The organism is Paractinoplanes durhamensis, from assembly GCF_016862175.1.
Taxonomy (GTDB): Bacteria; Actinomycetota; Actinomycetes; order Mycobacteriales; family Micromonosporaceae; genus Actinoplanes; species Actinoplanes durhamensis.
Genome location: NZ_BOML01000005.1, coordinates 57,672 through 113,208, shown reverse-complemented (window position 1 = coordinate 113,208; position 55,537 = coordinate 57,672). Strand labels below are relative to the sequence as shown.

Sequence of the window (55,537 nt, the reverse complement as noted above, 5' to 3'; positions counted from 1 at the left end):
GTACTCGGCGTACTTGATCTTCACTCGCTCGTCGGCCGCAAGGTAGTGAACGACCAGCCCTTCCCGGCCGTCGCGCGGGGGAGCGGCGAGCGCGTCGGCGAAGGTCGGGTAGTCGAACGACTCGACGACCGGGCCCGGCCACTCCGGCACCCCCTCCGGGCCGTAGGTGCGGCCGGTGGCGATGTCGACCGCACCGAGCAGGACGAGGTCGTCCAGCCCGGCGTAGTCGACCACGATCCGGTTGCCCGGGTAGATGATCTCGACGAGGACGGTGCGGCCGGTCGGCGGGACAAAGTCGGCATACCGCTTGTTGAGCAGCTCGGTAGCATGAATCGCCTGGTCGGACGCGAACGACCCACGGGTGGCGACGGCGAGACCGGTGCCGTCGTGGTAGATGATCCCGAGCGAACCGTCCGACTTGTCGGTGACCCGGACCTGGCCGTCGGCCTGGGGCGCGTGGGCCTCGGTGTGATTGAAGAATTTCCGCAGAGGCCGGGCGAGGACCCGGCCGGCGTCGTCCACGATCAGACCACGGCACGCCAGGGTGACCGGCGTCCAAGCGCCGGTGTACTGGCAGGCCTCGGTGTAGTTGTAGATCGACAGGGGCAGGCTGGGGTGGCGCTGCCGTCGGACCAGTCCGGTTTCGACCACGGTGGCCAATTCGGCCGGATCGAGGACGTCGGCGAGCAGCGTCATGGTGCCGTTCCTTTCCGCGGGGAATGCCCTGAGGGGCGCTCACGTTATCGACAGCGGATCAGGAAAGTCGCCCGATTTCTCGTCGGAGAACTTCGCATGGCAGACTGGTCCATCGGCCAGTAAAGGTTCCGGTTCACGCCCGAGCCCACCGCCCTGGCGGGGCGGCGCGGTGCAGACAGCGACCCGGCGACCGTTTTATCGAGAGGGACCGAGAAAAATGAAGAACGGCATCCACCCGGAGTACACGGCCACCGAGGTCATCTGCTCCTGCGGCAGCACCTTCACGACCCGTAGCACCGCCAAGTCCGACGAGATCCGCGTCGAGACCTGCAGCGCCTGCCACCCGTTCTACACCGGCAAGCAGCGCGTCCTGGACACCGCGGGCCGGGTTGCGAAGTTCCAGGCCAAGTACGCCAAGGTGAACGCGGCCAAGAAGAAGTAACTGCTTCAACGGCGCCCGCACCCCGATCCACGGGGGCGGGCGCCGTTCGTATCTGGGGGAAATAACTGTGAGCAACGACCGGCTCAGCTCGCTTCTCGAGGAGTACGCGGACCTGGAGAAGCAGATGGAGGACCCCTCCATCCACGCCGACCAGGCCCTCGTGCGCCGGGTCGGCCGGCGTTTCGCGGAGCTTGCCCCGATCTATGCGGCCAACGCCGAGCTGGAGGCGGCCCGGGGCGACCTGGCCGCGGCCAGGGAGCTCGCGGCCGAGGACTCGGCGTTCGCCGGCGAGGTGGAGGCGGTCGCGGCCACCCTGGCGCCGCTGGAGGAGAAGCTCGGCGAGATGCTCATCCCGCGCGACCCCAACGACGCCAAGGACGTGATCGTCGAGATCAAGGCGGGCGAGGGCGGCCAGGAGTCGGCGCTGTTCGCGGGCGACCTGCTGCGGATGTACACCCGCTACGCCGAGCGGCACGGCTGGGTCGTCGAGGTGATCGACTCGCAGGAGTCGGACCTGGGCGGCGTCAAGGACATCTCGGTGGCGGTCAAGACCAAGGGCGTGCCCCAGGGCGGCCACGGCGTCTGGTCCCGGCTCAAGTGGGAGGGCGGCGTGCACCGGGTGCAGCGCGTGCCGATCACCGAGTCGCAGGGCCGCATCCACACCTCGGCGGCCGGCGTGCTGGTGCTGCCCGAGGCCGAGGACGTCGAGGTGCAGATCGAGCCGAACGACCTGCGGATCGACGTGTTCCGCTCGTCCGGCCCGGGTGGCCAGTCGGTCAACACCACCGACTCGGCCGTGCGGATCACCCACCTGCCTACCGGCACCGTGGTGAGCTGCCAGAACGAGAAGAGCCAGCTGCAGAACAAGGAGTCGGCGCTGCGCATCCTGCGGTCGCGGCTGCTGGCGCTGGCTCAGGAGGAGGCCAACGCGGCGGCCTCCGACTCGCGTAAGGCCCAGGTGCGTACGGTGGACCGCTCCGAGCGGATCCGTACCTACAACTTCCCGCAGAACCGGATCACCGACCACCGGATCGGCTACACCGCCTACAACCTCGACCTGGTGCTCGGCGGGGAGCTGGACGGGGTGCTCGACGCGCTCGGCGAGGCGGACCGGCAGGCCCGGCTGGCCGGCGACACGGAGATCAGCCGACGGCCGTGATCTCCAGCGCGCCGCCGCGCACGCAGGCCAGGTAACCGTCGGCGGTGGTGCAGATGTCCTCGGTTGTGATGGCCGGGACGGTGCCGAGCTTGTGCTCGGTGCCGTCGGCCAGGTCGACCGTGACGACCGCGAGCCGGCCCGGCGGTTCGGCGGCCGGGCGCAGGAACGTCGGCGTGCCGGCCTGGCCCTGCCGGGTCACCAGCCGGCCCACGATCGGCCCGTGGACGGTCTGCCCGGAACTCGGCTCGACCAGGAAGTTGTCGCCGGTCGCCAGGTCGCCGGTGACGACCATCCGGTTGGGGCCGACCATGGTCATGTCGCGCATCCCGGGCAGCTGCCACGTCTGCCGGCCGGTTTGCGGGTCGTGTCCGATGATCACGCCGTCCCCGATCGCGCACACCATCTCGCCGCACTCGGTGAGGTAGGCGGTCTGTTGCGTGGTGTGCCAGAGCGCGCGCAGGTCGTCCGGGCGGTAGACGGTGGTCTCGGTGCCGGCCTCCCGGTCGCGCATCACCACCAGGTTGCCGCCGGCCGACATCAGCGCGGTGTAGCGCTGTCCGGTGTCCGTGTCGGGGAGGCGGAGGCTGCGCCGCGGCTTCCCGGTCGCGTAGTCGTAGACGGTGACCAGGCCGTCCGGCGTCACCGTGGCGATCGCGACCGGCCGGTCGCCGTCCAGGATCGGGGTCCACGACTGCGCCGGTGGGATCGAGCGGTTCCAGATGTCGGTGCCGTCGGCCGCTCGGACGAGCCGCAGACGGATGGTCCGGGCATTGTCCTCGTCCTCGGAGATCAGCAGCGGGCCGGCGTTTCCGTAGCTGGTGGCCTGCCCGCTGGTCCGCCACCGCTCGTCGCCGGTGGTGGCGTCGAGCGCGATGGTGGTGCGGATCGTCATGAAGAAGTGCAGCGAGCCGTCCGGCTGCTCCAGCGTGATCACCTTCGGGTCGGCCGGCACCAGCACCAGGTCGCCGAGCGGCTGCGGCCCGGTGGCGCCGAAGTCGCCACTGAGGTCGGCGCCGGCCGGCACGTTCCAGCGCAGTTCCCCGGTGGTCAGGTTGTAGGCCGAGACCTTGTCGTCCAGCCGGGACAGGTAGGCGGTGTCGGCGGACAGCGACCAGGACTCGCCGGACCGCAGCGGCGTCGACCACAACGGGTGGACGCCGGCCGGAGGCGGGTGGGCCGAGCCGCCGAGTGCGAGCAGCCCGGCCGCGGCCAGTACGGCGAGTGCCGCCCGGCGCAGCCGCGGGATGTTGACCGGCATCGGCGGGGTGACCGCGTCCTCGGTCACCTCGCCCAACTCGATGGTCGTCATCAGCCGACCGCCGTCACGACGAACTCGTTGCCCTGGAAGCAACCGAGGTAGTGGCGTACCGACTGACAGCGGTTCACCACCAGGTTGTCGACCGCGCCGAGCAGGTCGCGGCGCCCGGTGGCCAGGTCCCATCGGGTGATCGAGGTGTGGCCGGCCGGCTCGCGGGTGGCCCGCAGCACCAGCACGGCCTCGCCGGGCTCGGTGGTCCAGACCGTTTCGCCGGCCCCGGCCTCGCCGACCGGCAGCCCGGTGTCCGCGTCGAACAGCTGCTGCCCGACGCCGGGCACGTCGGCCACCACCCGGTCCGGGCCGGCCGCCCAGCTGCTGCCGAGGCCGACCCGCTGCCAGCGCATCTCGCCGGTGGCCGGGTCGTACGCGGTGAGCCGGTCCTCGTCCTCGAAACACACGCTCGTGCCGCAGGGGAACGCGTACCCGCGCGGGGTGCCGATCTGCCAGGCCTCGTCGAGCGTGCCGAGGTGGTAGACGGTCAGGTCGGCGTCGTTCTGACGGGCCCGGTTCACCACCAGATATTCCCCGGCCGGTGCAACGTCGTTGAACTCGCCCTGCTGCGGGTCGGGGGTCCGCCACGGGATACGCGCGCCGGCCAGCAGGGTGCCGTCGGCGAACCGGATCACCTTGACCACCCCGGCCCGGCTGACCGTGATGATCCGGTCGGCCCGTTCGCCGGTGAGCTCGAACGCCAGCGACTCGACGTCCGGGGTCTCCCGGCTCCAGATCGCGCGGGGCGGGACCGCGTCGATGCCGATCAGCCGCAGCCGGGCGTAGACGCCGTCGCCGGAGTAGTCGACCATCAGGGCCGTCCGGTCGCTGATCAGCATCGGCTCGCCCGGCGCCGTCCACCGGGTCGCGCCGGTGTCGATGTCCAGCGCCGTGGTGCCCTTGGTGAAGGCGGCGTAGCGGAGGTCGTCGACCTGGGCCGGCTCCGGGTCGGTGGGCAGCAGGATCAGGCCGGCCTGCTCGGCCAGCTGGGTGTAGCCGAGCGTGCCGTCGATCGACGTCTCCCACCGGATCGCGCCGGTGGCCAGGTCGTAGGCGGTGAGGTGGGACTGGCCGGCCCGGGAGCGCTGAAGGTAGGCGGTGTCGGTGCCGAGCGTGGTGCCGTCCGACTCGGCGACCGGCACCCGCCACAGCGGATGGATGGTGGGGACGGCGCCGGGCGCCGACGCGGCCACGCCGAACAGGCAGAGCAGCAGGCTGAGGATGGTCACCGACCGGCGAGCCAGGTGAGAGCCGAACTCGGTGGGCGGCCCGGGGTCGGGCCTCGAGTCGATCTCACCGAGCTCGATCGTGGTCATCTCGTAGGCGTGCGATTCGCGGCCGCGGCGGCTAACGCCGCACTCAGTGTTCGCCCGTTGGTGCCCACCTCGGACCAGCCCGCCGCCAGGCCGATCGGGGTGCCTGGCACCAGGACCTGCCAATTCTCCGCGCTGGTGGCGGCCGTGATCCGGCGGGACACCTCGGCCGCCTGCGCGGCCCCGGCCCCCGGCAGCACCAGCACGAACTCGTCGCCGGCGAAGCGGGCCACGAAGTCCCCGCGGCGCATCACCCGGTTGAGTACCCCGGCGATCCGCTGCAGCACCAGGTCGCCGCAGTGCCGGCCGTGCCGCACGTTGACCGCGGTGAAGCCGACCAGGTCGCAGACGCCGATCGCGGCCCGCTCGCCGCGCTCCAGCATGGCGCCGACGTAGCGCTCCAGCTGGCGGCGGTTGGGCAGGCCGGTGAGCGGGTCGTTGAGGGTCTCGTCGCCGTACCGGTCGGCGTCGCGGCCGGTCTCCTGGGCGTCCAGCCGGGCCGCGACCCCGTCCAGGTAGCCGTCGCGCAGGCGGTCGATGCGCTGGACGGCGAGGCGGAAGGCGTAGCGGTCGGCGGCGTGCGCGGCCTCGTGGTCGCCGGCCGCGGCGTGGCAGATGCTGCGCAGCCGGGCCGGCTCGGCGGCGCCGAGGATCTCGGCGGCGACCGGCACCGCGTCCAGCATGGCCAGTGCCTGTTGCGGGCGGCCGGCCGCGATGCTCAGGCAGACCTGGCCGAGGTGGCTGAGGTCGCGGGTGCGGATGCTGTCGCCGCCGCCGGTCAGCCACCGCACGGCGTTGGCCTCGGTCTCCTCGCCGAGGGCGGCCCGGCGGGCGAGCGCGTAGCCGTACGCGGCGCGGCTGCCGGGGCGCATCTGGTCGGCGCCGATCGCGACGTAACGGGTCAGCTCGGCGTCGATGTCCCGCAGCACGCGCAGGCAGCCGTCGGTGTCGCCCTGGTGATCGAGGGAGACCGCGTTGCGCAGCCGGATGCCGGGCGCCGCGAAGATCTCCGGGGCCAGCCCGACCGCGGCGCCGACCTGCCGGGCCTGCTCGATGGCGGTGAGCGCGTGGCCGTGGAAGCCGAGATAGGAGTAGGCCATCGCGAGGTCGTGCCAGCCCCAGGCGGTCTCCCTGTCGTTTTCCCGCACCGCGGCCAGCGCCCGGGACGCCTGCACCAGGTGGGTGACGCCACGGTCCAGATTGCTCTGCAGGTGCGCGCCGAGCGCCGCGAACGCGTGCATCTGGCCGCGCAGGTAGGGGTCCGGGATCTCACGGACCGCGTTGGCGGCCACCGTCATCGCGGTGGACAGCTCGGCGATCCGGCCCAGGTTGATCAGTGCGCCGAAACGCTGGATCAGTGCATACGCCCTGGTGTTGGGGTCGATGGCGGTCGCGAGCACCTTGTCGAGGATGGGCAGTGCCTCAGCGGACCGCCCGTTCTGTTGCAGGTGGCCGGCACGCTTCAGCTCCTCGACGTTTTCAGGGAGCTGGTCCAACCAACTCACCGGGCGCCTCCCACCGGGGTGCCGCGCGTCGATGCACCGACCCGGCCGGTCGGCGTCGCACGTGACGTTTGATGATTATGCCGTGGACCCGGACAACGAACACCCCTGCCGACCTTTGGTATCGAAAGCACTGACCGATGCGACGGCCGTGCTCGCCGCGGCGGGTGTCGAGTCGCCCCGCGTCGATGCCGAGTGGCTCGCCGCCCACGTGCTGGAGATTTCCCGGGGCCGGCTGCTGCTCGTCGACGCGATGCGCCCGGATGAGCTGCACCGATTCACCACGCTGGTCGCCGAGCGGGCCCGCCGGATCCCGCTGCAGCACCTGCTCGGCACGGCCGCGTTCCGCCACCTGGAGCTGTCGGTCGGCGACGGCGTCTTCATCCCGCGTCCGGAGACCGAGCTCCTGGCCGGGTGGGGCATCGACCGGACGGCACCGGGCGCCGTCGTGGTCGACCTGTGCAGCGGGACCGGTGCCATCGCTCTCTCGGTGGCCGACGAGAGCAAAGCCGCCGAGGTGTACGCCGTGGAACGGTCCCCGGTCGCGCTGTCCTTCCTGCGCCGCAACGCGGCCGCCTTCCCGGCCGTGCGGGTGGTCGAGGGCGACGTCACCGATCCGGCCCTGCTCGCCGCCCTCGCCGGCCGGGTGGACGTGCTGCTCTGCAATCCGCCCTACGTTCCGGAGGGCACGCCGGTGCCGCCCGAGGTCGCCGACCACGATCCGGCCGAGGCGGTTTTCGGCGGCGCCGACGGCCTGTCGGTGATCCGACCGGTCATCGCGCTGGCCGCGACGCTGCTGAAATCCGGGGGACATGTCGGAATTGAGCATGATGATGTGCACGGCGACGCCGTTCCCGAACTCCTCCGTGCGGACGGTCGATTCACCGAGGTGGCCGCGCATCCCGACCTGACCGGCCGGCCGCGCTTCGCGACGGCGAGGTTGGGCTGATCGGTATCGGCTGACGCATGGCAGACTGCACGGTGTGATGCTCTACGACTGCCGTACCACCGCGGACCGCGATCGCGGCATCGCCGCCGCCGTCGAGGCGGTCAAGAGTGGCGAGCTCGCGGTGATGCCCACCGATACGGTCTACGGCATCGGCGCGGACGCGTTCACCCCGCACGCGATCACCGCGCTGCACCACGCCCGCAGTGTCACCAACCAGGTGCCCCCGCCGGTGCTGGTCGGCTCCCGGCACACCCTCGACGGCCTGGTCTATTCGCTGCCGCGAGCGGCCCGCGAGCTGGCCGACGCGTTCTGGCCGGGCGCGCTCACCCTCTACGTCGAGCATTCGCCGAGCCTGCAGTGGGACCTGGGCGACACCGGCGGCCGGATCGCGGTGCGGATGCCGTTGCACCCGGTCGCGCTCGAGGTGCTGCGCGAGGTCGGCCCGATGGCGGTGACCACCGCCAACAAGGTCGGTCAGCCCGCGCCGACGACCGCCGAGGAGGCGCGCGACCAGTTGGAGTACGCGGTGCGCGTCTATCTGGAGGCGGGCCCGGCGCACGATCCGGCGCCGAGCACGATCGTCGACGTGACCGGGGACGTGCCCCGGGTGCTGCGGGCCGGCGCGATCCCGTTCGAGAAGCTGCGCGACGTGGTCCCCGAGCTCCTCGCGCCGGAGGCCTGAGATGGCCCCCTTCACCGTTCTGCACGTCTGCATGGGCAACATCTGCCGCTCGCCGATGGCCGAGCGGCTGCTGGCCCGGGCCGTGCGGGACCGGGCCGGCGAGGACGGCGACCAGTTGCTGCGCAGCGTCAGCGCGGGCACCGGTGGCTGGCACGAGGGCGAGGAGATGAACCCGCCCGCTGCCCGGTTGGTGCGCGCCCGCGGCGGCTCGACCACCGGCTTCGAGGCCCGCAAGCTGCGCGGTGACTTCATCGACGAGGCCGACCTGATCTTCACGGCCACCGCCGACCAGTACGACTACGTGGTGGCGCTGCGCCCGGATGCCGCCGACCGCACCTTCGTGATGGGGGAGTTCGGCCGGCTGCTCGCCGCGGTCGACCGGTCCGCCCTGCCGCCGGGCGAGGGCAAACCCGACTCGGTGCACGCCCGCGGTGCCGCCATCGTCGAGGCGGTCGGTGCGTTGCGCGCCGCCGACGGCCCGCAGCCCGGCGACGACCTCGACGACCCGTGGGGCCGCGGCGACCAGACGTTCCAGCGCATCGGCGACGAGATCGAGGACACCACGGTCCCGTTCGCCACGCTTCTCCTGTCGTGAGCGGAGCTGTCGCCACCGGCCGGATCGTCCAACCTGATGCGGCCGGGATCGCCGAGGCGGTCGCGCTGCTGCGCGCCGAGTCGGTGGTCGCCTTCCCCACCGAGACGGTCTACGGGCTGGGCGCCGACGCGTTCTCGCACCGGGCGGTCGGCGAGATCTACCGCCTGAAGAACCGCCCGTCCTGGAACCCGCTCATCGTGCACGTGGCCACCGTCGCCGCCGCCCGTGAACTGGCGGCGGACTGGCCGGAAAACGCCGACGAACTCGCCGCGGCGTTCTGGCCGGGGCCGCTGACCCTGGTGGTGCGCCGGGCCCGGCACCTGACCGGGGTGGGCGCCGACGACGACACGATCGCCGTCCGGATCCCGGCGCACGACGTGGCGCTGCGCCTGCTCGCCGCGAGCGGGCTGCCGCTGGCCGCGCCGAGCGCGAACCGCTCCGAGGGCATCTCGCCGACCACCGCCGCGCACGTGCTGCGCAGCCTCCCGGACGTGCCGCTGGTGCTGGACGGCGGCCCGAGCTCGTGGGGCATCGAGTCGACCGTGCTCGACCTGACCACGCCGGTGCCCACGTTGCTGCGGCCGGGCGCCCTGGCGCTGCGGGCGCTGCGCGACGTGACCGGCGCGATCGCCCTGCGCGACGCGGAGACCGCCGACGGCGCCGCCCGGCCGTCGCCCGGGATGAGCAAGCGGCACTACGCGCCGCGGGCGACGCTGATCCTGGCCAAGGACGTGCGCGACGTCGAGGTGACCGGTCCGGCCGGCGTCCTGACCTACGAGGGCGCGGCCACCGAGGGCGCCGAGATCCTCTCGGCCGATCCCCGCGAGTACGCCGCCGACCTGTACGCCGCCCTGCACCGCCTGGACGACGCCGGCGTCACCACCATCCTGGTGCAGGAGCCGCCGCCGACCGAGGAATGGCTGGCTGTCCGCGACCGCCTCGGCCGGGCCGCGACTAGATAGACGTCTCGGCGCCCTGCGCGATGTTGCGGGCCATGCCCTTGAAGACGATGCCGTGGAAGGGCAGCACCGACGCCCAGTAGGCGTGCCCGGCCAGCCCACGCGGCAGGAAGACCGCCCGCTGCCGATAGACGCTCCGGCCGTCGCCGTCCGCGCTCGCCGTCATCTCCAGCCACGCCCGCCCCGGCACCCGCATCTCGGCGCGCAGCCGGAGCAGCGAACCCGGCACGATCTCCTCGACCCGCCACCAGTCCAGGGCCTCGCCGACCCGCAGCCGGTGCCGGTCGCGCCGGCCGCGGCGCAGGCCGACCCCGCCGACCAGCCTGTCCAGCCAGCCGCGGACCGACCAGGCGAGCGGGAACGAGTACCAGCCGTTCTCGCCGCCGACCCCCTCGATGACCCGCCACAGCGACTCGACCGGGGCGTGCACCTCCTGGCAGCGCTCGTCGACGTAGACGGTGCCGCCGGACCAGTCCGGGTCGCTGGGCAGCGGCTCGGCCGCCGAGTCCCGGCCGGCCGCGCTCGACCAGCGGGTCTCCACGTCGGCGTTGCGGACCTTGCAGAGCGCGAAGCGGACCGCCTCGTCGAAGCCGATCGTCTCGTCGCCCGGCGCGTACTCGGCGATGTCGTTCTCGCCGGCCACCGCCTCGTGCACGAGGCTGGCCACCAGCGGGCGGGCGATCGCGTTCGGCACCGGCGTGACCAGGCCGACCCAGAACGCCGACAGCCACGGGCTGAGCACCCGGGTCGGCACGATGATCCGGCGGCGCAGGCCGGCCACCTTCGCGTAGCGGGTCATCATGTCGGCGTAGGTGAGCACGTCCGCGCCGCCGATGTCGAAGGCCCGGTTCACCTCGGCCGGCATGGTCGCCGCCGCGATCAGGTAGCGCAGCACGTCGCGGACCGCGATCGGCTGGATCCGGTTGCTGACCCAGCGCGGGGTGACCATGGCCGGCAGCCGCTCGGTGAGGTAGCGGAGCATCTCGAACGACGCCGAGCCGGACCCGATGATCACCGGGGCGCGCAGCACCGCGGTCGGCACCCCGCTGCCGAGCAGGATGTTCGCCACCTCGGTGCGGGAGCGCAGGTGCGCCGAGGCGTGCTCGCCGGGCGGTGGCTCGGGGCCACCCAGGTAGACGATCCGCCGCACGCCGGCCGCCCGGCAGGCGGCCGCGAAGTTCTCGGCGGCCCGCCGGTCGAGCTCCTCGAAGTCGCGCCGGCCCAGCGAGTGGACCAGGAAGTAGGCGACCTCGATGCCGTCCAGCGCGGCCCGCAGCGAGGACGGGTCGGTCAGGTCGCCCTGGGCGATCTCGACCCGGTCGGCCCATGGGGCGTCCCGCAGCCGGGCCGCCGAGCGCGAAAGACAGCGCACGTCGTGGCCCGCGGCGAGCAGCCGGGGGGCCAGCCGGCCGCCGATATAACCGGTCGCGCCGGTCACCAAGCACCGCATAACCGAAGTGTGCCCGCAGCAGGCAGGGTTTACGCCATATGCTCGATTCCGGCAGCGTTGCCGCTCGGCCGCAACCGGGGGAGGGCACGTGGACACCTTCTGGGGTCCGGACTTCGCGTGGCTCGAACGCGACGATCCGGAGATCGCCCATGTCCTCCTCGACGAGCTCGACCGCCAGCGTGGCGGCCTGCAGCTGATCGCGAGCGAGAACTTCACCTCACCGTCCGTGCTGGCCGCGCTCGGCTCGACGCTCAACGACAAGTACGCCGAGGGCTATCCGGGCCGGCGCTACTACGGCGGGTGCGGTCAGGTGGACCGGGCCGAGGAACTCGCGGTCGACCGGGCCATGCGGCTCTTCGGGGCCGAGCACGCCAACGTGCAGCCGCACTCGGGGGCCTCGGCCAACCTGGCGGCGTTCGCGGCGCTGTCCGAGCCGGGCGACACGGTGCTGGCCATGGAGCTGCCGCACGGCGGGCACCTCACCCACGGCAGCCGGGCCAACTTCTCCGGGAAGTGGTTCCATCCGATCGGCTACCGGGTCGACCCGGACACCGAGGAGATCGACTACGACGAGGTCCGCGATCTCGCGCTGGCGCACCGGCCCAAGGTGATCATCTGTGGCGCCACCGCTTACCCGCGGCTGATCGACTTCGCGCTGTTCCGGGAGATCGCCGACGAGGTCGACGCCTACCTGATGGTCGACGCCGCGCACTTCATCGGGCTGGTGGCCGGGGGTGCGGTGCCGTCCCCGGTGCCGCACGCCGACGTGGTCACCTGCACCACCCACAAGGTGCTGCGCGGCCCGCGCGGCGGCATGATCCTCTGCCGCGAGGAGCTGGCCCAGCGGGTCGACAAGGCGGTCTTCCCGTTCAGCCAGGGCGGCCCGATGATGCACGCCATCGCGGCCAAGGCGGTCGCCCTGCGCGAGGCGTCCGGTTCCGCCTTCCAGGGGTACGCCCGGCAGGTCGTCCGCAATGCCCGGACGCTGGCCGCGGGCCTGTCCGACGAGGGGATGCGGCCGGTCACCGGCGGCACCGACACCCACCTGGTCGTGGCTGACCTGCGCGATCTACAGGTCACCGGGGTCGAGGCCGAGGCGCGCTGCGACCTGGCCCGGATCACGCTGAACAAGAGCGCGATCCCGTTCGATCCGCAGCGGCCGGCCGTGGCGTCCGGCATCCGGGTCGGATCCCCGTGCGTGACCACGCAGGGCATGCGGGAAGCTGAGATGCGGCGGGTGGCCGAGCTGATCGGCGCCGCGGTGCGCAGCGACCCGGACTCGGCGGTCGGCGCGGGCCGGCTCGCCGATGTGGCCGACGAGGTGCTGGAGCTGGTCCGGCGGTACCCGGCCTATGCCCAACAGGAAGTGATGGCTTGACGAAATCTCCAGGAACGGGCGCCTCCGCAGCTAGCGGCCCCGAGGTTGCTCCGTCAGCCGAGCGGAGCTCGGGGAGCGGCCCCGATTCGGCGATGACGTTTCCGGGCGTACCGAAACAAGGTTTTGATACGGCTGATGATGATCGGCCGTTGCCGGATCTCCCGCCGTTACCGGCCGATCCGCGCTGGAAGGTGGCGCACCTGCCGTTCCTGAGCGCGGTGTCGGCGGCGCTGATCCTGTGTGCCGCATCGGCCGGATACGTCGCCGGCGGGGGCGCGTCGGCGCTGGGTGCGGCGCTCGGCGTGCTGATCGTGACGGTGAGTTACACGATGTCCACGCTGGTGATCGCATGGGCGGACACCGTGCGGCCGGCCCTGCTCATGCCGCTCGCGCTGTTCACCTACGTGCTGAAGTACGGCGCCCTCGGCGTGGTGCTGGCCTACGGCGTTTCCACCGACTGGTCGGGTAAGACGGCCCTGGGCATGGGAATCGTGGCCGGGGTAATGGTGTGGACGGCCGTGCAGGTGTGGTGGTTCACCAAGATCCGTCCCCCGAAGTGATCTATCGCACCCCGTTTTACCTCGGCGAATGCCCCGATCATGGTTTGTTGACCACGAAACGGTGACGTTGGCGCAGGTGGCGTGTCCGGTTATGGCGAGGGGGGAGTACCGTGTTGTTCCAGTTGCGTGACCCCTGACGCCTGGACAACCTCGGTTGTGCGGGGGGTCCCGCTTAGCCTCGTGTTACCTCCTGATATCGTTCGGGCCGTCATGGCCGGTCAGGAACCCCCCAAGAAACCTCCCGAGGGAGACGGTCCGCCTACCCCAGATATGGGAATGGGCATGACCGCTCTTTCGTACCTCATTGCGGGCATGTTGGTGTGGGGTGGGATCGGTTGGCTGGTTGACCACTGGGTCGGTACCACCGGCATCTTCGCCGGAATTGGCGCGGTTGTCGGTACCGGCGCCGGTATCTACCTCATCGTGCGCCGTCTTGGCGCCTGACAGGAAAGGGCTACGGTGACCGGTCAGTCGATCGTCCTCGCAGCGGATGTTCCGTTCCCGCCGAGCGTCGAGGACTTCTACCTGCCCAGCATCCTGCCGTGGGGCGAGCACAACAACTACTGGTTCACCAAAGTCACCTTTCTGGTTTGGCTGACGGTCGCCATCCTGATCATTTTCTTCCTGGCGGCATACCGGAAGCCTCAGCTGGTGCCGACCAAGAAGCAGTGGCTCGCGGAAAGCATCTACGGCTTCGTGCGGAACAACATCTCGGTCGAGATGATCGGTCCGCGCGGCGTCGCATTCGCGCCATACCTGACGACGTTGTTCTGTTTCATCTTCCTGAACAACCTCTGGGGAATCGTCCCGCTGGCGCAGATCTCGCCGAACTCGCACATCGCCTTCCCGGCGGTCCTCGCGGCGATCAGTTACATCATGTTCATCTACGTCGGCATCCGGCACCACGGTTTCGCGAAGTACATCAAGACGGCCCTCGTGCCGCCCGCGCCGTGGTTCATCCTGCCGCTGCTGGTGCCGATCGAGTTCTTCTCGAACTTCCTGATCCGGCCGTTCTCGCTCGCCGTCCGTCTTTTCGCCAACATGTTCGCCGGCCACGTACTGCTGCTGGTGTTCACGCTCGGCGGATTCGCGATGATCAGCGCCAACGCCTGGTTCGTTCCGTTCTCGCTCGTCTCGTGGGTGCTGACGATCGCCCTCACGTTCCTCGAGTTCCTGGTGATCGCTCTCCAGGCTTACGTCTTCACGGTGCTCACCGCGAGCTACGTCCAGGGCGCGCTCGCCGACGAGCACTGAGAGGTTTCAGAAACACCCTGTTTTGTCGTCCCGCGTGATCGCCACGCGAGATACCAGGAGGAATTTCAATGGACATCGCCGCTGTCAACGGCAGTCTTTCCGCCATCGGCTACGGCCTTGCTGCTATCGGCCCCGGCATCGGTGTTGGCCTGGTCTTCTCGGCCTACATCCAGTCGACGGCCCGCCAGCCGGAGTCGTCGCGCCTGACCCTGCCGTACGTCTGGATCGGCTTCGCCGTCATCGAGGCGCTTGCGCTGCTCGGCATCGCGTTCGGCTTCGTCTTCAAGTAAGCCGTCCCGTCAGCCTCGTTGGGAGGTCTCATGATCATCACTTCCACCGTGACGGTTCTAGCCGAAGCCGCTGAAGTCGAGCACAACCCGATCGTCCCGCTCTGGCAGGAGATCGTTCTCGGACTCATCGCCTTCGGGATCCTCTGCTTCGTGCTGATGAAGTTCGTCTTCCCGCAGATGGAGAAGACCTTCGCGGCGCGGGTCGACGCGATCGAGGGCGGCATCAAGCGCGCCGAGGCCGCTCAGGCCGAGGCCAATCAGCTGCTCGAGCAGTACCGTGCGCAGCTCGCCGAAGCCCGTACCGAAGCCGCTCGCATCCGCGACGAGGCCCGGGCCGACGCCGAGGGCATCCGGCAGGACGTCCTGGCCAAGGCTCGGGAGGAGTCCGACCGCATCATCGCGGCCGGGCAGGAACAGCTCGCCGCGCAGCGCGAAAGCATCGTGCGTGAGCTGCGGTCCGAGGTGGGCACGCTGGCGGTCGACCTGGCTGGCAAGATCGTCGGGGAGTCTCTCGCCGACGAGGCGCGCAGCCGTGGCACCGTCGAGCGGTTCATCGCCGAGCTCGACTCGGCCGGCACGACCGGCGGGCGGCGCTGATGGCATCGAGCGGAAGTCAGCAGGCCTACCACAAGGCCGTGGCGAAGCTCGAGTCCGAGACCGGCACGGCAACGGCCGCGCAGCTGGCCACGGTCGCCGACGAGATCCTCTCGGTGGCCGGCCTGCTGCGGGCCCAGCCCCGGCTGCGCCGGGCGCTGACCGACTTCTCGCGGTCCGGCACGGAGCGGGGCGAACTGCTCCGCTCGCTGCTGGCCGGCAAGCTGGCCGAGGTCACCGTCATCACCCTGACCGAGCTGGTCGGGGGCCGGTTCTCCCGGCCGTCCGAGCTGCTGGACGCGACCGAGCGCCTCGGCGTCGAGGTCGTTCTCCGGTCCGCGGAGAAGGCCGGCAGCCTCGCCGAGGTCGAGGACGAGCTGTTCCGCTTCGGGCAGATCGTCGGCGGCAGCGCCGAGCTGGCCGTCACGCTGAGTGACCCAGGTGCGCCGACCGGGCGCCGGGTTAAGCTCGTGGCGGACTTGCTGAAGGACAAGGCCCAGTCGGCGACGGTGCGGCTCGTCGAGGTTGCTCTCGAGGGTTTCGGTGGCCGGGGCTTCGATTCCTCGCTGACCCGGCTGATCGAGCTGACCGCCGCGAAGCGCGACCGCGAGGTCGCCTACGTGACGGTGGCCAAGCCGCTCACCGATGCCGACGAGCAGGCGCTCGCCGCCAAGCTGGCCGAGCTCTACGGACGGCCGGTCTCGCTGAAGGTCGATGTTGATCCGTCGATCATCGGTGGGGTCAGCGTCCAGGTCGGCGCCGATCTCTACGACGGAACGATCCTGCGGCGGCTCAACGCGGCCCGGCAGGCGTTCGCTAAATAGTTTTAGATCCCCTCGGTCCGCGGTGACGCTGAGATCGAGCAGGCCCCTCGGTGGCGGCGACGTCCCGAGCTAGACAGAGAAGGCAGAGGATGGCCGAGCTGACCATCTCCTCGGACGAGATCCGGGGGGCGCTAGAGCGCTACGTCTCGTCCTACACGCCCGACGTATCCCGCGAGGAGGTCGGCATCGTCTCCGATGCGGGCGACGGGATCGCGCACGTCGAGGGTCTGCCCTCGACCATGGCGAACGAACTGCTGGAATTCGCGGGCGGCACGCTGGGTGTCGCCCTGAACCTCGACGTCCGTGAGATCGGCGCCGTCATCCTCGGCGACTTCACCGGGATCGAGGAGGGCGGCCAGGTCAAGCGGACCGGCCGCGTTCTCTCGGTGCCGGTCGGCGACGCCTTCCTCGGTCGCGTGGTCGACCCGCTGGGCCGGCCGATCGACGACCGTGGCGAGATCGCCAACGAGGGCTTCCGCGAGCTCGAGCTGCAGGCGCCGAACGTCATGGCCCGGCAGCCGGTGAAGCAGCCGCTGCAGACCGGCATCAAGGCGATCGACGCCATGACGCCGATCGGCCGTGGCCAGCGTCAGCTGATCATCGGCGACCGCAAGACCGGTAAGACCACGGTCGCGATCGACACGATCATCAACCAGAAGGCCAACTGGGCTTCCGGCGACCCGGAGAAGCAGGTCCGCTGCATCTACGTGGCGATCGGCCAGAAGGCGACCACCATCGCCTCCATCCGGGGCACCCTCGAGGAGCAGGGCGCGCTGGAGTACACGACGATCGTCGCGGCTCCCGCCTCCGACCCGGCCGGCTTCAAGTACATCGCGCCGTACACCGGTTCGGCCATCGGCCAGCACTGGATGTACGCCGGCAAGCACGTCCTGATCGTCTTCGACGACCTGACCAAGCAGGCCGAGGCGTACCGCGCGGTGTCGCTGCTGCTGCGCCGCCCGCCGGGCCGTGAGGCCTACCCGGGCGACGTCTTCTACCTGCACTCCCGCCTGCTGGAGCGTTGCGCCAAGCTCTCCAACGAGCTGGGTGGCGGTTCGATGACGGGTCTGCCGATCATCGAGACCAAGGCCAACGACATCTCGGCCTACATCCCGACCAACGTCATCTCGATCACCGACGGCCAGATCTTCCTGGAGTCCGACCTGTTCGCCTCGGGTGTCCGCCCGGCGATCAACGTCGGCACCTCGGTGTCCCGGGTCGGCGGTTCGGCGCAGGTCAAGGCCATGCGCTCGGTCTCCGGCCGGCTCCGCCTCGACCTGGCCCAGTTCCGTGAGCTGGAGGCGTTCTCGGCCTTCGCCTCCGACCTGGACCGCGCGTCGCGGGCGCAGTTGGAGAAGGGCGTCCGCCTGGTCGAGCTGCTCAAGCAGCCGCAGTATTCGCCGTACTCGGTGGTCGACGAGGTCATCGTGATCTGGGCGGGTACGACCGGCCAGCTCGACGACATCGCGGTCGGCGACGTGCGTCGCTTCGAGGGCGAGATGCTGCAGTGGCTCAAGCGCCACCGCAGCGACACCTACACCGCGATCGAGTCGTCGAACCTGCTGAGCGACGACAACCTGGAGAGCCTGAAGTCCGGCCTGGACGAGTTCAAGGAGCTCTTCAAGCAGGGCGACACCGGCATCAAGCTCAACGAGCCGGAGGTCGCTGCGCTGGCCGACGGTCGCGAGACCCGCGAGACGGTTACTCGCGAGGTCCCGGCTTCGGACGAGAGCTAGACATGGCCGGTCAGGTACAGGCCCTCCGGCGGCGCATCCGCACCGTCCGGTCGACCAAGAAGATCGCCAAGGCGCAGGAGCTGGTCGCCACCAGCCGGATCGCCAAGGCCCAGGAGCGGGTGGCTGCCTCCAAGCCCTACGCGGAGGCGATCACCGAGGTCCTGACCGCACTGGCGTCGAACGCGTCCATCGACAACCCGCTGCTGGTCCCGCGTGAGCGGGTCCGGCGCGCGGGCGTCCTGCTGATCACCAGCGACCGCGGCCTGGCCGGCGCCTACAACGCCAACGCCATCCGCACCGCCGAGCAGCTGATCCAGCGGCTCAAGGCGGACGGCAAGGAAGCGGTGCTGTACGTGGTCGGGCGCAAGGGCGTCGGCTACTACCGGTTCCGTAACCGGCCGGTCGAGGCCAGCTGGACCGGGTTCTCCGAGCGTCCGTCGTTCACGGACGCGAAGAAGATCGGTGACGCCCTGCTGGAAGCGTTCATCGCCGGCGCGAACGACACCGACGCGCACTACGGCCCGGACGGTATTCAGGGCGTCGACGAGCTGCACATCGTCAGCACCCAGTTCAAGTCGCTCATGACCCAGAGCGCCGAGGCGCACTTCCTGGCCCCGATGCAGGTCGAGGAGCGCGAGGTCGAAGGACTCCGCCCGGCGTACGAGTTCGAGCCGGACGCCGACGAGCTGCTCGACGCACTGCTGCCGAAGTACCTCAACACGCGGATCTACGCGGCGTTGCTGTCCTCGGCGGCCAGTGAGTCGGCATCGCGCCGGCGGGCGATGAAGAGCGCGTCGGACAACGCGGACGACCTGCTCAAGCGGTACACGCGCGAGATGAACTCCGCGCGGCAGGCTGCGATCACCCAGGAAATCAGTGAGATCGTCGGCGGCGCCAACGCGCTGGCCGCGGCGGGAAGTGATGTGTGATGACTGCTGTTGCTGAGCCCACCAAGGCGGAGACCGGCGTCGGCCGTGTCGTCCGGGTCATCGGCCCGGTCGTCGACGCCGAGTTCCCCCGTGACGCGATGCCCGACATCTACAACGCGCTGCACGTGTCGGTGACCCTTTCCGAGGGCACCAAGACGCTGACCCTCGAGGTTGCCCAGCACCTGGGTAACAACGTGATCCGCGGCATCTCGATGCAGCCGACCGACGGCCTGGTCCGGGGCGCCGAGGTCACCGACACCGGCGCGCCGATCTCGGTGCCCGTCGGCGACGTGACCAAGGGCCACGTGTTCAACGCCCTCGGCGAGGTACTGAACGCCGACCCGTCGACCCTGGACATCCAGGAGCGCTGGTCGATCCACCGCAAGCCGCCGGCGTTCGCCGACCTCGAGCCGAAGACCGAGATGCTGGAGACCGGCATCAAGGTGCTCGACCTGCTCGCGCCGTACGTGCGTGGTGGGAAGATCGGCCTGTTCGGCGGTGCCGGCGTGGGCAAGACGGTGCTCATCCAGGAGATGATCATCCGCGTTGCCCGTAACTTCGGTGGTACCTCGGTGTTCGCCGGCGTGGGTGAGCGCACCCGCGAGGGCAACGACCTCATCCTGGAGATGGAGGAGGGTGGCGTTCTCGACAAGACCGCCCTCGTCTTCGGCCAGATGGACGAGCCGCCGGGCACCCGTCTCCGGGTCGCCCTGTCCGCGCTGACCATGGCGGAGTACTTCCGGGACGTCCAGAACCAGGAGGTGCTGCTCTTCATCGACAACATCTTCCGGTTCACCCAGGCCGGTTCCGAGGTCTCCACGCTGCTCGGCCGCATGCCGTCGGCCGTGGGTTACCAGCCCACGCTGGCCGACGAGATGGGCGAGCTGCAGGAGCGGATCACCTCGGTCCGGGGCAAGGCGATCACCTCGCTGCAGGCGATCTACGTGCCCGCCGACGACTACACCGACCCGGCGCCGGCCACCACGTTCGCCCACCTGGACGCGACGACCAACCTCGAGCGGTCGATCTCGGACAAGGGCATCTACCCCGCCGTGGACCCGCTGGCCTCCAGCTCGCGGATCCTGGCGCCGGAGTACGTGGGCGCCGAGCACTACACGGTCGCCCGTGAGGTGCAGCGCATCCTGCAGAAGTACAAGGACCTGCAGGACATCATCGCCATCCTCGGTATGGACGAGCTCTCCGAAGAGGACAAGGTCACGGTGCAGCGGGCTCGCCGCATCGAGCGCTTCCTCTCGCAGAACACGTACGCCGCCGAGCAGTTCACCGGCGTTCCCGGCTCGACGGTCCCGCTGAAGGAGACCATCGAGGCGTTCAAGAAGATCAGCGAGGGCGAGTACGACCACTTCCCCGAGCAGGCCTTCTTCATGTGCGGTGGCCTCGAGGACCTCGAGAAGAACGCGCACGAGCTGATGAAGGGCTGATTGCCCGCAGCTTCACGTGAGCCGCGTCCACCGCTCGGTGGGCGCGGTTCACGCGTTTCCCCGGCTGTTCCAGCGCCGTTAGGGCTTTCGCGGCCTGGGTAGTCTGGCTCTGCCGCCTGTTGAACGTGGGGAGTCGATGTGGCCAAATCCGGCAACCGCCGCGCGCCGATGTGGGCCCGGCTGTGCGCGATCTTCGGCTGCGTCCTGATGGTCCTCAGTGGCGGCGCCCTCGTCACCGGCCAGGTCGTGCTCGCACGCTACGCGGGCGCGGTCGAGACCAAGGACCTGTTCGGCAACGAGACCGCGACCGGCACCCAGGAGAAGGTCTCCGACATCAAGGGCGCGCAGAACATCCTGCTCGTCGGCATCGACCCGCGGACCGACACGCAGACCCCGCTCTCCGACTCGATCATCGTGGTGCACATCCCGGCGGACATGAAGCAGGCGTTCCTCTTCTCCGTCCCGCGCGACCTGGTGGTCGACATCCCGTCGTTCGACAAGACCGGGTTCCGCGGCGGCCGGTCGAAGATCAATGCGGCGATGGGCTACGGCAGCGCGATCGGCGGCGGCAAGCACGACCCGGTGCAGGGCTTCGACCTGCTCGCCAAGACGGTCGAGCAGCTCACCGGGATCAAGGAGTTCGACGCCGGCGCGATCATCAACTTCGGCGGCTTCAAGAAGATCGTGGACGCCATGGACGGCGTCACCATGAAGATCGACCAGAACGTGAAGTCGGAGCACCTCCAGCCGAACGGCAAGCCCCGCCCGCGGTACGCGCGGTGTGCCGACAACACCTGCGACCACCCCTATTACGGCCCGCAGGCGGAGTACAAGGTGGGCACCTACCACCTGCAGGGCTGGCAGGCACTCGACTACGTGCGGCAGCGCTACGGCCTACCGAAGAGCGACTACGACCGGCAGCGGCACCAGCAGCAGTTCATCAAGGCGATGGCGTCGCAGGCGCTCAGCAAGGACGTCATCAGCAACCCGGCCAAGCTCGACAAGGTGCTCAAGGCGGCCGGGGACGCGCTGATCTTCGACGGCAACGGCCACGGTGTGGTCGACTGGGGGTTCGCGCTGAAGAACGTCCGCTCCGACGACATGACGTCGATCAAGCTGCCCGGCCGGTCGTTGATCGTGAACGGGAAATATCAGGGCGAGGCGCTGGACGACAGCGCGGCCGAGTTCTTCCGGGCGGTCAGCGAGGACCGGGTGCCGACCTTCCTGTTCGCGCACCCGGAGTACATCAACAAGAACACCTAGCGTAGGGGTGTGGCGGTCGCCACCCGCTATCACCGAGCGCAAGCCCGGCGTTTAGACTTCACCCATTCGGTAGTACAAGCACAGGCAGGGAGACAGCGTGGCCAACCAGCTGCCCGTCAAGGTCGTAGCCGTCGAGGAGCGGATCTGGTCCGGCGAGGCCGAGATGCTCGTGGCCCGGACCACCGAGGGTGAGATCGGTGTGCTGCCCGGCCACTCGCCGCTCCTGGGCCTGCTGAAGGAGCCCTCGCAGGTGCGGGTCAAGCTCGCCGGTGGCGAGCAGCTGACCTACGACGTGAGCGGTGGCTTCCTCTCCATCGACGCGGACGGCGTGACCGTCCTCGCCGAGAGCGCCACCCCCGCCACTCCCGAGTCCCACTGACACCGCGATGCGGATTCTGGAAGTCCTCGGAATCTGCATCGTCGCGTTCTTCGTGCTGCTGTTCGTGATCTTCTTCCGCCTCCGGCTGTTCATGGTCGGGGGCGGAACCATTCGGTTGCAGGTCCGGGTCTCGACGATGATGCCCGGCCGCGGCTGGTCCACCGGCGTCGGTCAGTTCGTCGGCGACGAGCTGCGCTTCCACCGGATGTTCAGCCTCGCGTTCCGCCCTAAGCGGGTGCTCGACCGCACGGTCCTGGTGGTCGAGGAACGCCGCCGGCCCGAGGGGCCGGAGCGGCTCACGATGCCCGCGCAGTGGATCGTCCTGCGCTGTTCCAACGGCGACGCCGGCCAGATCGAGATCGCGATGGCCGAATCCACCGTCACCGGCTTCAGTTCCTGGCTCGAGGCGGCACCGCCCGGCCAGCCGGGCAGTGTCAGCCCCCGCCCCACGATCCAGCCCCGGCCGATCGAGCACTAGACCTGCAGCTCTACCTCGTAACCCCAGTTGTCCTCAAAATAGGCGGCATAGGACTCGGGGCCGCCGGCGTGCGGGTGCCGATCGGCGAAGAGCAGCGACCAGCCGTGCTCCGGCGCCTCGCGGGTCAGTCGATCCACCTCGTCCTGGCTGCCCACCGCGAACGCGACGTGGTTGAGGCCGGGCGCGAGCCGGTCGTGCACGTCGCCGGAGAGGGCCGGCGACTGCTCCAGCACCAGGTAGACCTCGCCGTGCTTCCAGGACCGGCCGCCCGGCCAGTCCTGGAAGATCGTCCAGCCCAGCTCGGTCAGCAGCCAGCCCCACGGCCCGGACGAGCCCTCCAGGTCCGGCACCCACAGCTCGACATGGTGCAGCATCAGTTCGCCCCGCCCGGGACCCACTTCACGTCGCCGCCGGGGTTGGCCACCCGGGACAGGATGAAGAGCAGGTCGGAGAGGCGGTTCAGGTATTTGGCCGGCAGCTCGCTGGTCCGCTCGGGATCGTCGGCGATCAGCGACCAGGCGGCCCGCTCGGCCCGCCGGGACACCGTGCGCGCCACGTGCAGCAGCGCCGCCCCCGGGGTTCCGCCCGGCAGGATGAAACTGTCGAGCGCCGCCAGCCGCTCGTTGAACTCGTCGCACCAGCCCTCGAGCCGGGTCACGTAGTCCTCGGTGATCCGCAGCGGCGGGTAGGGCGGGTTCTCGGCGAGCGGGTTGCACAGGTCGGCGCCGACGTCGAAGAGATCGTTCTGCACGGCGGTGAGCACCGTCCGGACGTCTTCGGGCAGGTCACCGAGGGCCAGCGCCACCCCCAGCGCGGCGTTGCACTCATCGGTGTCCGCGTACGCCACGATGCGCGGATCGGTCTTCGCGACGACCTCGTTGTTGCCCAGGCGGGTCTCGCCGGCGTCGCCGGTGCGGGTGTAGATACGGGTGAGGTGTACGGCCATAGGGACACCCTACGGACGCGGCGGTAGGCGGCGGCCCATACCATGGCCCGCGTGGATGTGATCAGGGTTAAGGGCGGCGCGCAACTCACCGGTGACGTACATGTCGGTGGCGCGAAGAACTCGGCGCTCAAGCTGATGGCCGTCGCGCTGCTGGCCGAGGGCCGCAGCGTGGTGGAGAACGTACCCCGGATCACCGACATCGCGATCATGGCCGAGGTGCTGCGCCGGCTGGGCTGTCAGGTCACCCTGGACGGTGGCCGGGCGATCATCGACGTGCCCGCCGAGCCGGGCAGCGAGGCCGACTACGACCTGGTCCGGCGACTGCGCGCGTCGATCTGCGTGCTGGGCCCGCTGCTGGCCCGCCGCGGCTACGTGCGGGTCGCCCTCCCCGGCGGCGACATGATCGGCTCCCGCGGCCTCGACATGCACTTCTCCGGCCTGACCCGGATGGGCGCCGAGATCTCCGGCGAGCACGGCTTCGTCATCGCGTCGGCTCCGGGCGGCCTGCGCGGCAGCAAGATCTGGCTGGACTTCCCGAGCGTGGGCGCCACCGAGAACTTGCTGATGGCGGCGGTCCTGGCCAAGGGCGTCACCGAGATCGACAACGCGGCCCGCGAGCCGGAGATCGTCGACATCTGCGACATGCTCACCGCGATGGGCGCCCGGATCGACGGCGCCGGCACGTCGACGCTGACCGTCGAGGGCGTGCCGGAGCTGGCACCGGTAACCCACACCACGGTCGGCGATCGCATCGTCGGCGGCACCTGGGCCTTCGCCGCCGCGATGACCCGCGGCGACGTCACGGTGCAGGGGGTTCGGCCGGAATACCTGGACATCGCGCTGGACAAGCTGGTCACGGCGGGTGCGACGGTCACCCCCGGGGACAACAAGTTTCGGGTACGCATGGAGCAGCGCCCCCGTGCGGTCGACATCGTGACGCTGCCCTATCCGGGCTTCGCCACCGACCTGCTGCCGATGGCGATCGGGCTGGCGGCGGTGGCCGAGGGGTCGTCGCTGATCACCGAGAACATCTTCGACGGCCGCTTCATGTTCGTGAACGAGATGGTCCGGCTCGGTGCCGACATCCGCACCGACGGCCACCACGCGGTGGTGAACGGGCGGGAGCGGCTCTCCGGGGCGCCGGTGCGGGCCACCGACATCCGGGCCGGGGCCGGGCTGGTCATCGCCGGGCTGTGCGCGGACGGGGTGACCGAGGTCGGCGAGGTGCACCACATCGACCGCGGCTACCCGGACTTCGTCTCCGACCTGGCCAAGCTCGGCGTCGAGGTGGAGCGGGCGGACGTGCCCGAGCCGACCTACGACTTCTGAGTTCCTACAACGCGGGTGACCCGCCGACCAGTCGGCGGGCCTCCTCGACCTCTTCCACGAAGACCAGCACGGCCATGTGGCCCTCGCGGTCGACCGCCTGGGTGGCGCGGATGCCGGCGTCGCCGAGCAGTCGCTGGATCTCGTCGGCCAGGTCCGCGTCGTCGGTGACCGCGGCCGGGGAGAGCAGGCCGTAGTCGTCCGCGTCGAAGATGGCCAGGCCGTCCGCGTAGCGGTCGACGCCGTCCTCGCCGGCGAACGTCCAGTGCAGGCCCATCCGCCAGAAGACGGCGCCGAGGAAGCCCACGAGAGCAACGGCGATGAGTGGCCCGATGAGGTACCAGCCGCTGCCCGACGCCATGGGCACAGTCTCGCACCGTTGCGCTCCGCTTTCCGGTGATTTGACCCGATCGAGCAGGCGGGCTCGCCTAAGTTTCCGTTCAGTAGCAACGGTAGGGTGGGCCTCGAAAGTGGCGGTTCGGTGGAGGGAGAAACACATGGCGGGTCGACTCGCGGTCATCGGCTCCGGGCTGATGGGCTCCGGCATCGCGCAGGTCTCGGCGCAGGCCGGCTGGCAGGTCACCATGCGGGACGTCGATGACGCCGCGACCGACCGGGGCATGGCGGCCATCCGGGAGTCGCTGGATCGCTTCGTCAAGAAGGAGCGGATCACCCGGGAGGACGCGGAAGCGACCCTGGCCCGGATCACTCCCACCACCGAGCTGGAGGCCGCCGCCGACGCCGACGTGGTGGTCGAGGCGATCTACGAGAAGGTCGAGGCCAAGCACGAGGTCTTCCGGGCCCTCGACAAGATCTGCAAGCCCGGCGCGGTGCTCGGCACCAACACGTCGGCGATCCCGATCACCCAGATCGCCACGGTCACCGCGCGGCCCGAGTCGGTCGTCGGCATCCACTTCTTCTCGCCGGTCCCGATGATGAAGCTGGTCGAGCTGGTCCGCGGCTACCAGACCTCGGACGACACGCTCGCCAGTGCCCGCAACTTCGCCGAGGAGGTCGGCAAGACCTGCGTCGAGGTCAAGCGGGACGTGGCCGGCTTCGTCTCCAACCGGCTCTTCTCCGCCCTGCTGGTCGAGGCGATCAAGCTGGTCGAGTCGGGCGTGGTCTCGGCCGCCGACCTGGACACGGTGATGAAGCTCGGCTTCGGGCACGCCATGGGCCCGCTCGCCACCATCGACCTGACCGGCCTCGACGTGATGCTGAACGCGGCCGGCAACATCTACCGGGACACCGCGGACGAGAAGTTCTTCCCGCCGGAGCTGCTGCAGCGCATGGTCCAGGCCGGCGATCTGGGGCGAAAGACCGGTAAGGGTTTCTACACGTACTGACCGACTCGCGAAGGCGGCCGTCGGCGCGGTACCGTCTTGTCACGATTTTTCGTGGGGAATCGGACAAGAGGTGACGGGATGGACCCGGAACAGATGCAGTGGGCGCTCGCCGAGGCGAGCAAGGAGGCGCTCTCGGTGGCGCCCGGCTGGTTCCGCGCCTGGCCGACGGCCGACGAGAAGTGGTCGGCGGTGAACGTCCGTGCCGCCACCCAGGTGATCGTCAACCACAGCCGGGAGGACGACCGCCACCCGCACGCGTGGACGGTCCGGGCGCTCTTCGGCAGCCACGCGGTCGAGCTGCACGTCGGCCCGTACGAGACGAAGGCGCACGCGCTCCTGGTCGCGCACGCCGTGCTGAGCCTTGCCTACCAGGAGACGGCGGCCGCGGCGGTCTAGTGGGTCGCCGCGAACGCCAGGGACAGCAGGGTCGCCGCGATCATCCCGCCGAGCAGGGTCAGGCCCACGCCGCCGATGTCGAGCCGGGCCTGCAGCCGCCGGTGCGCGACCACCGCCGCCACCGGAACCCCGGCCGAGGGCGCCACCAGGAACGTGATCCACCCGAGCGCGCGCAGCACCGGGCCGCCCCACACACCCGTACCCCCGATCGTCACCAGGCCGGAGGCCACCAGGCCCGCCAGCGTCGCGATAAGCGCGCCCACCAGCGGCAGCAGCGGCAGCGCCCAGCGCGGCAGCGCTCGCCGGCCGGCCGGACGGACGGTCACGTCGATCCGCTCGGCCACCCGGGCCAGCAGCACCCGCGGCGCCTCCGGCCCGCCCGGCACCCCGACCTCGGACAGATCCGCGGCGTCCAGCGGGTTGCGGGGCAGCGCGACCCGCGGCATCGCCTCCACCGGAACCGGCTCCGGCACCTCGCCCAGTGCCCGCACCCCGATGCCGCGAGCCCGGCGCAGCTGATCCCAGAGCCGGGCCGCCTCCCGGTCCACGTCGAGGACCTGGGCCGCCGCCGCACCCGCCCAGCGGTCCGCGGACAGCGCGTCCCCCTCCGCCCGGGCGAGTTCGCCGGCGGCCTGCGCGGCACTGTCCTGATAGGCCTGTTCGGCGCCGCCCATCTCGGCCTCGCGGCGCCGGGTCGCCTCGGCCAGCGCGCTCACCATCAGCTGGTAGTCGCGGCCGATCGGCTGGCGATCACGTGTGGTCACTGTTCACCTCGTACGGGATGATCACTTCGGGGGTCCGGTGCACCGCGCGGTCGAAGAACAGCGCCCGGCGGGTGCGCGGATACCAGGCGGGGCCGCCCGGCTGGGGATAGAGCGGAGTCAGGTCGGCGCCCTGCACGTCGAGGGCCACCCATGCGCCGATCGGGTCGAGCCGGGCGGCCGGGCCACCGAGGCTGTCCCGCAGCCGGGCCACCGAGCGCCACCAGCCGAGCACGTGGGTGCGGTTCTCCGGCCCGTCGGTGACCAGCCGGCGCAGCGCGGCGTGGTCGGTGCCGGCGTCGAGCGCGTAACCGAGGACGTAGTGCGGGATGTCCAGCACCGGCAGGTCGGCCAGGTCGTCGTGCCAGTCGGCGGAGGGCAGCTCGGCGACCAACCGGGCCGCGGCCCGCCCGGCGTCGGGGTCGAGGCAGACCACGCTGAAGTGGGCCGGTCCCTGCGCGGCCAGCGACAGTGCGGCGGCGGCGAGCACGTCGCAGGCCTCGTCGGTGCGGGTGCCGAGGACGGCCAGGTTCCGGCCGGGCATCCGGCCGAGTCGCAGCCGGGCGGGCCGGGCGGCCACGTCGATGCGCTCGCCGAGCACGGCGCCGGGGGAGGAACCCACCGGGGTGTCGGCATCCGGGACCGGTCCGGCCGGGCGGTAGGCGGCCGGCAGGCGGGGTACGGCGTCGCCGTCGAAGAGCCGCGGTTCCTCGCAGCCGTCCGGCCGCATCCGCCACAGCCGGCGCTGCAGGGTGCGCCAGACCAGCCGGTCGCCGGCGTCCGGCAGCCGGACGACGAGGTTGGCCCCGGCCGTGCCGGACTCGGTGTTGACCACCGCGTGGTGCCGGGGGATCACCGCAGCGGCCAGGTTGTTGTCGGCGAGGATCCGGCGGGCCTTGGGCAGCGCGATCCGGAGGGTGAACTGGCCGACCAGCCCGGACCGGCCCCACAGCGCCTCGATGCCGGAGACGTCCTGCGAGGCGAGGATCAGATGGATGCCCTGCGAGCGGCCGCGCCGGGCCAGGTCCTCCAGCAGCGTGACGGCCTCGTCGGCGACCGCGTCCCGGCCGCCGAGCAGCACCTGGAACTCGTCGATGACGGCGACTATCCGCGGCCACGTGCCGGCCGGGTCCTCGGCCCGCAGCTCGGACAGCTTGGTGGCGTCGTGCCGCTTGGCCGCCTGGGCCCGGGTGCGCAGCTCCTCGGCGAGGTGCCGCAGCATGGCCAGGCCGAACTCCCGGTCGCCGTTCACGTTGATCCCGGCCAGCCGCACCTGCGGCAGCCAGCTCGGGTCGCGCGGCCCCGGCACGAACCGGGCGAACGACACGCCCTCCTTGAAGTCGAGCAGGTAGAGCGCGAGTTCGGCCGGGCCGTAGCGGGTGGCGAGCGCGGCCAGCCAGGAGTAGATCAGGTTGGTCTTGCCGGAGCCGGACGGGCCGCCGATCAGCGCGTGCGGCGGGTCGTCGCCGAGCGGCACGTCGATGAGGCTGCCGTCGGTGCTGTCCCCGATCGGCGCCAGCAGGCCGTGCGTCGACGACTCGGCCCAGAGCGTCGGGGGTTCCAGGTCGGCGAGCCGGGCCGGCGGCGGCCCGGCCCGCATCCGCTCGGCGGTGGCCAGGCAGAACGCGGTGACCCGCTCGGCCGGCGGCGGCGGGTCGAGCCGGATCTCCAGTTCGCCGGTGGCGTCGCAGGTGGCGATCTGCTCCTCGGTCGCGCGCAGCCGCACCACGGTCGGGTGGTCGGCCAGCGGCAGCCCGCGGGCGATCAGGTGGACGCCGCAGGCCACCCCGGTGCGGGCGATCCGGTCGAGCTGGGCCCGGTGCGCGGGGGACAGGTCGTCGACGTCGGCGAGCAGCACGACGACCCGCCACGGGTCGGTCCGGTGGCCGACCGTCTCGTTCACCCGGCAGATGTGCTCGACCACCTCGTCGAGCATCGGGCCGAGCCCGCCCGGCCCGACGAACGAGATGCCGAGCGGGGCGAATGCGGCGAGGGTGCCGCCGAGCGCCTCCGGGTCGTAGACGGTGAGCTGGACGTCGCCGGGCTTGGTGCTGCCGAGGGCGCGCAGCAGCAGGCCGGTGATGATGCCGTCGACGGTGCCGGTCGGCCCGGTCAGGTCGAGGTGGGCGGCGTCGAGCAGCGGGATCAACGCGAGCAGCGGGGCGGACTCGTCGAGCGTGAGGGTGCCGACCCGCAGCAGACCCGGACTGCTGCCGCGTTCGGGCTCGCTGGGGGCCCAGAGCCGCCAGGGAGCGCCGGACGCGCCGGTGGCGCTCAGCGCGGCCAGGCGGCGTACGTTGCCGGTCAGTTTGGCGGTCTCGTACTGATAGCGGCGCTGGATGTCGCGGCGGGAGGTGTCGCGGGCCTCGGCCAGCTGATGCAGGCAGGTGGCGTACGCGTCCCGCACCAGCCGGCGCCGGTCCAGGGCCTCGCCGCGCGCCGATTCGGCCGCGGCCAGCACTGCCCGGGCCGCCCCGCGCGCCTCGGCCAATTCCTGCCGGACGACGGCCACGAGCGCGTTGCGGTTCACGATGGGGGATTTTACCTATTTCGCCCCGACCTGGGCGATTCTGTGCTGCGTGTCGTCAGCTCGCCCGTGCCCGGGTCAGCCAGCGCGGGTCGGCATTGGTCAACTCGTCCCACAATCGGCGGGCCACGATCGAGGCGCCCTCCGCCTGCCAGCGCCGCAGCGTGCGCCGCGGAACGTAGCGGCGCATCCAGTCGAGCGCCTGGCGCGCCTCCCGGTCCAGCCCGTCGGTCTTCGGCCGCCGTCGCCCGTACGGGTTGAGGCCGAGCACCACACAGAAGTGCAGCGCGTTGTAGTGCCGCCACTCGTCCGAGGTGGCGAACGCCCCGGCCGGCCGCAGCCGGTCGATGCTCTCGGCCAGCACCGCCCGCAACTCCAGGGCCCGGACCGGCGCCTGCTCGACGGTCGCCCCGGCGAGCCGCTTGTCGACCGCCGGCAGGTCGGTGAGCGGGCTGCGCATCAGCCGGCCCAGATGCCGGTAGTTGTCCAGCGCCTGCCGGGTGAAGCGCAGGAAGTCCTCCTGCCGGGTGGCGATCAGCCGATGCCGCTGCCGGTGCCGGGGCAGCGCCTCGGCCAGCAGCAGCAGCGCGCCGCGGTCCTGCCGGAGCCGGTCGTCGCCGCGCAGGCCGAGCCGGTCCAGCAGCCGGCGCAGCCGCCCACTCAGCCCGACCCCGGTCATCACCAGGCCGACCAGCACGAACTGCAGCAGCGTCACCACCGCGGAGTCGGCGGCCCGGATCGTGAAGATCGCCGGGAGGCCGACCGCGACGGTGGCGACCACCGCCGCGGTGATCGAGCGGATCAGATCGGGCCGCAGCCGCTCACCCACGTCCAGCGCGTCGGCCACCGCCATCAGGAACGCCAGCATCATCAGGTCGACCCCGATCGCGGCGATCACCAGCATCGGCGAGCCCAGATCGATCGGCAGCAGCAGCACCACCAGGCCGAGCGCGTAGAGCCCGGCGACCACGGCGAGCGCGGCCGGCAGCATGTGCGGCTGCACCTGATCGCGGAACCGCCAGATCAGCACCAGCCCGCCGACCAGCGGCGCGAGCGCGACGAGCCGGCCCGCCGACGGCAGCGCCACCACCATGGCCAGGAAGAACGCCGACAGCACCAGCCATCCGACGTCGATCTGACGGCGCTCCGGCAGGTTGCGCGGCAGCAGGGCCACGGCTGCGCCGGCCCAGAACAACGCGGGCACGCAGAGCAGGATCTGAGCGAGGCGAGAATCCGGCCAGACGGCCCAGGCGGCCACCCCGATGGCGTACGCCGTGACCGCCGCGGCCGCCCGCGCGAGGGCGCCGCGCGCCGGATCCCGGCCGATCAGATAGCAGGCGGCCCACCAGGAGAGGGCGAAGACGGGTACGGCGAGCGCGAGCACCCGAGCAGTCAACCAAACGAGTGCGGCGCGCCGGAAGCGGCAAGAGCTCTCCTACGTCGCCGCCGGCGGACCACGGCGACCGCGCCCCAGCCCAGAAAACCGAGTCCTACCAGGACCAACACCGGCATCAGGATGGCCAGCACGGACATCAGAACGCTGCCGATGTCTTCGACCGTGCTCGCCACCGGCGCCCCGAATCCGGCGGTGCTCACGTTCACCACCGGCCGGGCGACCGCCTTGACCCCGTGCACACAGAGGGCGATCAACACGCCGGCCGCGACCGGAACCCACTGGTGTGAGGAGAAGAACGAACCCGGGTCGCTCACCGTCACCGTCTGCGCCGACGAGCCGGCCCCGAACGCGAGCCCGCCCGCGGTCGGCCGCACCACGGTCTGCACCACGTCGTTGACGTGGTCGACCACCGGCACCTTGTCCGCCACCACCTCGACGGCGAGCAGCACGCCGAGAATGACCAGCACCCAGCCGTTGGACAACCAGGTCCACCCGTTGGGCAGATCGATGAGGTCGGAATACCGGGCGAGCAGGCCCATCACGAGCAGGGGGATGTAGGCATTGAGGCCGGCGGATGCGGCCAGCCCCGTTCCGGTCAGCACTTCGAGCACGAATCCAGCATGGCATCCGCGTGCTCGTTCCCGGCCCGCCGACCGGGTCCGCTACTGTCGTCCGGTGCGCCTGGTCATCGCGAAGTGCTCCGTCGACTACGTCGGACGGTTGTCCGCCCACCTGCCTCCCGCCACCCGGCTGCTGATGGTCAAGGCCGACGGCTCGGTGTCGATCCATGCCGACGACCGCGCCTACAAACCGCTGAACTGGATGAGCCCCCCGTGCAAGCTGCAGGAGGCACCCGGGGTCTGGAAGGTGGTGAACAAGGCCGGCGAGGAACTGCGGATCACCCTGGAGGAGATCTTCCAGGACACCTCGTACGACCTGGGCGTGGACCCGGGCCTGCAGAAGGATGGTGTGGAGGCGCACCTGCAGGAGCTGCTGGCCGCCCACCCGGAGACGTTCGGCGAGGGCTGGACCCTGGTCCGCCGCGAGTTCATGACCGCGATCGGCCCGGTCGACCTGCTCTGCAAGGACGCCGGCGGCGGTTCGGTAGCGGTCGAGATCAAACGCCGAGGCGAGATCGACGGCGTCGAGCAGCTGACCCGCTACCTCGAACTGATGAACCGCGACCCGCTGCTCTCCCCGGTGGCCGGCATCTTCGCCGCCCAGGAGATCAAGCCCCAGGCCCGGGTCCTGGCCACCGACCGAGGAATCCGCTGCGTGGTAGTCGACTACGACCGCCTACGAGGCATGGAACGCAACGAGCTCACGCTCTTCTAGCTCTAGCCGGTCCGGCCTTAGCCGGGCATCAGGCTGCGCTCGCCGCCGTTGGCGAGGACCACGGTGCCGTTCATGTAGCTGCTTCGGTCGTCGATGAGGAAGAGCACGATGTCGGCGATCTCGTCGGGCTCGCCGGCGCGGCCGCGGATGTTGGCCTGGGCGAGCACGGCGATGTTGTCGCCGAGCATCTGTTCGGTGCCGTCGGTGCGCACCGGGCCCGGCGACACGCCGTTGACCCGGACGCCGGCCGCGCCGAACTCGGTGGCCCAGGAGCGGGTCAGCAACTCCACGGCCGCCTTCGATGCGCCGTAGGCGGCGCCGACCGGCGCGGCCAGGGTCGCCGCCGTCGATGTGATGTTGACGATCGCGCCGCGGCCGCGCTCGGCCATCGCCGGCGCGAGCGCACCCACCAGGAGAAACGGTGCGCGGGTGTTGATCGCGATGTGCCGGTCGAAGTCGTCGGCGCTGGTGTCGGGTGTGCGGGTGAAGGCGTAGACGCCGGCGTTGTTGACGAGGATGTCGACGTCGCCCGCCTCGGCGGCGAGCCGGGTCACCGCACCGGCGTCGGCGAGGTCGGCGGCCACGAAACGCGCCTTCCCGCCACGCTGCTCGATCTCGTGCACCAACTCCTGGCCCCGGCGCGCGTCCCGGCCATGGGCGATGACCTCGGCACCACGGTCGGCGAGCTTGAGGGCGACGGCGCGGCCGATGCCGGCGGTGGCGCCGGTGATCAGGGCGGTGCGTCCGGTCAGGTCGGTCATGGCAGCCTCTTTTCTGGGTTGAGCTGTCCAATTCCTATCACAGTTTTTGGGTTGAGCAACCCAAAAAGTTAGGATGGGTGCGTGACGGACACGACGGCCAGGATTCCCAAGCTGACCCGCAAGGGCCAGGCGACCAGGGACCGCATCCTCCAGGCGGCGGTCGAGCTCATCGCCGAGCGCGGGGTCGTCGGCACCAGCACCGAGGACGTGCGTAAGGCGGCTCGGGTGAGCGGATCGCAGATCTACCACTACTTCGACAGCAAGCAGGCCCTGATCCGAGCGGTCATCACCCGGCAGGCCGACGCCGAACCGGTCCCGGGGCGACCGATGATGGGCGCGCTCGACTGCTTCGACGCGTTACGGGCCTGGGCCGACGCGGCGATCCAGCGGCAGGAGGAGAACGGGTGCCGGGGGGAGTGCTCGCTCGGCTCCCTGGCCGGGGAGCTCGGCGCGGCCGACGAGGACTCGCGGCAGGACCTCAGCAACGGCTTCCTGCGCTGGCAGGGCCTTCTCGAGCAGTCATTGCGCGCCATGCGCGACCGCGGCGATCTGCGGCCCGACGCCGACCTCGGCGAGCTGTCCCTGGCGCTGCTGACCGCCCTCCAGGGTGGAACCCTGCTCACCCAGACCATGCGCGACATCCGACCGCTGCGCGCGGCCCTGAACGCGGCCTTGAGCTACATCCATTCCTTCGCGGCGGATCAGCGCTGAGCGTGTAGCTCTACTCGGTCGGTGGCCGTGGTGCCGGCCAAGTAGGCGCGGGCGCCCAGGGCGCCGACCGCGGCCTGGACCAGGACGCTCAGCCAGGTCAGCTCCTGGTTCTGGACGATGTTGACCAGGGCGGGCAGGCCCAGCAACAGGGCGTCCGGGCCGATCAGGGCGTTGACCAGTGGGCCGGTCGAGACCGTGCCCATCGGGGTGTCCAGGGGCAGCAGCTCGTTGCGGACGAAACCGACTCGCGCCCGCCGCACCGCCGCCACCGCGCCCACCGGGCCCAGTGCCAGGCCGAGCGCCCACCACGGGCCGGGCGGCAGTTCGTCCAGGGCGGAGAGCAGGCCCAGGGCCAGCGCCGACCAGGCGGCCGCCAGCACGCCGGGGACCCACATCCGTTGCAGGACGGAGTCGCGGGAGCTCAGGCCGAGCAGGCGGAGCAGCATCGGGTTGCCGGCGTCGGTCTTCACGTTGCCGCCCGCGGTCGAAGCGGCCAGCATCGCGCCGATCAGCACGGCCACGGCGATCAGCCAGTGCGGAGCGTCCTCGAGCAGCACGGGCAGGGCGGCCGCCAGGGCCAGCCACAACAGGCGGCGGCGTCGCCGGGCGACCAGCAGCAGGTCCTGGCCGACCAGGATCGGCAGGCGGGCCGGCAACCGGACCGAGCGCAGTTTCCGGTGGGCCCAGTAGCGGCGCTCGATCATGTCGGTGAGGAAGGACGGTTCCATCCCGAACGCGGAGTCGAACAGGGCGCCGGCGGTTTTGGCCGACTCCAGGATGCGTTCGTTCGGGGTGCGCGCGAGTCCGCGTACGGCAAGCGCGAACAGCAAGCCGACGACCAGCGTGACCGCACCCACCAGCGGAACCAGCGTCCCGGCGGTGGGCCACCCGCCCGCCGCGACCGGATGGTCCGTCGTCGCGTCGGTGACCAGGCCGGCCAGCCCGGCCGCGAGCAGCAGCGAGACCACCGCGTCGAGCCGGTCGCCCCAGCGACCGCCCGCCTGCGCGGCCAGCGCGACCAGCAGCAGGGCGATGCCGGCCAGGCCCGCGCCGGAGGCGAGAAGGGCGATGGCGGAACCGTCGAGCGAGCGCGGCGCGGCGTGCCCGACGATCGCGGTGCCGGCCAGCGCGCCGATGATCGCCGCCACGATCGCGGTCAGCCGCAGCGACGGCAGTAGCAGGCGGCGTCGGCTCACCGGGGCCGGCAGCAGCCAGGAGGCGGCCGGACGGCTCAGCGCGAGCGGGCCGAAGCGGCGTAACGCCAGGTAGAGGAGCCCGAAGAGGACCGGAGTCAGGGAGGCGGCGGCGAGGCTTGACGCGTTCGGGTGGGTGGGCCAGAAGACCACCGCCAGCTGTTTGTGCAGCATGCCGCCGACGATGGCGATGAAGAGGACGGTGAAGTAGATGTTGCCGGCGGTGGCGCCGCGCTCGCGGTGCGCGGACTGCCGCCGGAGGATCCAGCGGCGGACCGGGGCGAGCGGGACGGCGGTCACGGTGTGACCGCGCTCAGCGACTCCATCGTGGTCAGCTCGGCGCCGGACGCCTCGGCGAAAGTGTCGTCGTGGCTGGCCATCAGCAGCGAGCCGCCGTCGGCCACGTATGCGGCGAGCAGGGCGGCGACCTCGGCCCGGCCGTCCGGGTCGAGGCGCTGCTCCGGCTCGTCCAGGATCAGCAGCGAGCTGGGCCGCAGCATCGCGACGGCGAGGGTGAGCCGCTGCTTCTGGCCGGAGGAGAGCGACGGCGGGATCGCGTCGCCGTGCCCGGCCAGACCGAAACGCTCCAGCGCCTCGTCGATGCCGGCCTCGTCCGGGTCCTGCCCGTGCGCGCGGCAGACCAGCTCGGCGTGCTCGCGGACGGTCAGCCCCGGATACCACGTCGGGGGCTCGACGGTGGTGACCACGGCCCGCCAGAACTCGGGGGTGGCGCCGGGGGTGCCGCCGAAGACCAGGATCTCGCCGTCGTCCGGCTGCTGGAGACTGCTCACGCAGCGCAGCAGCGTCGACTTGCCGATGCCGTTCTCGCCGGTGACGCAGACGCCGCTGCCGGCCTTGACCTTCAACGACACGTCCACGAGTACGGGCGTGGAGCCGTACGCGACGTGCAGCCGGGAAACTTCGACGGCCGGGTGATCTACTACCACCCGCCCAGCTTAGGACCGGCGACCGTAGAGCAGGCGCACGGCCTTGACGATCTGGCCCACCTGCGCCGGAGTCCGCTCGAAGGTCATCGACGGCAGCAGCGACCGGGCCCGGCGGACCGTGATCGCCTTGGGCCGGGCGAACTCCCGCAGGCCGTCCTCGCCGTGGATGCGGCCGAAGCCGGAGTCGCCGACACCGCCGAACGGAAGGTTGCCCATGCCGACGAAGGTGAGCGTCGAGTTGACCGCGACCATGCCGGAACGCAGCCGGCGGGCGATCCGGATCGCGTTCTTCTTCCCGAAGACCGCCCCGCCCAGCCCGTACGCGGTGTCGTTGGCCAGCCGGATCGCCTCGTCGGCGTCGGCCACCTTGGTGATGGTCAGGGTCGGCCCGAACGTCTCGTCGCGGATCTCGGTCGAGTCGGCGGGCACGTCCACCAGCACGGTCGGCGACACGAACGGCGGCTGCACGGCGTCGGCGCCGCCGAGCACCGCCTTACCGCCCTTGGCCAGTGCGTCGTCGATGTGCTCGCGGATGATGTCGAGCTGCTTCGGCATGGTGATCGGGCCGATCTCCTGGCCGGTGCGCAGCTTGCCGGCCTTGGCGACGATCTCCTTGACCAGTGCGTCGTAGACCGGCGCCACCGCGTACACCCGCTCGATGCCGATGCAGGTCTGGCCGGCGTTGGTCATGCTGCCCCAGACCGCCGCCTCGGCGGCCGCCGGGATGTCCGCGTCGGCGTCGACGATCAGCGCGTCCTTGCCGCCCGCCTCGATCACCACCGGGATCAGGTTTTCCGCGCAGGCGGCCATCACCTTCTTGCCGGTGGCGGTCGAGCCGGTGAACGCCATCTTGTTGGCGCCCGAGCGGCACAGCGCGGCGCCCACGTCGCCGAGCCCGTGCACCGCCTGCAGCACCGGCTGCTCGGGCACCACCTCGGCGAACGTGTCGACAAGCCACTGGCCGACGATCGGGGTGTATTCGCTCGGCTTGAAGACGACCGCGTTGCCGGCGGCGAGCGCGCCGCTGATCGGGCCGACCGGGGTGACGATGGGGTAGTTCCACGGGCCGATCACGCCGACCACGCCGTACGGCTGGTATTCGAGATGACCGGCGTGCTCGGCGAGCAGCAGGCGGGTGCGCACCTTGCGGGGGCCGAGGACGCTCTTGGCGTTGCGGGCCGCCCAGTCGAGGTGCTCGACGGCGGCGACCGCCTCGACGATCGCGTCGGCGTTCGGCTTGCCGGTCTCCAGGCTGGTGAGCTCGGCCAGCTCCTCGATCCGCTGGACGATCAGCGAGCGCCAGCGCAGCAGACGGTCCTTGCGGCCGGCGAAGCCGAGGCTCTGCCACCAGAGGCCGGCCTCGCGGGCCCGCTCGACGGCGACGACGACGGCCTTCTCGTCGGCGATCGGCACTCGACCGGCCTCTTCGCCGGTGGCGGGGTTGGTCGAGATCAGCACGCCGTCTTCGAGCACCGGCACACCGGGAACGTGAGTAGCCGTCATCTCCGGAGTCTATGTCGCTTGTTACCCGTGAGTCACTAAGTTGGCCTGCCCGTACTCTTGGATCTGTGAGCCCTCGCCGTAACCATCCCCGCCGCCGCGACTCGGAGGTGCCGCCGCCGCTGACCGACGAGCGGGTCCGCAAGGGCATCGAGGGCGTCCAGCAGTGGCAGGACGGCGAGTGGATGGTGCGCTCGATCTTCGGTGGGGCGGCCGTGAAGACGTACCGCTGCCCGGGTTGCATGCAGGAGATCCGGCCGGGCGTGGCGCACGTGGTGGCCTGGCCGATCGACGGCCGCGGCGACGAGACCGACCGGCGGCACTGGCACACCGGTTGCTGGAAGGCACGTGACCGGCGCGGCCCGGGGGTGGAGCGCTCGCGCAACGCTCCGCGCTATGGGTGAAAATCAACTCCATGACAACCAGTCAGATCCGCGCCAACTCGATCCTTCCCGCCCACCGGGAGGACATCGAGTTGCACACCGCCGACGGCCTGACCCTGGTCGGTGAGCTGGCGCGCCCGCTGGACCGCGATCCGGTCGCCACGCTCGTGTGCCTGCATCCGCTGCCGACGCACGGCGGGATGATGGACAGCCACGTCTTCCGGAAGGCGGCGTGGCGGCTCCCGGCCCTCGCCGGCCTCGCCGTGCTGCGTTTCAACACCAGGGGCACCAGCAGCGTACGAGGTACGAGCGGCGGAAAATTCGACGGCGGGACCGGCGAGAAGTACGACGTGGCCGCCGCCATCGAGTACGCGGAGTTCGCCGAGCTGCCCACCATCTGGCTGCTGGGCTGGTCCTTCGGCACCGACCTGACCCTGATGCACGGCCTCGACCCGGCGATCACCGGCGCGATCCTGCTGTCCCCGCCGCTGCGCTTCTCGCAGCCGTCCGACCTGGCCGCCTGGTCGGCGAGCGGGAAGCCGCTGACCGCCCTGATCCCGGAGTTCGACGACTACCTGCGCCCGGCCGAGGCACTGGCCCGCTTCGGCGACCAGGCCGAGGTGGTGCCGATGGCCGGCGCCAAGCACCTCTGGGTCGGCGACGCCGAGAAGGTGCTCGACGAGATCGTCCGCCGGGTCGCCCCGGAGGTGCCGGTCCCGCTGCCGCGGACCTGGGACGGCCCGATGGAGAGCGGCGACATGAACGCCTACGCCGACCGGACCGTCGCCGCCTTCTCCGACGTGCCCGTGCCCGGTCCGCTCAGCGAGCTTCCTGACTAGGCACCACGACCTCGCGGATGATCAGCTGGATGCCGGCCACCATCGGGATCGCCACCAGCGCGCCGACCACGCCGAACAGCGCCACCCCGAGCAGCGCCGCGACCACCGCGGCCACGTCGCTGACCTTGACCGACCGGCGCATCACCGCCGGGTAGATCAGATAGTTCTCGATCTGCTGGTAGATGATGAAGAACACCACGCAGACCAGGCCGTCGGTGAGCGACGAGGCGAACCCGACGAGGCTCACGATCACGGCGCCGAGGGTGGCGCCGATCTGCGGGATCAGGTCGCAGACGGCGACCACCACGGCCAGCGCGAACGGGTACGCCAAGCCGAGGATCATGGCGAGCACCCAGGTGCTCGCACCGGCCAGCACCGCGATCGCCAGCGCGCCCACCATGTAGGCGCCGACCTTGGTGAGGATCTCGTCGGTGAGCAGCCGCACCCGGCTCCGCCGCGACGCCGGCACCAGCGAATACGCCGACTCGCGCAGCCGGTCGAACGCCGCCATGAAGTAGATGGTCAGCACCAGCACGGTCAGCGTGTTGAAGATCGTGCCGAACAGCAGCTTCGCCCCGCCGACCACGCCGCCGAGCGCCCCGCCGACCGTGCCGGGGTTCACCGCACTGGTCACCTTCGCCACGATGTCGTAGCGCTCGACCAGGTCGTTGATGGTCTGGTTGCGCTGCAGGCTGGTGATGTAGTCGGGGACGTTCTTGATCAGCTCGTTGGTCTGGGTGACCAGCGGCGGGATCAGCGCGATGATGCCGCCGACCAGCAGCCCGAGCACGACCAGCGCCACGATCGCGACCGCACCGCCGCGCGGGATGTGCCATTTACGGAGGCGGGTCACCGCCGGGTTGAGCCCGATCGCCAGGAACATGGCGATGAAGATCAACACCAAGATGGAGGCCGCATTGCGTACGCCGAGGAAGATCGCGTAAGCCAGGATGACGCCGAGCCCGCCGAGCAGGCCGATCATGAACGGATTGCGACGGTCCAGGGGCGGCCCGGGCGTGCCGAAGCGCCCCTCCCGAGCATCGAGGTCGGCCGCGTCCTCGGGCGGTTCCTCGACCGCAGTGTCGTCGATCGTGTTGTCGTCTGCGGTCACCGCGAACCGTCCCTCCCCGCCGATGGATTCGGCGGGGACGTTATCGCACCTGCGCTAGCGGCGCCTACTCGGCGTCCGCGCCGACCCGGCTGGCCGGCGGCACGGTGACCTTGGCCGACGCGGTGACCTTCGCCGGGGCGGGTGCCGGCTCGACCGCGGCGTGCGCGCCGACCGGTCCACCGGCGATCGACTTCTCCTCGGCCGGCTCGTCCAGATCCTCCGGGGAGGCGGCGGCCGCCATCACCGCGGCGGCGGCCAGCTCGGCCACCCGCTTCGCTTCCTTCTGCACCTGGCGGCGGACGTCGATGGCGCGCTTCTCGGCGGCCTCGCCGTCCCGCTTGGCGTCGGCGACCCGCTTCAGGCCGACCTCGAGATCCTTCTGCACCTGCTCGAGGCGCTTGCGGACCTCGTCGGCCTCCTGCTCGCCCTGGCGGGCCCGCTCCTGGGCGGCGGCGAGCCTGCGCTCGGCCTCGCCGACCTTGGCCTGGGCGACCTCGAGGTCGGACGCGGCCTGAGTGATCTTCTCCTGCTGCGCGGCGATCTCGTTGCGTACGGCGGTGGCCTGGTCGTCGGAGCGGCGGAGCACTTCCTCGGCGTACTTGTCGGCCTCGCTGCGCAGGTCGGCGCACTGCTTCTCGACCCCGGTGCGCAGCTGGGCCAGCTCCTGCACCACGGCCTGGCGGCGCTGGGCGAGCTCGTTCTCCACAGTGGCCTTGAGCTCGCTGTGCTCGCGGTCGGCACCGGCCCGCCGGCCGGCGATGTCGAGCTGGGTCTTCTCCCGCAGCGCCTTGATCTCCTGGTCGGCCTGCATGCGGGTGGACTGCACGTAACCGTCGGCCTCGGCCCGGGCGCGCTGCGCCTCGCGGGCGGTCTTCTCGGCCAGCTGCTGCGCGTCGGTGCGGGCCCGGGCCAGCGTCGCCTCGGCCTCGGCCCGCATCTGCTCGGCGGCCTGCCGGGTGGCGGCGAGCGCCTTGTCCGACTCGGCGCGCCGGCCGGCGTCGGCCCGATGCTCCTCGGCCCGGCGGGCGGCCAGTGCGATCTCGAAGTCGCGGACGGCGTCGTGGGCGTGCGCGTCGGCCTCGGCCCGGATGCGCTCGGCCTCGGCGAGCCGGGCGGCGATGTCGTCGGTGGCCGAGGCCTTGATCGCCTCACCCTGCTCCTCGGCGAGGGCGAGGATCTGCTCGACCCGTGGGCCCAGGTGGCGGAAGGAGACCTCGGGCCCGATGCCGCCCTGACGGCGCACCTGGGTGATCTCCTGCTGCAGCCGCTCGATCTGCGCGGCCATGCCCTGGATCTGGGAATACGCCTGTTCTCGCTCGGCGGCCAGCGCGGCTATCTCGTTTTCGGCCCGCGTCACATACCGCTCTACTTGCTTCCGCTCGTACCCACGGATGGCGGTCTCGAAGTTGGGCTCGGTGGCCACGTCTCCGCCGAGACCGAAGATTTCACCGCCGTGCGACATGCTCCCCATCCTCACATACGCATCGTCCCGTCACGACCCGATACACACCGTCCTGGCCGGAGTATGCGTCTAGTTGTGATTTGTCTGTGCCGACTTTGCCGAAGCAAGGCTACGCGCGCAAAACGATTGAGGCCGTACCGGAGAAACTCCGATACGGCCTTCATCTATTTGTTCGCGGCCGACCGCTCAACGGTCGCGTACTCCTCGCGGGTACGCAACCGGAGGCGAAAGTGTCGAACGACTCAGGAGTTCGTCTTGGCCGGCAGCGGCTTGTCGGCCGAGCCGTTCTTCTCCGCGTCGGGCGTGCGCTGCGTGGGCGCCTCGGCCTGCTTGGCGGCAGCGGCGGCCGCCTCGGCCACCGCGTTCGGCTTGGCGGCACCGCCCACGCCCGGCACCAGGCCGGACAGGCCGGACAGCATCTGCCCGAGCTGGTTGGTGACCTGGTCCTTCTGGCGGGTGAGGTCGTCCACCTCGCGCTTGGCGGCCTGGGTGGTGAGCTCGGCCTCGGTGCGAGCCTCGCTCATCAGGCGCTGCGCCTCGGAGCGGGCCTCGGTCACCGTCTTCTCGGACAGGGCCCGGGCCTTCTCGGTGGTCTCGATCGCGTTGCGCTCGGACTCGACCCGGCGCTGCTCGGCGCGCTGCTCGATCTCCTTGGCGCGGTCCTCGGCGGCGCGGGCGCGCTCCTCGGCCTCGGACACCATCTTCTGCGTCGCGTTGACCTGGGCGGCGTGTCGCTGGGACTCCTCGCCCTCGGCCTTCTCCCGCCGCTCGGCGATCTCCAGCGCCAGGGACTGCAGGTCCTTGTCGCGCTTGTCGCGGGCGTCGGTCAGCAGCTTGGTCGCCTCGGCGCGCTTCTCCTCGGCCTCGCGGGAGGTCTTGGCGCGCAGCTGGGTGATCTCCCGCTCGGCGGTGGCGCGCATCGACGCGACCTCACGCTCCACGGTCGACTTCAGCTCGGCGACCTCGTGCGCGGTGACCGTGCGCAGCTGCTTGGTCTCGCGGTCGGCGTCGGACCGCAGGGTGTCGGCCTCGCGCCGGGCCTGGACGCGGGCCTCGGCCGCCTCCCGCTCGGCGTGCGTGCGGACCTGGCCGGCCTCGCGCTCGGCGGTCGCCTTCATGGCGGCGGCCTCAGCGCGCGCCTTGTCGGTGATCTCGCGGGACTCGAGACGGGCGGCCGAGAGGATGCCCTCGGACTCGCGCTTCGCCTCGCTGCGGTGATCGTTCGCCTGCTCCTCGGCCAGCCGCAGGATCTGCTCGACCCGGGTGCCCAGACCGGAGAGCGTCGGCCGGTTGTTCTCCTCGAGCAGCTTGTTGCTGTCGGAGAGCTTCTGCTCCACCGCGTTGAGCCGCTGCTCGGCCTGGCGCAGCCGGCGCTGCGCATCGTTCATCCGCTGCTCGGCCTCACCGCGGGCCTGCTCGGACTGGTTCAGCGCGGCGACAAGCCGGCCCAGGTGCGCGTCCACCTGGCCGCGGTCATATCCGCGGAGGACGACGGTGAAGTCGTGCTGCGAGTTCGCGCCGTCGAAAAATGCCAAGTTCTGATCCTGCTGCTGAGGCATTGGGCCATCCTGGCGAAGACGCACCAGCCACGCAAGAGCGGACCGGCAACAGAAAAGACACGTAGATCAGCTTTGAGCTGCCCGGGAGCGAACAGGTCCGCCGTTCGGGCAGCGGGTTGGGGCCGTCCGGCGATCAACCTTCGCCGGGCTGTCACCTGCTGTATCCGGGTTCGGGGTGAGCGGCGCCACGGTCGCGCCGCTCGATGTCCCCGATCCTGCCAGGCCAGGGGCCCTGCCGTCAGGAGGATTCACCCGGACGGGGAGCAATCACGCAGGCTCCACCAATTCCACCAGAACCCCACCCGCATCCTTGGGATGCACGAAGTTGATCCGCGAGCCGGCCGTGCCCCGGCGCGGGGTGTCGTAGAGCACCCGCAGGCCACGAGCGCGCAGGGCGGCCGTCGCCGCCTCGACATCGGCCACCGTGTAGGCCAGTTGCTGTAGGCCGGGGCCGCTGCGGTCGAGGAACTTGGCGATCGCCGAATCCGGCCGCAGCGGGGCGAGAAGTTGCAGGCGCGGGCCACTGCCGTCGCCGACCGCGAGCATCGCTTCCCGTACCCCTTGATCCTCGTTCGTCTCTTCGTGCACACAGTGCATGCCGAAGATCTCGGCGTAGAAGGTGAGTGCAGCATCAAGATCGGGTACCGCGATGCCGACGTGATCGATACGCAGGAGCTCGACACCGAGTGATGTGACATTGTCGGGCTCAGTGGCATTAGGTGACACCTCAGTCATCTACGTAGTCTTACTTGAACCACCGTTCAGGCCGCAAAAGAACCTCCCCGGCCGATCCCCGAGAAAGCGATCAACCGTGACCACCTCGGTAATCGTGAGCGGCGCCCGCACTCCCATGGGCCGACTGCTCGGCAACCTGAAAAATCTGCCGGCCACCGAGCTCGGCGGCTACGCAATCGAGGCTGCCCTGCAGCGCGGCGGCGTCCGCCCCGACCAGGTGCAGTACGTGATCATGGGGCAGGTGCTGCAGGCCGGTGCCGGGCAGATCACCGCCCGGCAGGCCGCCGTGGCGGCCGGCATCCCGATGAGCACGCCCGCCGTGACGGTCAACAAGGTCTGCCTCTCCGGGCTCGACGCGATCGCCCTGGCCGACCAGCTGATCCGGATCGGCGAGTTCGACATCGTGGTGGCCGGCGGCATGGAGTCGATGACCAACGCCCCGCACCTGCTGCTCAACCAGCGGCAGGGCGCCAAGTTCGGCGACGTGCTGGTGCGCGACCACACCGCCTTCGACGGGCTCACCGACCCGTGGGAGGGCATCTCGATGGGCGAGGCGACCGAGCACAGCGGGGCCAAGCTCGACATCACCCGCGAGGAGCAGGACGAGTTCGCCGCGCGCAGCCACCAGCGGGCCGCCGCCGCGCAGAAGAACGGCCACTTCGCCGAGGAGATCGTGCCGATCCCGGGCGGGGTGCGCGAGACCGACCTGCTGATCGACACCGACGAGGGCGTCCGCCCCGAGTCGACCGCCGAGACGCTCGGCAAGCTGCGCCCCGCGTTCGTCAAGGGCGGCACGATCACCGCCGGCTCGTCCTCGCCGATCTCCGACGGCGCCGCCGCGGTCGTGGTGATGAGCAAGGCCAAGGCGCAGGATCTCGGCCTCACCTGGCTCGCCGAGATCGTCTCGCACGGCAACGTGGCCGGCCCCGACAGCTCGCTGCAGTCCCAGCCGGCCAACGCGATCAAGCACGCGCTGGCCAAGGCCGGCCGCACCGCCGACGAGCTCGACCTGGTCGAGATGAACGAGGCGTTCGCCCAGGTGGTCATCCAGTCGATGCGCGAGCTCGGCGTCTCGGAAGAGATCGTGAACGTCAACGGCGGCGCGATCGCGCTCGGCCACCCGATCGGCATGTCCGGCGCCCGCCTGGTGCTGACCCTGGCGCTGGAGCTCAAGCGCCGCGGCGGCGGCCTCGGCGCGGCCGGCCTCTGCGGCGGCGGCGGTCAGGGCGACGCCCTGGTCATCGAAGTTCCGGCCGCGTGAGCGAGCGCACCGAGCGCGAGTTGCCCGCCGAGAGCGGGCAAACGGCCGAGGGCCACGAGTCCACGCGCATCAGGCACAGGGTGAGCCGACGCCACGACGTTCCCACCCTCGTCGCCCGGGCGCGCGAGGGCGATGCACGCTCGGTGGCCCGGCTGATCACCCTGGTGGAGAACGGCGACCCGGCGCTGCCCGAGGTCGCCGCCGCGCTGGCGCCCTACGCCGGCCACGCCCAGGTGGTCGGCCTCACCGGCTCACCCGGGGTGGGCAAGTCCACCACGACGAACGAGCTGGTCAAGGCCCTGCGCGCGGCCGGCCGGAGGGTAGGCGTGCTGGCAGTCGACCCGTCCAGCCCGTTCACCGGCGGCGCGATCCTCGGCGACCGCATCCGCATGCAGGAACACACCACCGACCGCGGCGTCTACATACGGTCGATGTCCAGCCGTGGCCAGCTGGGCGGCCTCTCGGCGGCGACCCCGCAGGCGGTCCGCGTCCTGGAGGGCGCCGGCTGCGAGGTCATCCTCGTCGAGACGGTCGGCGTCGGCCAGGCCGAGGTGGAGATCGCCTCGCTGGCCGACACCACGCTCGTCCTGCTGGCCCCCGGCATGGGCGACGCCATCCAGGCGGTCAAGGCCGGCGTCCTGGAGATCGCCGACGTCTTCGTGATCAACAAAGCCGACCGCCCCGGCGCCGACGCCACCTACCGCGACATCCAGGGCATGCTCGGCCTGGGAGAGCGCGCGGCCGGCGACTGGCGCCCCCAGGTGGTGCGGGCGACGGCGGTACGCGCTGAGGGCATCGACGACGTGCTCACCGCGATCGAGAAGCACCGCACCTGGCTGGAGACCTCCGGAAACCTGACGGCCCGCCGCGAGCGGCGAGCCTCGGTCGAGGTCGAGGCCATCGCCCTGGGCACGCTGCGGGCCCGGATCGGCGACCTCAAGCACGGTACGGCGCTGAGCACGCTCGCCTCAGCCGTCGCCGCCGGCGAGATCGACCCGTACGCTGCCGCGGAAGACCTGATCAAAGGTCTGTGACGTCGGTGTCGGCTTCCTGGTCGAGACCTGCGAGCCTCGCGTCGATCGACGCCAGCTCCATCCGCCAGTTCGCGTTGCCTGGGTTCTGTGTAACGAGGCCGACCATGACCGATCGGCTCTGCTGGTAGGCGATCCGGGCGTCGTCCAGGTCCTGCACCACATCGCCCATGCGCCAGAGGGCGACGGCAAGACCGTGCCGCCAGTCCGTGTTGTTATGGTCGACATCTACCAGCCGCGCCATGATCGACCGGTACTGCTCGTAGTGGTCCCTGGCCTGGCTGTACTCCTCCTCGGCCGAAGCCACGTCACCCAGCTTGGCATGGGCGATTGCCAGGTCGCGCTGCCAGAAGGCGCTCCCGGGCGCCTTCGTCGTCAAGGTCGCGGACACCGATCGGTATTGCTCGTACGCCTGCCTCGCGCCGCCGAGGTCACCGCTCTGGAACGCCGCATCCCCCTCTTTGGAGTGCGCGATGGCCAATTCCCGCTGCCAGGCAACGTTGCTCGGGTCCCGCACCGTCAACTGCGTGAGGATGGACAGGTTCTGGCGATAGGCCCGCGCTGCGCTGCCCAGATCGTTGCGGGCCAGAGCAATGTCGCCGGTCCTGGAATGGGCGACGGCCAAGTCCTGCTGCCAGACGGTGTTGCCGGGATCCACCGCTGCCAGCCTGGCGACGATCGAGAGGTGCTGCTCATTGGCCGCCTGGGCGCCGTCCGGATCCTCCCGATCGAGGGCCACGCTCGCGAGATGGCTGTAGGCGACAGCCAGGTCGCGCTGCCAGTTGACGTTGCTGGGGTCTTGCGCGGTCAGGTCCGTGAGGATCGCGAGGAACTGCTGGTAGGCCTGTAGCGCGCTGACGAGATCACCTTCATCGTGAGCGAGGATCCCGATTCTGAGGTGCATCACTGCGAGTTCGTAGCGCAATTCGGTGTTGTCCGGATCCTGCCCCGACAGCATGGCCATGATCGACAAGGCCTGGTCGAGCGCGGCGCGGGCGCCGGCGCCGTCTCCTTGGTCGCCGGCTATCGTGGCAAGCCCGCCGTAGGCCAACGCCAGGTCGACCTGCCAGTTCATATTCGCGGGATCCTCTGCGATCAGAGTCGCCAGAATCTGCCGGTTCCGTTCGTACTCCGCCCGGGCCTTGTCCAGGTCGCCGCGGTCGAGCGCGACGTCGCCGAGCCGACCGTGGGCATTCGCGACCTCGCGTCGGCGGTCCGGGTCGGCAGGATCCTGCTCTGACATTTCCGCTGCCATCATCCGGTATTCCTCGAAGGCCGCGTGCGCGCTTCCCAGATCTCCGCTCGACCGGGCAGCGTCGCCCGCGACTACCAGGACCTCCGCGATGAGCCGCCGGTCACCGACTGCTCTCGCCTCACTCAACAGCTGGGCAACAGGCTCACGGAACGCCGAGTCTCCTTCGATACTGGCGCGATGCTCCATGATCATGACTCGGATCCAGAGTTCGGCGCGACCGGTGAGGAGGCCTTCATGGAGGAGCTCACTCAGAGCCATCGTGAGGGCGTACCGCACCTCGTGGCTGATATTCCAGATCCACCCGCTGGTCGCCTGTTCGAGAATGCGGATGCCTTCGTCGGGATCGGACAGCAGCGCATGGAACAGCCGCTCGATGCGGTCCGCCGGTCCGCCGTCGGAGGAGAAGTGGTTGGCTGCACGACTGCTCAGTAATCGGAGGTGGTCGAGGTCGGTCTCGGCGAGCCGATGCCGGATCGCCGATCGCGCCGCAGCATGGACGTTGCGCGCCGCCTCCCCTCGAGCGCGGAACGATTCCACGACGGACAGGCCGGACAGCTTCTCCCAGAGAACGGTCGCCCTGTCCTGGTCTACGTCGAGGAGGGCGGCCAGAATCTCGCGGTCGCACCAGTGCGGTACCGCCGCGGCCTCGAGTGCTTCCCGCAGCGACGCGCGTTCCGGCGGCGACAGTTCCGGAAATTTGAGCTCGATCGTGGCGAGATAGATCAGCGCCGGATCACCGGCAGCCTCCGAGAGGATGCGAAGCGAATCCTCCAGTCCGTTCATGGCCGCCTCGTGTCGAAGAGTTCCCGGAGCGGTGCCGGCCGCCCGGCGGCCAACTGATGCAGCCTGGTGACGAAGTCCAGGTCGAGTTCCACATCCAGGTTCAGTCTCCGGCCGTACTCGAACCATGCCTGCGCGTCGGGCTGCGTGAGCGGAACCGTAGGTGCCGCGATCGACTCCCACACCGCATCCCGGCCGGACGGCACCTGCCGGCCCAGGATGACGATCCGGAGCCATTCGCTGCGGCGCAACTGGGGAAGGAAAGCGCGCTCCAGCCACGTCCCGTCCTCGCCCGCTTCGTCGTACGTGTCGAGGATGATGACCGTGGGTCTCGGCAGGTGGTGCAGTTGGCTGAGGACACTTTTGAGCTGGTCGCTGTCCGGGGATCGGTCCGGCACGGTGAGCCCGAGCGATCCGGCGAAGGCCTCGGTCTCGATCCGCTGGCTCACCCCGCCCTTGAAGTCGAATCGGCCGCACCGCAGTTCGGGGAGCAGCTCGGCCACGTTACGTTCCATCTGTTTCGCGAGGCTGGACTTGCCGGTCTCCGTTCCACCCTGGATCGGCAGCATCCGGACTGGGCTGCCGTGCATCAGCAGATTGCAGAAGGCGGCCTGTGCCTCTCCGTGGTTCGCCATCGGCCATCGGAAGGCCGGCGTCTGCTGCGGCCAGTGAGGGACCTGGGCCGGCTTGATGCGCGTCGGCGCGACGTAGCTGAGTCGGTCGATGATCAGCTGAGCCGCGTCGGCGGGGGATCGGCCGCGCAGGTCGGGAACGTGGTCGTTGAGATGGACGCCGTCAACGTGGCCCTCGCCGACGCGCAGGGGCAGGATCCGGTCGCGATCGAGTTCTGACCCGGTGGCCGCCATATAGCGCGCTCGCACCACGGCGTGCTCGGCAACGGTCCACGGCTTATTGCCGTACTCGCCGGATATGCAGATCACCGCCAGCTCGCACCGCTCGAGATAGATGCGCTGCAGCTTGAGATCGGCCTCGCCGCCGGCCAGGTAAAATTCGAACCACTCGTCGTAGAAGACAGTGGACTCGCCAAGCCTGCGTTCGAGTTCCTCGGCGACCGCTCGCACGAGCGTGCGTTGTTCCCCGGCGAGCGAGAACGCCACCAGGAACTTCTCCGGCACGCTGCGGACCATGGTGGGAGGCTAACGCCCTTGCCCGGTTAGGGCTGTCGGCCGGGCGACTTCCGGCTACCCGAACTGCTGCAGAGTCTGTTCGATCATCTCGCGACTCCAGGTGAGCTCGCCGCTGTCCAGGTCGGTCACCAGCTGCCGCAGCCAGGCGATCTCGGCCGCCAACATCGCGGCGCGGTATTCGTCCTCGATCAGGAACAGCCGCGGCAGACCCGGCGGCGCCTGCTCGCGGACGGCCGCGAGCCGCTGCTCCTGGGTGTCCAGGCGCCGCCCGAGCAACTCCCGCACCTGCGCCGGCGCCAGCACCGCGATGAACGCCAGCGCCGCCGGAAACTCCGGGAACTCCCGCCCCGGTGTCGGCAGCATCCCGATCAGCCACAACCGCATGGTGGCCTCGCCGTCGGGGGTGATCTCGTAGACGGTCCGCTCCGGCCGCCCGGCCTCCCGGGTGCTGCCCGCCGGGCGGGCCAGTCCGTCCCGCACGAGGCGGTCGAGTGCCTGGTAGACGCTGTTGCGCTGGGCCACGTTGACCAGCTGGTCCTGGCCGCGCTCCTTGATCATCTGCTGCATCCGGTAGGGGTGCATCGGCGCTTCCATGAGCAGCGCCAGCAGGACCATGCCCAGCGTGGACCGGCGCGGTTTCTCCGATGTCACGCGGCCAGCCTACGGGGTTGACGATTCTTAGTCATGTTATGCATAGTCATCTTATGACTAAGACAGCACTGATCGCCGGCGGTGGCGTCGCGGGCACCGTCGCGGCCATCGCCCTGCAGCGCGCCGGCTGGCAGCCCCGGCTCTTCGAGTCCCGGCCCGCGGGGGTCGCCGACGAGCGCGGGGCCTTCCTGACCGTGGCCGTCAACGGCCTCGCCGCCCTGCGCGCCCTCGATCTCGACCCGGCCCGGGTGCTCGCGGCCGGCTTTCCCACCCCGGGCATGACCATGAGCAACAGCGCGGGCAGGCGGCTGGCGGTGCTCCCGCTCGGCGGCCCGGCCGCCGACGGCACGGTGACGACGACGATCCGCCGTGCCGACCTCTACGCATCGCTGCGCGCGGTCGCGGCCGACCGAGGCATCCCGATGGAGTACGACCGGCGCCTCACCGGCTACACCGAGCACCCCGGCGGTGTCACGGCCGCGTTCACCGGCGCGGAGGTCGAGGGCGACCTGCTGGTCGGCGCCGACGGCCTCCGTTCCCGTACGCGCCAGATCCTCAACCCCACCGGTCCCGAACCCACCTACCTCGGCCTGCTCAACGCGGGTGGGTTTGCCACCGGCCCGATCGACGCCGACCTGGACCGCACCCCCGGCCTCATGCACATGGCTTTCGGCCGGAAGGCCTTCTTCGGCTGGGCCCCGGCGCCGGACGGTTCGGTGTGGTGGTTCGCCAACCCGCCGAGCCGGGAGCCGGCCCGCCCGGGCGACTTCACCCCTCAGGCGTGGCGGGCGCACCTGATCGAACTGTTCGCCGAGGACGCGCTGCCGGCCGCCGCCATCATCCGCGCCACCGACGTGGCGATCGGCCCGTGGAACACCGACGACCTGCGCCGGGTCCCGGTCTGGCACTCCGGCCGGGTGGTGCTGACCGGCGACGCCGCCCACGCGGTGGCCCCGTCGGCCGGCCAGGGCGCGTCGATGGCGATCGAGGACGCCGTGGTCCTGGGCCGTTGCCTGGCCGAGGGCGGCACCCTGGCCGACTACGAGCGCATCCGTCGCCCCCGGGTGGAGCGCGTGGTGGCGGCCGGCCGGCGCAACGGCAGCGGCAAGACGGCCGGCCCGGTCGGCGCCGCGATCCGCGACGCAATGCTGCCGACGATGATGAAGATGCTCTTCCGGCGGGGCAATCCCCAAGCGTGGATTCTCGACCACCGCGTGTGACAACTTTGCCTTAGGGATCGTTCAGTCGACCCTCTACGATGGCGGCATGGATGCTGCCGACATCGCCGCCGGACGGGAGCGCTGGCAACGGCGCTACGACGCCGCACGTAAGCGGGACGCGGACTTCACCACGCTCTCCGGTTCTCCGGTCGAGCCGGTCTACGGGCCGCCCGACGGGGCCGGCTATCCGGGGTTCGACCGGATCGGCTGGCCGGGCGAGTTCCCCTACACCCGGGGGCTCTATCCGACCGGCTACCGCGGGCGCACCTGGACCATCCGGCAGTTCGCCGGGTTCGGCAACGCGCAGCAGACCAACGAGCGCTACAAGATGATCCTGGCGGCCGGCGGTGGCGGGCTCAGCGTGGCGTTCGACATGCCGACGCTGATGGGCCGGGACTCCGACGACCCGCAGTCGCTGGGCGAGGTCGGGCACTGCGGGGTGGCGATCGACTCGGCCGCCGACATGGAGGTGCTCTTCGGCGGCATCGATCTGGAGAAGACCACCACGAGCATGACGATCTCCGGGCCCGCGGTCCCGGTCTTCTGTATGTATCTGGTGGCCGCCGAGCGCCAGGGCGCCGACCTGAGCCGGCTCGACGGCACCCTGCAGACCGACATCTTCAAGGAGTACATCGCGCAGAAGGAGTGGCTCTTCGCGCCGGAGCCGCACCTGCGCCTGATCGGCGACCTGATGGAATATTGCGCGCGGGAGATCCCGAAGTACAAGCCGCTGTCGGTCAGCGGCTACCACATCCGGGAGGCGGGCTCGACCGCCGCGCAGGAGCTGGCCTACACGCTGGCCGACGGCTTCGGCTATGTCGAGCTGGGGCTGTCGCGCGGGCTCGACGTCAACGAGTTCGCCCCCGGGCTGAGCTTCTTCTTCGACTCGCACATCGACTTCTTCGAGGAGATCGCCAAGTTCCGCGCCGCCCGTCGCATCTGGGCCCGGCACCTGCGCGACGACTACGGCGCGACCAGCGAGAAGGCGCTCTGGCTGAAGTTCCACACGCAGACCGCCGGGGTCTCGCTGACCGCCCAGCAGCCGGTCAACAACGTGGTCCGGACCGCGGTGGAGGCCTTGGCCGCGATCCTCGGCGGGACGAACTCGCTGCACACCAACGCCCTCGACGAGACGCTCGCGCTGCCCACCGACGAGTCGGCCGAGATCGCCCTGCGCACCCAGCAGGTGCTGATGGAGGAGACGGGTGTGGTCAACGTGGCCGACCCGCTCGGCGGTTCGTGGTACCTGGAGCAGCTCACCGACCGGATCGAGGCCGAGGCGGAGGAGATCTTCGCGCGCATCCGCGAGCTCGGCGACGACGGCAGCCTCACCGCCGGCATCCTGCGCGGCATCGAGGACGGCTGGTTCACCGCCAACATCGCCGAGGCGGCCTTCGTCTACCAGCAGGCCCTGGAGAAGAACGAGAAGCGCATCGTCGGGGTCAACGCGCACACCGGCACGGTGGCGAAAGAACTCGAAATTCTCCGCGTCTCGCACGAGGTCGAGCTGGTGCAGCGGCGCGAGCTGGGTGCGCGGAAAGATTCCCGGGATTCCGTACGCGTCAAAGCCGCTCTCGACCGCATGGTGGCCGCGGCCCGCAGCGGAGAAAACATGATCCCCCCGATGCTGGACGCGGCCCGCCAAGAAGCGACCCTCGGTGAGATCTGCGACGCGCTGAAGGACGAGTGGGGCATCTACCGGGAGCCCGCCCGTTTCTGATTCCGGAAACGGTCGGTAAGGCATATTCCGGGCGGGTCGGATTGTTGATATTGCGGAACGGCGCGGCGGGGTCGAGTATCGGCAGCACGGACGGTTGTGACGTCCGATATCGGCCGTGCCGCGGCACGCCGAACCGTCTTGTCAGCGTGCGAGACTAGGTAACCATGAGCGACCCACGGACCACTCCGTCGATCTTCACCCGCGGCGCGGTGGATCTCAGCGCGCTGCGCGCCCCGGCCCCCTCTCCGTCGGCGGCGCCGAGCCGCCCGGCCGCGAGCAGCGGCCCCGACGACGGTGCCCCGGCCGTGAGCTTCCCGGGTGGCGGGCCCGAGACGATCATCGACATCACCGAGGCCAACTTCCAGACGGCCGTTCTCGAGCGTTCCCTGACGACCCCGGTCATCCTCGACTTCGTGGCCGACTGGTGCGAGCCCTGCAAGCAGCTCTCGCCGATCCTGGAGCGGCTGGCGGCGGCCGGCGGCGGCTCCTGGGTGCTCGGCCGGATCGATGTGGACGCCAACCCGCGGCTCGCCCAGGCGCTGCGTGTGCAGGGCATCCCGATGGTGGTCGCGGTCGTCGGCGGCCAGCTCGTCGAGGGCTTCACCGGCGTGCTCCCGGAGCACCAGGTGAAGCAGTATGTGGATGCCGTCCTCAAGGCGGGCGGCATCGCCGTCGAGGAGCCGGCCGACCCGCGGATCGACGCGGCCGACGACGCACTGATGGTCGGCGACCTGGAGGCCGCCGAGGCGGCGTACAAGAGGATCCTCGCCGAGTCCCCGGCCGACGCGGCCGCCGAGTCCGGTTTGGCCCAGGTGGCGCTCTACCGCCGGGTGGGCGGTGTCGACCCGGCGGGCGCGTTCGCCAAGGCCGAGGCCGACCCCGACGACCTGGCCGCCCAGCAGCTCGCGGCCGACTTCGAGGTGCTCAGCGGCGAGGCCGACAAGGCGTACGAGCGGCTGGTCAAGCTGATCAAACGCACCTCGGGCGACGACCGTGACGCCGTCCGCAAACACCTGTTGTCGCTGTTCAGCGTGGCCGGCCCGGACGATCCGGCAGTGGCCGGGGCCCGTCGCGCGCTGGCCAGCGCACTCTTCTAGACGGGAGGCTCCGTGCGCCGCATCGCAGTCCTCGACGCACCGTCCAATCTCGGTCTGCGCCCGCCGACCGCGACGTCGGTGCCGGGCTGTGCCAAGGCGCCCGGAGCCCTCCGTGACCACGGCCTGCTGACCCGGCTCGGCGCTCGCGACGCCGGCTGCCTGACCCCGCCGCGCTACGACCCGGGCGACTGGCGGCCGGGCGACGGTGTCGCGCACGCCGAGCAGATCGCCGCTTACTCCCGGGCGCTGGCGGGCCGGATCGGCGCGATCCTCGACGCCGGCGAGTTCCCGGTGATCCTCGGCGGCGACTGCTCGATCCTGCTCGGCTCCGGCCTGGCCATGCACCGGCTCGGCGAGGCGGTCGGCGGCCGGATCGGGCTGGTCTTCGTGGACGGCCACTCCGACTTCCGGCACCCCGGCAACGCCTCCTATGTCGGCGCCGCCGCCGGTGAGGACCTGGCCCTGGTCACCGGCCGTGGCCAGCCCGACCTGGCGTCGATCGAGGGTCGCCGCCCCTACTTCCGCGACATCGACGTGGTGGTGCTGGGCATCCGCGCCCAGGACGAATACCGCCTCGACCTGCAGGCGGCCGGCATCGTCACCCGCCCGGTCCCGGCGTTGCGGGCCGAGGGCGCCGCGCGCAGCGCCCAGTGGGCTCGCGACCAGCTGGTCGACTGCGCCGGTTACTGGCTGCACGTCGACGTCGACGTGCTCGACCCGGCGGTGATGCCGGCCGTCGACGCGCCGTCCCCGGGCGGCATCGCCTTCCCCGAGCTGGAGATCCTGCTGGCCGGCCTGGTCGAGTCGCCGCACTGCCTGGGCGTCGAGATCACCGTCTTCGACCCCGACTACGACCCGGACGGCTCCTACGCCGAGGAGATCACCAACGCGGTGGCGGCCGGCCTGGCCGCGGCCCGCACCGTGACGGCCCGCCCCGACCTGATCGCCGCCCGAGCCGACCTGGCCAACCCGTCCCGCCCGGCCCCGCCCGCGGAGCCCATCGCCGAGCCCGAGGAACTCCCGGCCGAGCCGGATGACCTCCCCACCGAGCCCGCGGCGGCCACGGCCGAGCCCGACGAGGACCCGGCCGAGCCCGAGGAAGCCGAGGAGCCCCGGCCGGATATCTCGGCCGCAGCCAGGGCCCGGGCCTCGTGGGGCCCGCTCGCCTCGGCACTGGCCGCCTCGACCTCCCTCGCGCCGGGCGGTCTCGCGCCGGGCGGTCTCGCGCCGGGCGGTCTCGCGCCGGGCGGTCTCGCGCCGGGCCGTCTTGCCCCGGGCGGGCTTGCTCCGCGTGGGCTTGCTCCGGCCGCAGTCCCCGAGCCCGAGGCTGAGTTTGAGCCCGAGGCTGAGTTTGAGCCCGAGGCTGGGTTCGAGCCGGAAGCTGGGTTCGAGCCGGAGGCTGATTTCGAGCCCGAGGCTGAGCTCGAGCCGGAAGCTGAGTTCGAGCCGGCGGCTGAGGCTGACCTGGACGCTTCGGCCGGCGTTGAGTCGGAGCCCGAGCCGGCGATCGCGCCCGAGGCAGAGCTCGACGCGACTGATGAGCCGGATGCTTTCGATGAGCGCGAGCTCGACCCGGTGGACGAGCCGTGGACGGCCGACGAGCCGATGGCCCTGGCGGAACTGCCCGGCGAAGAGGCGGACGAGCGGGACGAAGAGCTCGACGAGGAGCCGATCCAGCCGGCGTCCCGGCCGCTCGGCCAAGCGCCGCTGCTCGACTCCGAGCCGCTCCCGGCCACCCGCCCCGGCATGCTGCGCCCGCGTGCGTCCGACGACCACCCGGCCGGCGACGGGTTCTCACTGCCGGCCCAGCGGCCGCGCCCGGCCTTCGACCTGGGCTCCGGTTCCCCGGCCGACATCGCCTGAGCAACGCCGAACCGGCACCACCCCGGATGATCGGGTGATGCCGGCCGGCGTCGTCGGAGCTACCCGGCGAGGGCGTTCAGGAAGGTCTTCACCA

At 70.9% G+C, this 55,537-nt stretch carries 55 protein-coding genes and 1 pseudogene (2 of these 56 only partly in view); 32 read left to right on the top strand and 24 right to left on the bottom strand.

Features of this window, described 5'->3' with window-relative positions:
* A protein-coding gene (locus tag Adu01nite_RS02435; protein WP_203724546.1) for an RNA ligase crosses the window boundary here: on the bottom strand, window positions 1–696 show its 5' portion. It extends 378 nt beyond the left edge of the window; 696 of the gene's 1,074 nt are visible here — the first part of the coding sequence; the start codon lies at window positions 694–696; its stop codon lies off the left edge, out of view.
* A gap of 217 nt (window positions 697–913) precedes the next feature.
* Here Adu01nite_RS02435 and rpmE point away from each other — a divergent pair, with 217 nt between their 5' ends.
* A complete protein-coding gene (rpmE, locus tag Adu01nite_RS02430; protein WP_203724545.1) occupies window positions 914–1,138 on the top strand; it encodes a 50S ribosomal protein L31 in 225 nt (74 codons plus the stop codon).
* Between the two features lie 67 nt (window positions 1,139–1,205).
* The gene (prfA, locus tag Adu01nite_RS02425) at window positions 1,206–2,297 is read left to right on the top strand and encodes a peptide chain release factor 1 (protein ID WP_203724544.1); all 1,092 of its coding nucleotides are present in this window, start codon (window positions 1,206–1,208) and stop codon (window positions 2,295–2,297) included.
* Here the strand turns inward: prfA and Adu01nite_RS02420 are convergent.
* The 3 genes from Adu01nite_RS02420 to Adu01nite_RS02410 are packed head-to-tail and all read right to left on the bottom strand — an operon-like array spanning window position 2,281 to window position 6,424.
* Window positions 2,281–3,606, bottom strand: coding sequence for an outer membrane protein assembly factor BamB family protein (locus Adu01nite_RS02420; protein WP_203724543.1), 1,326 nt, complete (start codon window positions 3,604–3,606; stop codon window positions 2,281–2,283). The genes prfA and Adu01nite_RS02420 overlap by 17 nt on opposite strands.
* Window positions 3,606–4,922, bottom strand: coding sequence for an outer membrane protein assembly factor BamB family protein (locus Adu01nite_RS02415; RefSeq protein WP_203724542.1), 1,317 nt, complete (start codon window positions 4,920–4,922; stop codon window positions 3,606–3,608). Before Adu01nite_RS02415 ends, Adu01nite_RS02420 begins: the two co-directional genes overlap by 1 nt.
* Entirely contained in the window at window positions 4,919–6,424 is a 1,506-nt protein-coding gene (locus Adu01nite_RS02410) for a GGDEF domain-containing protein (protein ID WP_203724541.1), read from the bottom strand. Before Adu01nite_RS02410 ends, Adu01nite_RS02415 begins: the two co-directional genes overlap by 4 nt.
* A gap of 82 nt (window positions 6,425–6,506) precedes the next feature.
* Between Adu01nite_RS02410 and prmC the strand changes: the two genes are divergently transcribed.
* From prmC to Adu01nite_RS02390, 4 genes are read left to right on the top strand one after another with little or no spacing between them, the layout of a single operon-like run.
* A complete protein-coding gene (gene prmC / locus Adu01nite_RS02405) occupies window positions 6,507–7,370 on the top strand; it encodes a peptide chain release factor N(5)-glutamine methyltransferase (protein ID WP_379131146.1) in 864 nt (287 codons plus the stop codon).
* A 37-nt stretch (window positions 7,371–7,407) separates the two neighbouring features.
* A complete protein-coding gene (locus Adu01nite_RS02400) occupies window positions 7,408–8,052 on the top strand; it encodes an L-threonylcarbamoyladenylate synthase (protein WP_203724642.1) in 645 nt (214 codons plus the stop codon).
* Between the two features lies 1 nt (window position 8,053).
* Window positions 8,054–8,647, top strand: a complete 594-nt coding sequence (locus Adu01nite_RS02395) for an arsenate reductase/protein-tyrosine-phosphatase family protein (protein WP_203724539.1) — start codon at window positions 8,054–8,056, stop codon at window positions 8,645–8,647.
* A complete protein-coding gene (locus tag Adu01nite_RS02390) occupies window positions 8,644–9,609 on the top strand; it encodes an L-threonylcarbamoyladenylate synthase (RefSeq protein WP_203724538.1) in 966 nt (321 codons plus the stop codon). The genes Adu01nite_RS02395 and Adu01nite_RS02390 overlap by 4 nt, the downstream gene beginning before the upstream one ends.
* On the opposite strand, the gene Adu01nite_RS02385 is transcribed toward Adu01nite_RS02390, so the two are convergent.
* Entirely contained in the window at window positions 9,602–11,056 is a 1,455-nt protein-coding gene (locus tag Adu01nite_RS02385; protein WP_203724537.1) for an SDR family oxidoreductase, read from the bottom strand. The genes Adu01nite_RS02390 and Adu01nite_RS02385 overlap by 8 nt on opposite strands.
* Window positions 11,057–11,144: 88 nt before the next feature.
* Between Adu01nite_RS02385 and glyA the strand changes: the two genes are divergently transcribed.
* From glyA to Adu01nite_RS02320, 13 genes are all read left to right on the top strand, one after another.
* Window positions 11,145–12,434, top strand: a complete 1,290-nt coding sequence (gene glyA / locus Adu01nite_RS02380; protein ID WP_203724536.1) for a serine hydroxymethyltransferase — start codon at window positions 11,145–11,147, stop codon at window positions 12,432–12,434.
* 149 nt (window positions 12,435–12,583) lie between these two features.
* Complete coding sequence (locus Adu01nite_RS02375; RefSeq protein WP_203724535.1) at window positions 12,584–12,994, top strand: hypothetical protein; 411 nt, start codon at window positions 12,584–12,586, stop codon at window positions 12,992–12,994.
* Between the two features lie 282 nt (window positions 12,995–13,276).
* A complete protein-coding gene (locus Adu01nite_RS02370) occupies window positions 13,277–13,438 on the top strand; it encodes an AtpZ/AtpI family protein (RefSeq protein WP_239132076.1) in 162 nt (53 codons plus the stop codon).
* Window positions 13,439–13,453: 15 nt separating this feature from the next.
* Entirely contained in the window at window positions 13,454–14,248 is a 795-nt protein-coding gene (gene atpB, locus Adu01nite_RS02365) for a F0F1 ATP synthase subunit A (RefSeq protein WP_203724533.1), read from the top strand.
* Window positions 14,249–14,316: 68 nt separating this feature from the next.
* A complete protein-coding gene (locus tag Adu01nite_RS02360) occupies window positions 14,317–14,538 on the top strand; it encodes an ATP synthase subunit C-like protein (RefSeq protein WP_203724532.1) in 222 nt (73 codons plus the stop codon).
* A 30-nt stretch (window positions 14,539–14,568) separates the two neighbouring features.
* Window positions 14,569–15,135 carry a F0F1 ATP synthase subunit B gene (locus Adu01nite_RS02355; protein ID WP_203724531.1) on the top strand — a complete coding sequence of 189 codons (567 nt, stop codon included), beginning with the start codon at window positions 14,569–14,571 and terminating at the stop codon, window positions 15,133–15,135.
* Entirely contained in the window at window positions 15,135–15,956 is an 822-nt protein-coding gene (locus Adu01nite_RS02350; protein WP_203724530.1) for a F0F1 ATP synthase subunit delta, read from the top strand. Before Adu01nite_RS02355 ends, Adu01nite_RS02350 begins: the two co-directional genes overlap by 1 nt.
* A gap of 89 nt (window positions 15,957–16,045) precedes the next feature.
* Entirely contained in the window at window positions 16,046–17,692 is a 1,647-nt protein-coding gene (gene atpA / locus Adu01nite_RS02345) for a F0F1 ATP synthase subunit alpha (protein ID WP_203724529.1), read from the top strand.
* Window positions 17,693–17,694: 2 nt separating this feature from the next.
* Entirely contained in the window at window positions 17,695–18,621 is a 927-nt protein-coding gene (locus Adu01nite_RS02340) for a F0F1 ATP synthase subunit gamma (protein WP_203724528.1), read from the top strand.
* Window positions 18,621–20,063, top strand: a complete 1,443-nt coding sequence (atpD, locus tag Adu01nite_RS02335) for a F0F1 ATP synthase subunit beta (RefSeq protein ID WP_203724527.1) — start codon at window positions 18,621–18,623, stop codon at window positions 20,061–20,063. The genes Adu01nite_RS02340 and atpD overlap by 1 nt, the downstream gene beginning before the upstream one ends.
* Window positions 20,064–20,231: 168 nt before the next feature.
* Window positions 20,232–21,326 carry an LCP family protein gene (locus Adu01nite_RS02330; RefSeq protein ID WP_203724641.1) on the top strand — a complete coding sequence of 365 codons (1,095 nt, stop codon included), beginning with the start codon at window positions 20,232–20,234 and terminating at the stop codon, window positions 21,324–21,326.
* Window positions 21,327–21,423: 97 nt separating this feature from the next.
* Window positions 21,424–21,705: a F0F1 ATP synthase subunit epsilon gene (locus Adu01nite_RS02325; protein ID WP_184955250.1), complete on the top strand. Its 282-nt coding sequence runs from the start codon at window positions 21,424–21,426 to the stop codon at window positions 21,703–21,705.
* A 7-nt stretch (window positions 21,706–21,712) separates the two neighbouring features.
* On the top strand, window positions 21,713–22,183 hold the full coding sequence (locus Adu01nite_RS02320; protein ID WP_203724526.1) for a DUF2550 domain-containing protein: 471 nt from the start codon (window positions 21,713–21,715) through the stop codon (window positions 22,181–22,183).
* Here Adu01nite_RS02320 and Adu01nite_RS02315 read toward each other — a convergent pair.
* Both Adu01nite_RS02315 and Adu01nite_RS02310 read right to left on the bottom strand, forming a co-directional pair.
* On the bottom strand, window positions 22,180–22,557 hold the full coding sequence (locus tag Adu01nite_RS02315; protein WP_203724525.1) for a VOC family protein: 378 nt from the start codon (window positions 22,555–22,557) through the stop codon (window positions 22,180–22,182). The genes Adu01nite_RS02320 and Adu01nite_RS02315 overlap by 4 nt on opposite strands.
* Complete coding sequence (locus tag Adu01nite_RS02310; protein ID WP_203724524.1) at window positions 22,557–23,129, bottom strand: cob(I)yrinic acid a,c-diamide adenosyltransferase; 573 nt, start codon at window positions 23,127–23,129, stop codon at window positions 22,557–22,559. Before Adu01nite_RS02310 ends, Adu01nite_RS02315 begins: the two co-directional genes overlap by 1 nt.
* 42 nt (window positions 23,130–23,171) lie before the next feature.
* Between Adu01nite_RS02310 and murA the strand changes: the two genes are divergently transcribed.
* The gene (gene murA, locus Adu01nite_RS02305) at window positions 23,172–24,458 is read left to right on the top strand and encodes a UDP-N-acetylglucosamine 1-carboxyvinyltransferase (RefSeq protein ID WP_203724523.1); all 1,287 of its coding nucleotides are present in this window, start codon (window positions 23,172–23,174) and stop codon (window positions 24,456–24,458) included.
* A 4-nt stretch (window positions 24,459–24,462) separates the two neighbouring features.
* Here the strand turns inward: murA and Adu01nite_RS02300 are convergent, their stop codons facing one another.
* Window positions 24,463–24,816 carry a hypothetical protein gene (locus Adu01nite_RS02300; RefSeq protein ID WP_203724522.1) on the bottom strand — a complete coding sequence of 118 codons (354 nt, stop codon included), beginning with the start codon at window positions 24,814–24,816 and terminating at the stop codon, window positions 24,463–24,465.
* Between the two features lie 136 nt (window positions 24,817–24,952).
* On the opposite strand from Adu01nite_RS02300, the gene Adu01nite_RS02295 reads away from it, so the two are divergent.
* Window positions 24,953–25,801, top strand: coding sequence for a 3-hydroxyacyl-CoA dehydrogenase family protein (locus tag Adu01nite_RS02295; RefSeq protein WP_203724521.1), 849 nt, complete (start codon window positions 24,953–24,955; stop codon window positions 25,799–25,801).
* Window positions 25,802–25,879: 78 nt separating this feature from the next.
* Complete coding sequence (locus tag Adu01nite_RS02290) at window positions 25,880–26,197, top strand: hypothetical protein (protein ID WP_203724520.1); 318 nt, start codon at window positions 25,880–25,882, stop codon at window positions 26,195–26,197.
* Here Adu01nite_RS02290 and Adu01nite_RS02285 read toward each other — a convergent pair.
* The 4 genes from Adu01nite_RS02285 to Adu01nite_RS02270 are packed head-to-tail and all read right to left on the bottom strand — an operon-like array spanning window position 26,194 to window position 31,492.
* Window positions 26,194–26,961 (bottom strand): hypothetical protein, encoded by a 768-nt coding sequence (locus Adu01nite_RS02285; RefSeq protein ID WP_203724519.1) that lies wholly within the window; start codon window positions 26,959–26,961, stop codon window positions 26,194–26,196. The two genes, Adu01nite_RS02290 and Adu01nite_RS02285, sit on opposite strands and share 4 nt — an antisense overlap.
* A complete protein-coding gene (locus tag Adu01nite_RS02280; protein WP_203724640.1) occupies window positions 26,948–29,491 on the bottom strand; it encodes an FtsK/SpoIIIE domain-containing protein in 2,544 nt (847 codons plus the stop codon). The genes Adu01nite_RS02285 and Adu01nite_RS02280 overlap by 14 nt, the downstream gene beginning before the upstream one ends.
* A gap of 52 nt (window positions 29,492–29,543) precedes the next feature.
* Window positions 29,544–30,881 carry a hypothetical protein gene (locus Adu01nite_RS02275; protein WP_239132075.1) on the bottom strand — a complete coding sequence of 446 codons (1,338 nt, stop codon included), beginning with the start codon at window positions 30,879–30,881 and terminating at the stop codon, window positions 29,544–29,546.
* Entirely contained in the window at window positions 30,878–31,492 is a 615-nt protein-coding gene (locus Adu01nite_RS02270) for a DUF4126 domain-containing protein (RefSeq protein ID WP_203724518.1), read from the bottom strand. Before Adu01nite_RS02270 ends, Adu01nite_RS02275 begins: the two co-directional genes overlap by 4 nt.
* A gap of 64 nt (window positions 31,493–31,556) precedes the next feature.
* Here Adu01nite_RS02270 and nucS point away from each other — a divergent pair, with 64 nt between their 5' ends.
* The gene (gene nucS, locus Adu01nite_RS02265; RefSeq protein ID WP_203724517.1) at window positions 31,557–32,216 is read left to right on the top strand and encodes an endonuclease NucS; all 660 of its coding nucleotides are present in this window, start codon (window positions 31,557–31,559) and stop codon (window positions 32,214–32,216) included.
* A 17-nt stretch (window positions 32,217–32,233) separates the two neighbouring features.
* On the opposite strand, the gene Adu01nite_RS02260 is transcribed toward nucS, so the two are convergent.
* Entirely contained in the window at window positions 32,234–32,977 is a 744-nt protein-coding gene (locus tag Adu01nite_RS02260) for an SDR family NAD(P)-dependent oxidoreductase (RefSeq protein WP_203724516.1), read from the bottom strand.
* Window positions 32,978–33,058: 81 nt separating this feature from the next.
* On the opposite strand from Adu01nite_RS02260, the gene Adu01nite_RS02255 reads away from it, so the two are divergent.
* A complete protein-coding gene (locus Adu01nite_RS02255) occupies window positions 33,059–33,688 on the top strand; it encodes a TetR/AcrR family transcriptional regulator (protein ID WP_239132074.1) in 630 nt (209 codons plus the stop codon).
* On the opposite strand, the gene Adu01nite_RS02250 is transcribed toward Adu01nite_RS02255, so the two are convergent.
* Genes Adu01nite_RS02250 through Adu01nite_RS02240 form a run of 3 tightly spaced genes read right to left on the bottom strand, consistent with a single transcriptional unit; the run spans window position 33,679 to window position 37,331 of the window.
* Window positions 33,679–35,181, bottom strand: coding sequence for a DUF6297 family protein (locus tag Adu01nite_RS02250; RefSeq protein ID WP_203724515.1), 1,503 nt, complete (start codon window positions 35,179–35,181; stop codon window positions 33,679–33,681). The genes Adu01nite_RS02255 and Adu01nite_RS02250 overlap by 10 nt on opposite strands.
* A complete protein-coding gene (locus Adu01nite_RS02245; RefSeq protein ID WP_203724514.1) occupies window positions 35,178–35,828 on the bottom strand; it encodes an ABC transporter ATP-binding protein in 651 nt (216 codons plus the stop codon). Before Adu01nite_RS02245 ends, Adu01nite_RS02250 begins: the two co-directional genes overlap by 4 nt.
* Before the next feature lie 9 nt (window positions 35,829–35,837).
* On the bottom strand, window positions 35,838–37,331 hold the full coding sequence (locus Adu01nite_RS02240; RefSeq protein WP_203724513.1) for an aldehyde dehydrogenase family protein: 1,494 nt from the start codon (window positions 37,329–37,331) through the stop codon (window positions 35,838–35,840).
* A gap of 65 nt (window positions 37,332–37,396) precedes the next feature.
* Between Adu01nite_RS02240 and Adu01nite_RS02235 the strand changes: the two genes are divergently transcribed.
* Both Adu01nite_RS02235 and Adu01nite_RS02230 read left to right on the top strand, forming a co-directional pair.
* Window positions 37,397–37,732, top strand: coding sequence for an Rv1322 family protein (locus tag Adu01nite_RS02235; RefSeq protein WP_239132073.1), 336 nt, complete (start codon window positions 37,397–37,399; stop codon window positions 37,730–37,732).
* 11 nt (window positions 37,733–37,743) lie between these two features.
* Entirely contained in the window at window positions 37,744–38,550 is an 807-nt protein-coding gene (locus tag Adu01nite_RS02230; RefSeq protein ID WP_203724512.1) for an alpha/beta hydrolase, read from the top strand.
* Here Adu01nite_RS02230 and Adu01nite_RS02225 read toward each other — a convergent pair.
* From Adu01nite_RS02225 to mce, 4 genes are all read right to left on the bottom strand, one after another.
* Window positions 38,531–39,685, bottom strand: a complete 1,155-nt coding sequence (locus Adu01nite_RS02225; protein ID WP_438871064.1) for an AI-2E family transporter — start codon at window positions 39,683–39,685, stop codon at window positions 38,531–38,533. The genes Adu01nite_RS02230 and Adu01nite_RS02225 overlap by 20 nt on opposite strands.
* 40 nt (window positions 39,686–39,725) lie before the next feature.
* The gene (locus tag Adu01nite_RS02220) at window positions 39,726–41,123 is read right to left on the bottom strand and encodes a Laminin subunit beta-1 (RefSeq protein ID WP_203724510.1); all 1,398 of its coding nucleotides are present in this window, start codon (window positions 41,121–41,123) and stop codon (window positions 39,726–39,728) included.
* A gap of 242 nt (window positions 41,124–41,365) precedes the next feature.
* A complete protein-coding gene (locus Adu01nite_RS02215; protein WP_203724509.1) occupies window positions 41,366–42,682 on the bottom strand; it encodes a DivIVA domain-containing protein in 1,317 nt (438 codons plus the stop codon).
* 267 nt (window positions 42,683–42,949) lie between these two features.
* On the bottom strand, window positions 42,950–43,417 hold the full coding sequence (gene mce / locus Adu01nite_RS02210; protein ID WP_203724508.1) for a methylmalonyl-CoA epimerase: 468 nt from the start codon (window positions 43,415–43,417) through the stop codon (window positions 42,950–42,952).
* 76 nt (window positions 43,418–43,493) lie between these two features.
* Between mce and Adu01nite_RS02205 the strand changes: the two genes are divergently transcribed.
* Together Adu01nite_RS02205 and meaB are read left to right on the top strand one after the other, a co-directional pair.
* A complete protein-coding gene (locus Adu01nite_RS02205; protein WP_203724507.1) occupies window positions 43,494–44,678 on the top strand; it encodes an acetyl-CoA C-acetyltransferase in 1,185 nt (394 codons plus the stop codon).
* Between the two features lie 80 nt (window positions 44,679–44,758).
* Window positions 44,759–45,712 (top strand): methylmalonyl Co-A mutase-associated GTPase MeaB, encoded by a 954-nt coding sequence (gene meaB, locus Adu01nite_RS02200; RefSeq protein ID WP_203724506.1) that lies wholly within the window; start codon window positions 44,759–44,761, stop codon window positions 45,710–45,712.
* Here the strand turns inward: meaB and Adu01nite_RS02195 are convergent.
* The 3 genes from Adu01nite_RS02195 to Adu01nite_RS02185 are packed head-to-tail and all read right to left on the bottom strand — an operon-like array spanning window position 45,699 to window position 49,543.
* Window positions 45,699–47,747 carry a tetratricopeptide repeat protein gene (locus Adu01nite_RS02195; RefSeq protein ID WP_203724505.1) on the bottom strand — a complete coding sequence of 683 codons (2,049 nt, stop codon included), beginning with the start codon at window positions 47,745–47,747 and terminating at the stop codon, window positions 45,699–45,701. The genes meaB and Adu01nite_RS02195 overlap by 14 nt on opposite strands.
* The gene (locus Adu01nite_RS02190; protein WP_203724504.1) at window positions 47,744–48,892 is read right to left on the bottom strand and encodes a TIR domain-containing protein; all 1,149 of its coding nucleotides are present in this window, start codon (window positions 48,890–48,892) and stop codon (window positions 47,744–47,746) included. The genes Adu01nite_RS02195 and Adu01nite_RS02190 overlap by 4 nt, the downstream gene beginning before the upstream one ends.
* Before the next feature lie 54 nt (window positions 48,893–48,946).
* Window positions 48,947–49,543 (bottom strand): PadR family transcriptional regulator, encoded by a 597-nt coding sequence (locus tag Adu01nite_RS02185; protein ID WP_239132072.1) that lies wholly within the window; start codon window positions 49,541–49,543, stop codon window positions 48,947–48,949.
* Between the two features lie 53 nt (window positions 49,544–49,596).
* On the opposite strand from Adu01nite_RS02185, the gene Adu01nite_RS02180 reads away from it, so the two are divergent.
* The 4 genes and pseudogenes from Adu01nite_RS02180 to Adu01nite_RS47515 all read left to right on the top strand — a co-directional run.
* Complete coding sequence (locus Adu01nite_RS02180; protein WP_203724503.1) at window positions 49,597–50,763, top strand: FAD-dependent oxidoreductase; 1,167 nt, start codon at window positions 49,597–49,599, stop codon at window positions 50,761–50,763.
* Window positions 50,764–50,809: 46 nt separating this feature from the next.
* The gene (icmA, locus tag Adu01nite_RS02175; protein WP_203724502.1) at window positions 50,810–52,483 is read left to right on the top strand and encodes a coenzyme B12-dependent isobutyryl-CoA mutase large subunit; all 1,674 of its coding nucleotides are present in this window, start codon (window positions 50,810–50,812) and stop codon (window positions 52,481–52,483) included.
* 164 nt (window positions 52,484–52,647) lie between these two features.
* Complete coding sequence (locus tag Adu01nite_RS02170; RefSeq protein WP_203724501.1) at window positions 52,648–53,580, top strand: tetratricopeptide repeat protein; 933 nt, start codon at window positions 52,648–52,650, stop codon at window positions 53,578–53,580.
* Window positions 53,581–53,592: 12 nt separating this feature from the next.
* Window positions 53,593–54,517, top strand: a pseudogene (locus tag Adu01nite_RS47515) (arginase family protein); the annotation flags it as partial.
* 985 nt (window positions 54,518–55,502) lie between these two features.
* On the opposite strand, the gene Adu01nite_RS02160 reads toward Adu01nite_RS47515, so the two are convergent.
* A protein-coding gene (locus tag Adu01nite_RS02160; RefSeq protein WP_203724499.1) for a penicillin-binding transpeptidase domain-containing protein crosses the window boundary here: on the bottom strand, window positions 55,503–55,537 show its final stretch. 1,894 nt of this gene lie beyond the right edge of the window; the window shows 35 of its 1,929 coding nt (coding positions 1,895–1,929); the start codon falls outside the window, past its right edge; it ends in the stop codon at window positions 55,503–55,505.

What these genes read in the sequence shown, in the direction of transcription:
- Adu01nite_RS02295 (WP_203724521.1), top strand. Translation starts at nt 24,953, where the DNA reads ATGGCGGGTCGACTCGCGGTCATCGGCTCCGGGCTGATGGGCTCCGGC.
- Adu01nite_RS02360 (WP_203724532.1), top strand. Translation starts at nt 14,317, where the DNA reads ATGGACATCGCCGCTGTCAACGGCAGTCTTTCCGCCATCGGCTACGGC.
- Adu01nite_RS02330 (WP_203724641.1), top strand. Translation starts at nt 20,232, where the DNA reads ATGTGGGCCCGGCTGTGCGCGATCTTCGGCTGCGTCCTGATGGTCCTC.
- Adu01nite_RS02350 (WP_203724530.1), top strand. Translation starts at nt 15,135, where the DNA reads ATGGCATCGAGCGGAAGTCAGCAGGCCTACCACAAGGCCGTGGCGAAG.
- rpmE (WP_203724545.1), top strand. Translation starts at nt 914, where the DNA reads ATGAAGAACGGCATCCACCCGGAGTACACGGCCACCGAGGTCATCTGC.
- Adu01nite_RS02215 (WP_203724509.1), bottom strand. Translation starts at nt 42,682, where the DNA reads ATGCCTCAGCAGCAGGATCAGAACTTGGCATTTTTCGACGGCGCGAAC.
- Adu01nite_RS02340 (WP_203724528.1), top strand. Translation starts at nt 17,695, where the DNA reads ATGGCCGGTCAGGTACAGGCCCTCCGGCGGCGCATCCGCACCGTCCGG.
- murA (WP_203724523.1), top strand. Translation starts at nt 23,172, where the DNA reads ATGGCCCGCGTGGATGTGATCAGGGTTAAGGGCGGCGCGCAACTCACC.
- Adu01nite_RS02395 (WP_203724539.1), top strand. Translation starts at nt 8,054, where the DNA reads ATGGCCCCCTTCACCGTTCTGCACGTCTGCATGGGCAACATCTGCCGC.
- Adu01nite_RS02260 (WP_203724516.1), bottom strand. Translation starts at nt 32,977, where the DNA reads ATGACCGACCTGACCGGACGCACCGCCCTGATCACCGGCGCCACCGCC.
- Adu01nite_RS02315 (WP_203724525.1), bottom strand. Translation starts at nt 22,557, where the DNA reads ATGCTGCACCATGTCGAGCTGTGGGTGCCGGACCTGGAGGGCTCGTCC.
- Adu01nite_RS02300 (WP_203724522.1), bottom strand. Translation starts at nt 24,816, where the DNA reads ATGGCGTCGGGCAGCGGCTGGTACCTCATCGGGCCACTCATCGCCGTT.
- mce (WP_203724508.1), bottom strand. Translation starts at nt 43,417, where the DNA reads ATGACTGAGGTGTCACCTAATGCCACTGAGCCCGACAATGTCACATCA.
- Adu01nite_RS02385 (WP_203724537.1), bottom strand. Translation starts at nt 11,056, where the DNA reads ATGCGGTGCTTGGTGACCGGCGCGACCGGTTATATCGGCGGCCGGCTG.
- Adu01nite_RS02290 (WP_203724520.1), top strand. Translation starts at nt 25,880, where the DNA reads ATGGACCCGGAACAGATGCAGTGGGCGCTCGCCGAGGCGAGCAAGGAG.
- Adu01nite_RS02355 (WP_203724531.1), top strand. Translation starts at nt 14,569, where the DNA reads ATGATCATCACTTCCACCGTGACGGTTCTAGCCGAAGCCGCTGAAGTC.
- icmA (WP_203724502.1), top strand. Translation starts at nt 50,810, where the DNA reads ATGGATGCTGCCGACATCGCCGCCGGACGGGAGCGCTGGCAACGGCGC.
- Adu01nite_RS02310 (WP_203724524.1), bottom strand. Translation starts at nt 23,129, where the DNA reads ATGGCCGTACACCTCACCCGTATCTACACCCGCACCGGCGACGCCGGC.
- Adu01nite_RS02320 (WP_203724526.1), top strand. Translation starts at nt 21,713, where the DNA reads ATGCGGATTCTGGAAGTCCTCGGAATCTGCATCGTCGCGTTCTTCGTG.
- atpA (WP_203724529.1), top strand. Translation starts at nt 16,046, where the DNA reads ATGGCCGAGCTGACCATCTCCTCGGACGAGATCCGGGGGGCGCTAGAG.
- Adu01nite_RS02420 (WP_203724543.1), bottom strand. Translation starts at nt 3,606, where the DNA reads ATGACGACCATCGAGTTGGGCGAGGTGACCGAGGACGCGGTCACCCCG.
- Adu01nite_RS02415 (WP_203724542.1), bottom strand. Translation starts at nt 4,922, where the DNA reads ATGACCACGATCGAGCTCGGTGAGATCGACTCGAGGCCCGACCCCGGG.
- Adu01nite_RS02195 (WP_203724505.1), bottom strand. Translation starts at nt 47,747, where the DNA reads ATGAACGGACTGGAGGATTCGCTTCGCATCCTCTCGGAGGCTGCCGGT.
- Adu01nite_RS02230 (WP_203724512.1), top strand. Translation starts at nt 37,744, where the DNA reads ATGACAACCAGTCAGATCCGCGCCAACTCGATCCTTCCCGCCCACCGG.
- Adu01nite_RS02170 (WP_203724501.1), top strand. Translation starts at nt 52,648, where the DNA reads ATGAGCGACCCACGGACCACTCCGTCGATCTTCACCCGCGGCGCGGTG.
- Adu01nite_RS02220 (WP_203724510.1), bottom strand. Translation starts at nt 41,123, where the DNA reads ATGTCGCACGGCGGTGAAATCTTCGGTCTCGGCGGAGACGTGGCCACC.
- Adu01nite_RS02400 (WP_203724642.1), top strand. Translation starts at nt 7,408, where the DNA reads ATGCTCTACGACTGCCGTACCACCGCGGACCGCGATCGCGGCATCGCC.
- atpD (WP_203724527.1), top strand. Translation starts at nt 18,621, where the DNA reads ATGACTGCTGTTGCTGAGCCCACCAAGGCGGAGACCGGCGTCGGCCGT.
- Adu01nite_RS02180 (WP_203724503.1), top strand. Translation starts at nt 49,597, where the DNA reads ATGACTAAGACAGCACTGATCGCCGGCGGTGGCGTCGCGGGCACCGTC.
- Adu01nite_RS02370 (WP_239132076.1), top strand. Translation starts at nt 13,277, where the DNA reads ATGACCGCTCTTTCGTACCTCATTGCGGGCATGTTGGTGTGGGGTGGG.
- Adu01nite_RS02240 (WP_203724513.1), bottom strand. Translation starts at nt 37,331, where the DNA reads ATGACGGCTACTCACGTTCCCGGTGTGCCGGTGCTCGAAGACGGCGTG.
- Adu01nite_RS02190 (WP_203724504.1), bottom strand. Translation starts at nt 48,892, where the DNA reads ATGGTCCGCAGCGTGCCGGAGAAGTTCCTGGTGGCGTTCTCGCTCGCC.